Genomic DNA, 57,671 nt, shown 5'->3' with positions numbered 1-57,671 from the left:
TCGTTCTTTGGGAAAAATGGTTCATTGCTCAGCACCCAACCGCCCGAAAATGCAGGGAAGAACCCAAATCGCTTGCTCTCGGGGAAATTCTCGGAACCGTTGTAGCCCATATTAAATTCGGCAAGATAACGCTCCTGATAGTTGTAGGTGACGCGTCCGGCCAGCCCCATAAGGCCTTCCGGTACAGAAAACAACAGTCCGGGATGATAGGTGCGCTGTGCATTGTAGAGAAGAAGTCCTGTCAACGCATGATCGCTGAATTGACGGTCGTAATGCAGGGAGGCCTCCAGGTAAAACTGGCGCCATTTGTAGTTATTCATATTGTCGGTGACAGACTGCGATCCTACCGTACCTCCGATATAGACGATTTCAGCGGGATTGTCCGGTTTGCGCATGGCGGTATAGGTGGGTACCGATCGCCATATTTGTTTTCCTGTTGTATAGGTATCGTAGTAAGATACCGTACCACCGGCCGATAGTCCCGGAGTGATATAATCCATAGTATGTTTCAGTCGGATATCGCTGCTGAGATTGGTGGTCTGGCTTTGCATGATACCCAGGCCGAACAGGCTGGTGACAGGCGAAAAACCCCAACCCCCTTTTCCTTCCAGGGGATTGGTACCGGCACCGATAAAACTGGATACCAGCTTACCATCCACGATACCCGGCCCTGCGAAGGGAGGGCTACCCAATATGGCGACCAGCATGGCCTTATGCCTTGCATATGACCCAACAACATCACCATCTTGCGGATTTCCCATGATCCCTTGCTTGTTGGCAAATTGTCCGGCGATACCAATATTGATCTTTAGGTTATTCACTACGTCAAGATCAAAGTTGGATCGCATGTTCCATCTTCGGAATTCCGAATTGAGGTTGCTGCCACCATAGCCTGAGGGCTTGAAAACACCGTCCTGCGTGAAATAACCTAACGAGGCAAAGTATTTGGATTTTTCACTACCTCCCGTTACATTGAAATTATACTGTTGTTGACTTCCATAATCCCCAAACTGGTCAGCAAAATAATCGTTGTTGGTATAATAAAGCGCCGGACTGTTGAGCAGAGCCTGTCTCTGTTGATCAGTCAGACCACTCATGTTATTTACTTCTTCGGGGGTGTAATCCCTGTTGTTTTGGAACTTCCACAACTCATCATCCGTAAAGAGCAGGCGGTATTGAGCCGGATCCCTGTCGTTCCGGATGGCTTCGTTGCGAAACAGCCCATATTCGTATGAGTCCAGCATCTTGAGCCGGGTTGCCAACGCTGAAATACCCGTGTTGCTCGAAAAGCTGAATTGGGGCTTACCTTCCCTCCCCCGACGCGTGGTCACGATAATGACACCGTTGGCGCCACGCACACCATACACGGCAGTAGCTGAGGCATCCTTGAGTACACTGATGTTGTTGATCTCATGGGCATCCATCGTGTTGAGGATACTAAAATTGCTCTGTACTCCATCAATGACGACTAAAGGCTCCATCCCATCCCAGTTGAGCGTGGCCATACCCCGGATACGTAGTGTAGAAGCATTGTCGCCCGGCTCACCACTCGATTGCATGGCTGTCAATCCGGGTGCCCGGCCGACCAGTGCGTTGCTGATATTGGCAACGGGAGCCTGTACCAGCTCTTTCATGGACACCGTCTCGATAGAGCCCGTTACCGTTTCTTTTTTCTGTGTGCCGTAACCTACCACCACAACTTCGGAAAGCATTATCTGATCTTCTATCAAAATAATGTCTATTATTTTCCCGGGAGTTACCTTTATTTGTTGGGTAACATATCCCAGAAAAGAAATAGTGAGGTTCTCCACGCCTGAGGGAACTGTCAGCCGAAAATTTCCCTGACTATCGGACAGGGTACCGATAGTCGTGTTCTCCGCCATAATAGTGGCTCCAATAACCGGTTCCCCTTGTTCGTCCACAATTCTTCCCTGAACAGTAACGCCTCCATTGGGAATATTCTGGGCATTGAGAAGATCACCGGCAAAAAAAACAGAGAGAAGTATACAAAGAAAATAAGTACCTCTTGTTTTTCGTGTTTTTTGTTCGATTTCTTTTTTCATTTCATTTGTTTGAGTTCTTAAAATTAACAATAGCAGTAAATATGTTGACAAAATTAAGAACCCATCACCCTTTGATACTTATCATATTTTCACATTTTATTATCATATCTTCATTCCGGGGAGAGAATCTCAAAAAGATAGTATGCTCCCGGTAGAATTCAATATCAATAAATATATTAATATAGTTAAAATGAGGTTGTTGTGTAGGTTATAGGTCACACTTAAAGATGCAGCAGAGAGGATTCTTTTAGAAAAGATCGTTAAAACCGGAGTAACGAAACAGAAAGAACAATTGGCCTCAGTATTGATCCCTGTCAAGAATCCGAAGAAACGGACGGCCGAAACACCCAATCTCTATTCCGTTGGTATTGAGTTGATCGGAAGTAATCAGGTATTGCAGGCAATATCCCGTAAATATAGGATTTCGAAAAGTCGAAATAAAAGACGGATCTCTTTTAGTCAACGGAAAAGCCGTAAAGATAAAAGGTGTAAACTGTCATGAGTTCGATCCCTATACCGAAGATATATTACCCGCGAATCGATGATACGGGATATTGTGTTGATGAAACAGCACAACATTAACGCTGTAAGAACCTCCCATTATCCGAATCATCCGGAATTCTACCGGTTGTACGATGAATTCGGTTTTATTTGAAATCGGATATTTTGTAGACCCAAGCGTGTTGTGACGGGTATTCATCAATCGATAAAACCGGTGGGACAATGGTTAATCTGCCATTTTTGAATGATGAATGAATGGCTCTGGAGTATCCCAATAATTCGACTTTTCCTGCCTGCTGTAGCCCGGGAATAACGATATTACCCTGTCGCCATTTTTTGATGATGACATAGAGATTTCCCTCTTTTTGAGTAAAAGCGATATCCGGGTTTTCGGGTTTATGAGTATTTCGCCATGTACGGGAAGAATAAATTGCTTCTCCGTTTATCTTCAGCCATCGGCCTATATCGAGTAGCCGCTCCTGCATCACTACCGGTATCATCCCTGTGGCATCGGGTCCCACGTTTAACAGGAAATTACCACCATTGGAAACCTTGTCTATCAGGATATCGATTAGTTGCTTCGATGTGAGATAATGATCGGATGTCTCAAACCGGTTGTATCCATAGGATGTGCCTATACCCCGACTCTCCTCCCAGGGATGATCCGCCTTGTCCCCAATCCCTTTATCATTGTGTACCAGATCGTATTCGGTGGTGTAATAATCACCATGTTTACTACGGGTTTCCTTGCCCCATCGGTCGTTTACCACCACAAAATTCTTCACCGGCGATTCGTTGTATAGCCATGCCAGGAACTCCTCGCTTTTGAGTGTCTTGCTGTCGTAGTCCCATTCACCATCCGAAAAAATTATCTCAGGCTTATAGCTATTTACCAGTTCCTTCATCTGTGGAATCATATGGGTATCCACCCATTTTTCGATGGAATTCCGTGCGTACAACGGATGTGCCCATTCAAGCAACGAGTAATATAGTCCGAAACGCAATCCCACATCTCGTACAGCATGCGACAGCGTGTCGATAATATCGAGGTGGGGGCCCATCACAACGCTGTTCCATCGTGGCGTATGAGTACTCGGCCAAAGGCAGAACCCGTCGTGGTGCTTCGATGTAAGCACCACGTATCTGGCTCCGGCCTCTTTGAACAGTTCCGCCCATTCCGCCGGATTGAAGTATTCTGCCTTGAACATCGGGGCAAAATCGGCATATTTGAAGTTCTCTCCGTACTGTTTAGTGTGAAAATCGATAAATAACTTATTTCCGGATAATAGCCGGTTGTAGTAGTGTTCGGCATATTTCTCATAAATCCCTTCTACTTCATTCACGGGAGCATATGCAGGTACAGAATATAATCCCCAGTGGATGAAAATTCCGAATTTTGCATCCGTCCACCATGAAGGTATTTCCCGCTTGTCAAGCGACTGCCAGTCGGCTTGAAACTGTGCTTGTGCCGATGAGTACATCAAAATAAGAAGGGCGATAAGATACTTTTTCATCCTGTAATTACATATCGGTGATCAATTGGTATTTGGGAACAAGCGACTTCATGATGATCCATCCAATCAGATAAGCAAAGGCGCATATACAGAAGATAATGAAATAGCCTGCTTCGATACCTTCGAATCCCATGAATTTCATCTGGGTATTAGCGGTATAATCGAACAGCACTCCTGAACTCTTATTGATGATCAACGACCCTATTCCGCCTGCCATCCCACCGATACCGGTGATAGTACCGACAGCATGTTTGGGGAACATATCGCTCACCGTGGTGAAAATATTGGCCGACCATGACTGGTGGGCTGCCGCAGCAATACCGATAATGATTACCGGGATCCAGACCGATATTCCGCCTAACGGTTGTGCCAGCAGGATCAGTACCGGGAAAAAGGCAAAGAGAAGCATTGCTCTCATGCGTCCCTGATAGGGATCCATCTTCTTCCTGTTCATGAAATAGGCAGGAAAATAACCTGCTGCAAAAACGGAGATCATGGAGATGGCATATACCAGAAACACGTGCGGTGCACTTTGTGTGGAATTTAATCCGTAAACCGAACTCAGATAAGCCGGTATCCAGAACAACAGGAACCACCATACCCCGTCGGTCAGGAATTTACCAATGGCAAACGACCAGGTCTGTCTGTGCCGGAAAGCCTGTTTGAAAGAGACTTTCTTTCCCGCATTTTCATCTTTTATCGTCCCTACTGCATCTTTTTCATCATCCTGAGTGATATAGGTCAGCTCTGCAGCATTTACTTTTTTATGCTTTTCAGGTTTGTCATATACAAATACCCAGAATCCCATCCAGATAAATCCGATAGCACCAATCACAATGAAGGCCATCTCCCAGCCCCACGCCCTGGCGATGAAGGGGATGGTCAGCGGTGCCAGCAATGCTCCGATCTGGGCACCCGAGTTAAAAAGACCGGTGGCATATCCTCTGTCTTTTTTGGGGAAATATTCTGCTGTGGCCTTGATGGCGGCAGGAAAGTTACCGGCTTCCCCAATGGCTAAGACCAGACGTGCGAAGATGAAAAGTGTCACACTCACATTTACAATCATTGAGATATCACTAACCGTACCAATGGCTTCACGTGCCCCCAGGAAACTGGATGTCCATACTCCGGCAGTGATACCTGCTGTAAGAAGTCCGCAGAAAGCATGTATCACAGCTCCAAACGACCAGACTCCGATCGCCCAGAGGAATCCCTTTTTGGTGTCCATCCAGTCCACAAACTTTCCTGCGAAGAGCATCGATATGGCATAGAATAGGGAGAACAAACCGGTGATAGTGCCATAATCACTGTTGGTCCAGTGAAACTCGGGCGCAATAAAGTCAGCCCATGTCAGTGATAATACCTGTCGGTCGAGATAATTGACAGTCGTCGCCAGAAACAGCATCAGCACGATTGTCCAGCGGTGATTGGTCATTTTTACATTTCCTTCTTCGTTTAGTCTACTCATGATTTTATAATGATTATTGATGAAATACAGATAAATGTGGGTCGATTGCTCTCAGGATTTTCTGAATTTTATTGTGACAGATAGTATCAAAAAATAAAAATCGATTTATCCTGTGATTTATTTATGATGGATATGTCTCTATGATTGATACCTCTTGATAATGGAGAGGCTCTCCCTGCATAATTCGGTGATCTTATGCCACTCCTCGTTTTCCATAACCTCTTTCGGGAAAAGGTTGGAACCCATCCCTACGCAGGTTACTCCTGCCCGGAACCATGCCGAAAGGCTTTCTTCCGTAGGCTCTACCCCGCCCGTGACCATGATTTGCGACCAGGGCATCGGACCCTTGATATTTTTTACGAACGATGGACCACCTATATTGCCGCCGGGGAATACCTTCACGATCTCCGCACCCAGTTCCTGTGCCAACCCTATCTCCGAAGCTGTGGCACAACCGGCAGAATAGGCTATCATCCGGCGGTTGCACACTTTGAATATCTCCGGATTCAGCAGAGGTCCTACCACGAAGTTGGCTCCTAACTGAATATAGAGTGTGGCAGTAGGGGCATCGACGATGGAGCCGATACCTAATATCATGTCGGGGCAAACTTTGTCTGCCCATTTGATCAGTTCGCCAAACACCTCATGTGCAAAATCACCTCTGTTGGTGAATTCAAACGCCCTGATCCCCCCTTCGTAACAGGCTTTCAGTACTTTTTTTGCCACTTCCGCATCAGCATGGTAGAAAACCGGGACCATCCCCGTTTCTACCATGGTCTGATATACTTGTAGTCTTGTAAATTTTGCCATTCTCTAATTCAATTGATTTTCAGTTGTTATTCAATAACTATTGAATAATGCGCAGCGAACTATCTCACCACTCTTCCCGATCCGTCGCCTTTCATCAGCGTCTCCACTTCGGCTACCGTCACCAGGTTGAAGTCGCCATAGATGGTATGTTTCAGACAGGAGGCGGCTACTGCGAAGTCGAGCGCCTTTTGGTCGTCCCCTGTGTAAGTCAGTAATCCGTAGATCAACCCACCCATAAAAGAGTCGCCGCCACCTACTCTGTCCACGATATGGGTGATGTCATATCTTTTCGATTGGTAGAGCCTGTCGGAATAGAGACATCCGCTCCAGGTATTGTGATTTGCATTGATGGAACCGCGGAGGGTGATAATCACCTTCCTGGCGCGGGGGAACTTATACATCAGTTGTTTGCAGACCGATTCGAATTCAACTGCATCTACTTCACCTCCGGTCTCTTCCACCCGGAATCCTTCCGGCTTGATGCCGAACACCTTCTCAGCATCCTCTTCGTTGCCTAGGATAATGTCGCAACCTTTCACCAGTTCAGGCATAATTTCAGATGCTTTCTTGCCGTATTTCCATAAGTTCTTCCGGAAATTGAGGTCGCATGACACCGTAACTCCCAGTTCGTTAGCGGTATGAATGGCTTCGAGACAAGCATCGGCAGCCCCTTGTGAAAGGGCGGGAGTGATACCCGTCCAGTGGAACCATGAAGCATCCTTGAGTATCTCTTTCCAGTCGAACATTCCCTTATCTGCTTCAGCGATCGAGGAATGCGCCCGATCGTACACCACTTTCGATGGGCGGGCTACGGCGCCGGTCTCCAGAAAATAGATTCCCATACGATCACCACCTTTCACAATGTGTGCTGTACCGACATTCATTTTTCTGAGATCGGCGATGCACCATGAAGCAATATCATTCTCTGGTAGGCGGGTGACAAACTCCACGGGTATGCCGTAGTTTGCCAGCGAAACGGCTACGTTGGCTTCACCTCCGCCAAAGGTAGCGGTAAGATGATCCGATTGTATAAATCTCTTATAATCCGGTGTGGCAAGACGTATCATGATCTCGCCGAAGGTAATCACTTTTCGCATCTTAATGGTAAGATATTTTAAAAAAAAGCCTCTCTGCAGAAAAAAAATGTCGATTCGTTTTGTTTGTCACAGAACCTATTGTAATTTTGTGCAGGTACACAAAAGTAAAACTAATTTCTTTATCGAGAAAAAAAATGCACTTTTTTTCCAAAAAAGCAAGAAAGAGATGTTCAATCGGTCGAAATTAGAACAGATATGGGTGTGTTCGTGAACAGATACATATATAAAGAACGGGAAAATCCAAAAAAGATGTTATATGAAGAATTTTATTCATGAAAATTTTATGCTTCAGACAGAGACGGCGAAGAAACTGTATCATGAACATGCGGAGAAACTTCCGGTAATTGATTATCATTGTCATTTAGATCCCCGGGAAATAGCAGAAGATCGTATGTTCCGGAGTATTACGGAGCTTTGGTTGGGTGGCGACCATTATAAATGGAGGCTGCTTCGTGCCAACGGGGTAGAAGAAAAATATATCACGGGGGATGCTTCCGATTGGGAAAAATTTGAAAAATGGGCAGCGACCATCCCCTATACTATGCGTAACCCGATGTATCATTGGACGCATTTGGAGTTGAAGCGGGTCTTTGATATAGATAAATTACTGAGTCCCGAAACGGCTCGTGAAATATATGAAACGGCCAATAATATGCTCCGGCAGCCTCAGTTTTCAGCGCGGGGGCTGATGCGGCGCTTCCGGGTGGAAGTTGTCTGCACTACCGATGATCCCTGTGATACGCTGGAATATCACCGGCAGATCAAGGAAAGTGGCTTTGAGACAAAGGTGTTGCCGACGTGGCGGCCAGATAAGTCGATGGCAGTCGAAAATGGAGAGAGTTTCAGGGCTTATATCCGTCGCATGGAAGATATGTGCGGTTTCGGGATAGATAGTTTCTCTGATTACCTGAACGCTATCCGGCAGCGGCACGATTACTTTCAGTCCTGTGGATGCAAGCTGGCCGATCATGGGATCGACAATTTCTATGCTGAGCCTTGTACTACCGAGGAGGCGGCGACAATTTTCGGGAAGGTTACCCGCTTGCATGAAGTATTGACACCGGAAGAAGTAGTGAAGTTCAAATCGAAGATGTTGTATGAGAATGCCCTGCTCAATTACGAAAAGGGGTGGGTGCAGCAGTTTCATTACGGTGCGATAAGGAATAATAATTCACGAATGTTTGATAGCATTGGGACGGATTCAGGATACGACTCGATCAACGACCCCACAGGGGTGGCGAAGTTGGCTTCTCTCTTTTTCGACAGCCTCGAGAAAGAGGGTAAGTTGGCGAAATCGATCGTCTATAATCTGAATCCCCGTGACAACTATCTGATTGCAGCGATGATAGCCAATTTTCAGGATGGTTCTTGTCCGGGAAAGATCCAGTTTGGTTCGGGATGGTGGTTCCTTGACCAGAAAGATGGGATGGAAGACCAGATGAATATACTCTCCACCCAGGGGCTACTCAGCCGTTTTGTGGGTATGCTCACCGACTCCCGCAGTTTCGTTTCTTATCCCCGGCACGAGTATTTCCGCAGGATACTCTGCAACCTGATCGGTGATGATGTAGAAAAAGGACTTTTGCCTGGCTCTGAAATGGTATTTCTGGGAAAGATGGTGGAAAATATATCCTATTATAATGCGCTGGGCTACTTTCGTTTTTAATGAAGAGAACTTTACGGGAAATATGGAAGGATAGTAGTCTGGTTTGCCTATTTTTGCCCGGTCATTAAAATCAACAAACTATGTACGAATTATTTGATATTAGAGAAAAAGTGATCGTTATCACAGGTGGAACCGGTGTATTAGGTTCCTCGATGGTAGAGTATTTGGCGGCTCACGGCGCGAGAGTAGCGGTGCTGGCGCGGAATAGTCAAAAAGGTGATGAACTGGTACAAAGAGTAAGAAAGGCCGGTGGCGAGGTAATGTTCCTTCAAACCGATGTGACTGATGATGCGATCCTTAAAAGAAATGCAGATGAGATCGTCACTCAGTATGGCAGTATAGATGTGTTGATCAACGGTGCCGGCGGGAATATGCCGGGAGCAACCATCGGTCCCGATAATACCATCTTTGATCTGAAGGCGGATGATTTCCGGAAAGTTGTCGACCTGAACCTGATGGGGACGGTTATGCCTACACTGGTCTTTGCCGAACAAATGGTAAGGGAAAAGAGAGGGAATATAGTCAATGTCTCCTCTGCATCCGCACTACGCCCCTTGACCCGTGTCGTGGGGTATGGTGCAGCCAAGGCGGCAGTGACCAATTTTACCAAATATATGGCAGGAGAACTGGCCATTAAATTCGGTGAAGATTTCCGTGTCAACGCATTGTGTCCCGGTTTTTTCATCACGGAGCAAAACAGGACACTGCTTACCAATCCCGACGGCTCTTACTCTGCACGGGGAAACTCCATCATAGGGCATACACCCTTCCGCCGCTTCGGTATTCCCGAAGACCTGTTGGGTACGCTTCACTATCTGGTGAGCGATGCCTCGAAATTCGTGACGGGTACGGTGGCAATCGTCGACGGAGGCTTCGACTCGTTTAGTATTTAGATTCAAGACTTTTAGAGCCAAGATTCAAGACTTTTAAAGTCAAGACTGTATTAATTGACAATTGAAAATGGAAAATTGACAATGAATTTGGATGATTCAGTGATTTAATTGGCATATTAACTACACTTCGTTCCGTTGAACGATGTTTGGCACATTAGTAACATTAGCACATTAATAATATGTTTTTATCACTAAGAAAAGAGTATAAATATTCGTTGATAGTTCCCACCAGTATGGGGGTACGCATTACGCCGGTAGATGCACAGCCGGTACAGAGCACCAATATGTTTCGTATGCAGGCGACCAGCGCCGAGACGAACGTGGCAAGCATCTCTTCTTATCTTGGACTTCCGGTGAAAGTGCTCACCACCTTTGTGAAGGATAGTCCCATCGCCGCTTTCATCAAATCTGATCTCCGGGCGAGAAATATGGAATATGAAGGGCCGGAAGTGCCGCAGGGTGATCCCTGGGGATATCGCCATCAGTTCAATATTGCCGATAGTGGTTTCGGACTGCGTGGCCCACGGGTACAAAACGACCGTGCGGGTGAAGTGGGAAAGACGCTGAACGTAAAGGATTTCGATCTGGAACGGATCTTCGGGCAAGAGGGTGTGCAGATCGTTCACCTCTCCGGCCTTATTGCGGCTCTCTCTCCCGATACGAGTAACTTCTGCCTTGAAATTGCCCGTTATGCGAAAAAAAATGGTACGCTTATTTCGTTCGACCTGAATTACCGGGCTTCCTTCTGGAAAGGTAGGGAGGCTACGTTGAAAGAAGCATTCACTGAGATTGCTTCTCTTTCCGATATCCTGATTGGTAATGAGGAAGATTTTCAACTTTGTCTCGGTATCGAGGGTCCGAAAGCAGGCGGTGAAAATATAGGGGGAACACTCGACGCATTCAAAGGGATGATCCTGAATGCGAAGCAAGTTTTTCCTCATGTTTCCGTCTTTGCCAACACCCTTCGTGAGGTGATCAGTGTCAATGAACATCTCTGGGGTGCTATTGTTTATCAAGATGGCAACTGGCACGAAGCGCCGTTGCGCAGAATCAACGTGATGGACCGTATTGGCGGAGGCGATGGTTTCGTGGGTGGATTGTTGTATAGCATCCTGAAGGGGATGGACCCCGGGAAATGGGTGCAGTTCGCCTGGGCAAGCGGTGCCCTTGCGACTACCTTCCTCACGGATTATGCCCAACCGGCTGATGAAGAGATGATTTGGAGTATCTGGAAAGGAAATGCCAGAGTGGTTAGATGATTCGCTCCGCGTAATTCATAGTAATTTGCTTCGCGTAATTCGATAGTTATTCGGCTTCGCCGTTATTCGCTTCGCGTTATTCATGCTTCGCATGGAATGAATACAACCGAACAACAACTGAAAATCAACCGAATAACGTGAACGAAGTGAACGAATAACAACTGAAAATCAATTGAATAACAATAGAAACAATGAATAAAAAAGCAGATATCGGATTGATCGGATTGGCCGTAATGGGTGAAAATCTGGTCCTCAATATGGAAAGTAAGGGCTATACGGTAGCCGTGTTCAACCGTACGGTTGAGAAAGTGGATACGTTCGTCAACGGACGGGGTAAGGGAAAGAATTTTATTGGTGCACACTCCTTGGAAGAGTTGGTCGCTTCTCTCGAGAGGCCTCGTAAGGTGATGATGCTGGTCAAGGCGGGTAAGCCCGTCGATGATTTTATCGATCAGCTTATACCCCTGCTTGAACCGGGTGACATCATTATCGACGGTGGCAACAGTCACTTCCCCGACACCATCCGTAGAACGAAATATGTGGAGAGCAAAGGATTGCTTTATATCGGTACAGGTGTCTCCGGTGGTGAAGAGGGAGCGCTCAAAGGACCTTCGATGATGCCCGGCGGCTCACCCGAAGCGTGGCCTCACGTGAAAGAGATCTTCCAGGCTGTTGCTGCTAAAGTAGAAGGAGGTGCTGCCTGCTGCGACTGGGTAGGCGAGAACGGTGCAGGCCACTTCGTGAAGATGGTGCATAATGGGATTGAATATGGAGATATGCAGATCATCAACGAAGCGTATCATCTGATGAAGGATCTGCTCGGTATGGATGCATTTGCACAACATGAAGTGTTCAAGAAATGGAATAGCGGTGTGCTGGATTCCTATCTTATAGAGATCACCGCCGATATCATGGCATATAAGGATGAGGATGGGAGCCCGTTAGTGGAAAAGATTCTCGATACGGCCGGACAGAAAGGAACCGGTAAGTGGACAGCCGTAGCAGCGCTCGACTTGGGTATTCCGCTCACATTGATCGGAGAATCGGTCTTTTCACGCTGTCTTTCGGCACAAAAAGATTTAAGGGTAAAAGCGTCAGAGGCAATATCGGGTAAGAAATCCGATTTTAAAGGAGATAAACAGCAGTTCGTTGATGATCTGGAAAAGGCGCTTTATGGTGCCAAGATCATCTCTTATGCTCAGGGATACGACCTGATGATGGAGGCTGCCAAAGAGTATGGCTGGAACCTCAATTATGGTGGTATCGCCCTGATGTGGCGCGGTGGTTGCATTATCCGCTCTCGCTTCCTGGGTGATATAAAAAAAGCGTTCGACAATAATCCTTCCCTGGAAAATCTATTGCTCGACTCCTTCTTCAAAGAGGCTGTGTTGTCGGCGGAAGAAAGCTGGCGCAGGGTTTGTGCAACGGCATTACAGAATGGTATTCCCGTACCGGCGCTTACATCTGCATTGTGTTACTTCGATGGCTTCCGGAGCAACCGTCTCCCGGCCAACCTGCTACAGGCTCAACGTGATTACTTCGGCGCTCATCAGTACGAGCGGATAGATAAACCACGTGGTGAGTTCTTCCATACCGACTGGACAGGACGTGGTGGTAATACCGCTTCGACGACGTATGATGTGTAGTCAATGTGCCAATGAGGCTAATGTGCTAATGAGGCAAACAACGTTCAACGGAGTGAAACGTAGTTAAATGTGCCAATTTGTTGAACTGTTGAATTGATCATTTTAACGATTTAACAATTCAACGATTCAACATCACTTGACCACCTAGGCACTCAGGCACTTTTTCACCTCTTTAATTGGCATATTAATCAATTAGCACATTAAAATTATGATTTATTACGAAACCGGTTCTCCCGAGACTGCTCTTTCACAGGACGACTTACGGAGAGGATTATATGAAGCGTTGGATAAATTGGGTGAACGGCGGAAAGTGCTCGCCGTTCCTCCCGATTATACCCGCTTGCCCAGCCGTTCCGGGGAACTGACCGAAATAGCGTGGGAATACTACGGTAACAGGCTCACCGATATCCTTCCCGCTCTGGGGACACATACCCCAATGACCCGGGTACAGATCGGCCATATGTTCGGGAAGACTCCTGAGTCGCTTTTCCGCGATCACGACTGGCGGAACGATGTCATCACTTTGGGGGAGGTGCCGGCAGATTATATAGGTGAAATTTCTGAAGGAAAAGTCGATTTCTCCTGGCCCGCACAAGTGAATAAACTGTTGGTAGACGGCGGTTTCGACCTTATCCTCTCCATCGGGCAGGTGGTACCCCACGAAGTGGTGGGGATGGCCAATTACAACAAGAATATCCTTGTCGGTACCGGTGGAAGCGAAGGGATCAACAAGAGTCATTATATAGGTGCCGTCTATGGTATGGAGCGGATGATGGGGAAAGCCGATACACCTGTAAGACGTGTTTTTAATTATGCTACTGAGCACTTTTTAAAGGGGTTGCCCATTGTTTACGTTCTTACAGTGGTCGGGGTAAACTCAGAAGGAGTACAGCAGACTTACGGCCTTTTTGTGGGAGACGGTCCGGAGGTATTCGATCATGCAGCGCAACTCTCGTTGCAGGTCAACTTTGTGATGGTTGAAAAACCATTGAAGAAGGTGATTGTTTGGCTCGATCCTACCGAATTTAAAAGTACCTGGTTGGGGAATAAGTCGATTTACCGCACCCGCATGGCGATTGCCGACGGAGGTGAACTGATCGTTCTGGCTCCGGCATTGAAAGAGTTTGGGGAAGACAAAACTATCGATCGTTTGATCCGGAAATATGGTTATTTCGGTACCGATCACACCTTGAAAGAGGTATCCCGGAATCAGGAACTCAAGGATAACCTGAGTGCGGCGGCACATCTTATCCACGGATCGTCCGAAGGGAGATTTCTGGTCACCTACTGTCCCGGCAAAGAGGTCTGGAACCTTACCCGGGAAGAGATCGAAAGCGTGGGATTCCGTTGGGGTGATATCGAGGAAACCATGCGGAAGTACGATCCTTCACTATTGAAAGAGGGATTTAATATGCTCCCCGACGGAGAGGAAATTTATTATATTTCGAGTCCCGCCCTTGGTTTATGGGCCCATAAAGACCGGTTTGTTTAATCCCCGGCATAGATTTAATCAATAAGGAGAAAATAATCATATATGTGATTTTCAATTAATTTAAACTCCGTAATATATATAGCATGACAACAAGAAGAGAATTTATCAGAAACACAGCCCTAGCTTCCGCAGGGCTGGCCATGGGCGGTATATCGACTAAAATGAATGCCGCGAGCTACAGCAGGGTTGTAGGCGCCAACCAGAAGGTGAACCTGGCCCATATCGGCATCGGAAACCGTGGATGGGAGATCATCAACGATTTCGACAAGACGGGATTGGCTAACGTGGTTGCCCTCTGCGATGTCGACCTGGGGGCAGAGCACACGAAAAAAGCGCTTGAGAAGTTCCCGAATGCGAAGCGTTTCAAGGATTTCAGGGAAATGTTCGATAAGATGGGCAATGAGATCGAGGCAGTAGCGATCGCTACTCCCGACTTTGCCCACTTCCCGGCGGTGATGATGTCGATGGCCTACGGTAAACACGTGTTTGTGGAAAAACCGCTGACCCGTACTTTCCATGAATCGGAATTGCTGCTCAAGGCAGTGAAGAAATACCCCAATATAGTTACTCAAATGGGTAATCAGGGGCACTCCGAAGCCAACTATTTCCAGTTCAAAGCATGGAAAGAAGCTGGTATTATCAAAGATGTGACGGCCGTTACTGCACACATGAACAATCCTCGGCGCTGGCATGGCTGGGATCCCAATATCAAGAAATTCCCCGCAGCCGAACCTATCCCTGCGACATTAGACTGGGATGTATGGACGATGGCACAGCGTTATCATGAATACAACAAGGATTTCCATTACGGACAGTGGCGCTGCTGGTATGATTTCGGTATGGGAGCCTTGGGCGACTGGGGCGCGCATATTCTCGACACGGTGCATGAATTCCTCGACCTGGGCCTGCCGGAAGAGATTACACCATTGAAATTGAAGGATCATAACGATTACTTCTTCCCGATGTCGAGTACCATCGAGTTCAAATTTCCGAAACGGGGAAAAATGCCACCGGTAGTCATTACCTGGTACGACGGCGTAGATAATATCCCATCCGTACCTGAAGGCTACGGTGTGTCGGAACTTGATCCCAATATCCCTTCCGTAGGTGGTGGAAAGATACAACCGGCCAAGTTGAATCCCGGCAAAGAGATCTACAGCAAAGATCTGATCTTTAAGGGTGGATCACACGGCAGTACGCTGAGCATCATTCCCCAAGAGAAGGCGAAGGAGATGGAGAAGAAACTTCCGGAAGTACCAAAGAGTCCTTCCGACCATTATGCTAACTTTCTGTTGGCTTGTCAGGGTAAAGAGAAAACCCGTTCTCCGTTTGAGATATCTGCACCATTGAGCCAGGTATTCTGCCTCGGTGTTGCTGCGCAAAAACTGAACCGTAAGATCGTCTTCAACCGTGCAACCAAACGGGTTACCAACGATGCTTTTGCCGATGCTTACCTCACGGGAGAACCACCGCGTAAGGGATGGGAGGATTTTTATAAAATATAATATGCCAATAAATCAATGTGCCAATATGCCAATTAATACGCCAAAAAATATTGGCACATTGGCATATTAGTCACATTAACTCATTAAATAAACAGCAATGATCAAGAAAACAATCATAACAGTAATAGCTGTGCTTGTAGCCGTCTCGGCATGGGCACAGGAACCGAAGTGGGAGAATCTGTTCAACGGACGCAATCTGAAAGGATGGGAAAAGTTGAATGGTACCGCCGAATATAAGGTGCAGGACAACAATATCATCGGCATTTCGAAGATGAATACTCCCAATACTTTCCTTGCGACTAAAAAGATGTACGACAACTTTATCCTGGAATTTGAATTCAAAGTTGACGACGGGTTGAACTCTGGTGTACAGTTCCGCAGTAACAGCCTGAAGAATTATATGGATGGCCGCGTTCATGGCTATCAGTTCGAGATAGATCCTTCTGCCAGAGGATGGACGGGAGGTGTCTACGATGAGGCACGCCGGGGATGGCTTTATCCGATGGACTATAACCCCGGGGGGCAGTCGGCATTCAAGAACGGCGAATGGAACAAAGCCCGTATCGAGGCGATCGGTAGTTCCATCCGCACATGGGTGAACGGTATCCTCTGCTCCGACCTGCTGGATAATACCACGTTGTCGGGTTTCATCGCACTGCAGGTACATGGTATCGGTAATAATACCGGATTAGAAGGCAAGACTGTTGCCTGGCGCAATATCAGAATAGTTACACAGGATGTGGAACGGTTTAAAACCCCGGAGAGTAATACAGTGAAACAGATCAATTCAATTGCCAATACCATCTCTGAACGCGAGGCCGCCGAAGGTTGGAAACTCTTATGGGATGGAAAGACCACCGAAGGGTGGCGTGGTGCCAAGATGGATCATTTCCCCGAAAAAGGATGGTCCATCGATAACGGTGTGCTGAGAGTGCATAAAAGTGATGGGGGTGAGTCCACCAATGGTGGTGATATCGTTACTACCCGCCCCTATAAGAATTTTATGCTGAAAGTTGATTTCAAGATCACCGAGGGAGCCAACAGCGGTGTCAAATATTTCGTGGATACCAATCTGAATAAAGGGCAAGGATCGGCTATCGGTTGTGAATTCCAGATTCTGGACGACAATAAGCATCCTGATGCGAAATTGGGTGTCGCGGGCAATCGTACGTTGGGTTCTCTCTACGACCTGATTCCAGCCCCTCAGAATAAACCTTTCCGTAGTGGATTCTTCAATACCGCTATGGTAGTTGTGAAGGGAAACCATGTGGAACATTGGTTGAACGGTGTGAAGATCATCGAATATGAGCGCAATAACCAGATGTGGCAAGCGCTGGTAAACTACAGCAAATACAAGGACTGGCCTAATTTCGGCAATGCAGAAGAGGGATTACTCCTTCTTCAGGATCATGGCGATGAGGTATGGTTCCAGAATATCAAGATCAAGATACTTGATTAACTAAGTGCCATTTGGCACGAGAAGGAGAGCCAATTCCCTGTTACCGGGAATTGGCTCTCCTTTTTTATAACCCGAAAAATTGGGCCTTTTATCTTAAAATCGGACAACTTTGACTGCAAGACCAAACATTTATAGTAGACATTTGTTTAGATTCAAAATGATTTATAAAAGGTTAGAGGTGAAAAAAGTATGGAAAAATTCCCCATTCCCGGCAAGTTACTTTTCTATTTTATCACACTGAACTTTTCTTTGTAAGATATTGTAAACACGGTTTTTTTCACTTCTGTAAAAAAGGAACTATGCCTGGCGCAGAATTGAAAATCGAAAAACGAAGGTGGCTCAGAACTGACAGTATGATTGAAGGGGCTGCCTTGATGTAGAAACAGTATCTCAATAATGGTCCGAAATAATAGATAAAATGTGTAATTTTAATTGCTCGAGCGAATATTCCAGGTGTGAGAACTATCAGGTGGGAAACATAAGTATGTTTTCTCAACGCCGGCTAAGGTTCAAGGAAAAATATGAACTGTATGCACCGGATCATTACTCTTTTATTTTTATGTTGAAAGGCAGTTTACGCCTCAAAGGAGAGGGAATCGATGCGATTGCCGAGGAGAATAATATCTATTCACTTGGTTATGACCTTACAATGACGTTACAGTCCCTTTCCGAGTCTTTTTTTCTGATACTTACCTTTGACGATCCCAATGTTTTATGCAATAAGATGGAAGTATCGAATCTGGAGCAGTATCTGTGCGAAAATCTCCCCGATGTACAATCGTTACCGATGAGTGAGCCGATCCGCCTTCTGGTGGAGTCTGTTTTATTTTACCTCGATCATAAGATGCAATGCCACCATTTGCATGGATTAAAGTTGGGAGAGTGGTTTTTCCTGATGCAGCGCTTTTATACTAAAAAACAGAATGCTAATTTCTTTTATTCGTTGATACGCGAAAACGATTCATTTGAGTTGATGGTCAGGGAAAAAGCCCGGAAAGTTACCACGGTCAATGAATTGGCTGATGTCTGTTATATGTCTCCCAAAACACTTACCCGAAAATTTAAGAAAGTATTCAATACAACACCTAAACAATGGCTGCTACAGCAGAAAAAAACACAGGTGATGACCGAATTTCTGCTTACTCAGAATAAGAAAGAATTACCTGAAAAATTGGGATTTTCCTCCTATTCTCATTTGAACTACTATTGTATCAGGCAGTTTGGTAAAAGTCTTAAAGAGCTGTGAATTTCCGGATAAAAAAGAATCTATTTAGAAGAAATGTCCTTTTTTTGCATTAAAATGTCCTTAAATTGTTTGTTATTCCTTATAAACCACTCTAATTTTGTACCCGTCAATAAAACATTTTTTTAGAAAGTTTGTCAATAACATCCTTCTCTGTTAGAAGGAGAGAAAAATTAATCACAGCGAAGTTTCCATCATTGAAGAGAAAAAAATAATCACAGCAAAAAAAATCTCTACGTTGGAATCATCTTAAATAGAGGGATTTGTGTCCTCTAAACCTATTTGTATTTTTTATTTTACTTAATTTTAGTCAAAATCAATTTTTTATGAAAAAGAGTCATTTTAAAATGTTATTCAGCTTCGTCTTCATGGCGTTGGTCATGCTGAGCTGCGAGAACAATTTGGAGATGGTACTCCCGCAAGGCCCCAAGGGTGATAAGGGAGATAAAGGCGATCCTGGAAAATCAGCTTTCGAATTGTGGTTAGAACACTACGGAAAAGATTCCAATACCTCTATTGAGGAATTTTTTAACTCGTTGAAAGGTGAAAACGGAAAAGACGGTGCTGTACCTATCATTGGTGAAAACGGCAACTGGATAATAGATGGAATAGATACTGGTATTCCAGCCAGGGGAAAAGATGGAAAAGATGGTGTTACTCCCGAGATTGGCGACAACGGTAACTGGTTTATTGGTGGCGTTGACACCGGAATACCGGCCAGAGGAAAAGATGGTTTCACTCCGGTTATTGGAGAAAATGGTAACTGGTGGATCGATGGTCAGGATACCGGTAAACCTTCGGTGGTTATCCCTGAAATCGGAAGCAATGGTAATTGGTTCATCGGTGGCGTTGATACGGGAAAACCTTCAAGAGGCAATGATGGTGCAAACGGAGTGAACGGCAAATCAGCCTACGAATTGTGGAAAGAAGCTGTGGATGCGGGTGAAATGACCAATAAAGATGGTTCGGAATATACCGGAGGCAATACCTGGGAAGAGTTCCTGAGATGGTTGCAGGGCGGAGATGTATCGGTATTGTATCAGTATTGGAAAACCCTCCCGGGTAATAGCAATAAAACCATTCAACAATTTATCGAAGAGTTGTTCTCCTGCCATTGCGATGGGATCACCGTAAGTGTGATTGCCCTCAACGAATGTGTGGAACTGAACGCCGATGGAACAGTGAAAGGTACTCATAGCGCAGAGCTCAGAGTAGGTGGCGAAGGAGGAACCCAGGTGAATGTAACCGGTAATGGAATAAATCTGAATGGTATTGTTTCTGACAACTTCACTCCCGTTATATTTAATATTCCTCGTGGAAATACAAGCATCCAACTGGTTATTGCATGTACGAAAAGCGGTAATACGGTAAATAAAGAAGCGGTTATTCCCGCGTTGAATTATGTGAGACTGAGTGCTACACCCACTGTAGTACCTGTACCGGGACAGCAGCAGGATGTGGTGACTGTCCAGTTCGTGACTGCTCCGGTAGAGATGTCGGTTGACGGTACGGTGGTTTACGCTTCAGGTGCAGTCGTTGCAGGTTCCGGTTGGGCTGTATCCAATGAGGGAAGGACATTCATCAGGACTTATAACAGAATGTCAACCGAACAGAAACCGACTGTCAGGGCAACAGGTGCTAATAGTGCATGCAGTACGATAGAAGAAGCGTTTACTATTGGGCAATTGGCTCCGGTTCAATTAGGACCATTAGCACTTACCACTATCAATGAATGTAATCTTCAGCTTTCGGTAACCGGAACACCAGGTATGACCGTTACGGCGATGGACGCTAACAATCACGCAGTCTCTGTTGTATTACCGGAAACTTCCGCGGGCAATTATTCCACAGGTATAGTACCAAGGTTGTACCAGGCTTACACGATCCTTGTACGGGCTGAGTTGACCGGATATGGGACTGTGGAAGAAACGATTGTTGTGGATGGACCCAATTTGGCGTCTGAACTGCTGCGTGTCGACCCGATATCGGGAGTAGTAGAAAACACCAGTATTTCGCAGGTACAGAGGAAATTGACAAATCTTTCCAGTGGTCCAATCCAGTATAACATTTCAAGAGGAGGTAATGTCGGGGCAAATCGTCACCCACTGTCTCCCGCATTCCCTCTGACCGGAACAATTGCAGCAGGCAGCTCTGTGGATCTGAGTTTCTACAGGGACTATACGTCCGATTTTTCTTCGGGAGAATATGAAGTTACAATCACGGTTCAAAACCAATGTGGATTACAGAGGAATTATACGCTCACGATTGCCAACCAGCAGAATTACCGCCATGCCTTTACAATGCCTGCGGGATGGGGTGATGGCAGCGGTGATCCGAATGAGATGATAACGTTTGAAGTATCTGTTTTTGATGGTATCCCGGGTAGTTATGTAGAGTTCCAATTGTTTAACGGATTAGCATATGGGGGCGTTTCACGCGAACAATTGGATGCAAGCGGGAACCTCACTTGGAATGTCACGATGACCAGGGCTCAGATACAGGCGGCACTCAATAACCAGAAAGGTTACTTCTATTTCTACTCTAATTCGGGATATACTGAGAAGTATTCTATAGGTTCGGAAAAAGAAGAGGTTACATTCGCATTTGACTAATCACTTCATACGATTATTTTATTTCGGTGTATGGAACTCGCGATAATCATCATCTTGGATATAATGATGTCCATGCTCGTTTCATAACTTCTTAGTTCAAATCTCAAATTATATCAATATGAATAAAAATAGTTTATTATATATTCTTCTTGGTGGTTTTATGCTCCTGTCTGTACCTTCGGGTGCACAGGAGACGCCAGGGGAAGTGGTTACGGAAAGTAGGGGGAAGCGTGCCTGGGAAATTGGTGTGGGTGCCTCTGTCTTTCAGTTTAGCCGTGTGGATTTCACCAAGTTTCAGAAAGGGAGCGATAATTATCAGCTTGGGTTACAACTCCGCCACAGTGTAATCGGGCCTAATCTCTATATCGCACGTGAACTGAATCCTTATTTTTATCTCGACCTGCAGGGAACAGTCGGTTTTACCGAACAGTTTATCGATGGGGCGGATAAGCTGAGAACACTCTATATGGTGGGACCGGGTCTGCAATGGCGTCTGGGTGAGTATTTCGACTCCAAGTATATCGACCCCTTCTTCCGTATAGGAGTAAGTTACATGAAAAAGAATTTCGATATGAAGTATCAGGGTGTGAATGGTGATGTAACTGAAGAGATGTCGTGGGTACTCGAAAATCTTTATAACAAGGATGGAGTGGATCGGAATGAGATGATCCCTGTCTCTTTGGGTTTAGGGATGAATACCTGGCTGAACGACCATTTCGGGATCGGACTGCAGGGCGACTATTTGCTGATGCCCTATAAGGATGTGGCCAATTCACTCCAGGGAACCGTGAGGTTGATCTGGCGCATGGGTGGCAAGTCGAAGAAGAGAATAGCTCCTGTCCAGTATATAGAAGTAGAGAAGATCGTACAGGGTCCGAAGGAAGTTGTAGAAAAGATCGTAGAGGTACCGGTTTCCGAACCGGCTTCTGTGGAGATCTGCGAACTATTCAACAATGTCTACTTCGAATTCGACAAGTCTGACATCCGTCCGGAAAGCGAAGAAGTACTCGACAAGATTGCTGACATCATGAAAGCCAATTCCGATCAGAAGTACCTGATCACCGGTTATACCGATGCACGCGGTAGCGCTGAGTACAACATCGGATTGTCGGGACGACGTGCCGCCGCTGTAGTAGAAGCATTGCAAAAACGTGGTGTAAACGGTGATATCATCAAATCGCGCGGTGTGGGTAAGAAAATTTCTTACGCTCCTGTTGGAGAATCACATATCGTACGTGAAGGTGACCGTAAGGTGACGGTAGAAATCATTACCAATATGGATTACTGGAACTTCATGCCGAAACGCGATTATTAATCGTTAAACAGCATAGTTAAATGAGGTGAGGTGCCCCGTCATGGGGCACCTTTTTTATGAGAATGTTTTGAAATAGCTGTAGAGATCTGTGTCACTCGGGATATCCAGTTTTTTTCTTAACCGGCTCTTACTGGTCTGCACCGATCGATGAGTGATGAACATGTATTCTGCGATCTCCTTTGATGGGAAATGAAGAAATATCATGGCGCTTAGCCGTAATTCGGTATTTGTCAGGTTGGGATGTTGTTGGAGGAGGCTACGGCTGAATTCGGGATACACCTCCCTGAACCGGGGCAAAAACGACGACTCGTTTTTCCTGGCCAGTTCTATCACCTCTTCAAAAGCATCGTTCAGTTTTAACTTCAGTTCCGAAACTTCAGACTCTTTCTTTTTCCTTCTTATGATCGACTGGTAGACGATGACGATAGATACAGATAAGACGATAGTGAAAAGAATGGCTACCAGTGAGATGGTCCTTCTCAATTTCGCTTTAGAGAGCTTTTGCTCTTCCCTGAGGAGCATTGCGAAAGCTTCTTCCGCGGCTGCGTTTCTCGCTTTTCCCAATTCATTGGATATTTGTAGTTCTTTTTCATGGTATTGTCTTGCAGAATCTTCTTCTTCCCTTTCGGCGTAGATTTCCGATATTCTTTTGTAAAAACCGGGTAATTCGTTTTTTATATTGGTTGTTTTTAAGTTCTCCAGCCCATTCCGGTAGAGAATCATTGCCGAATCGTTATTCCCCCTTTTTCGTTGCAGGTCTCCCCAGCGTTGATAAAGCCACGAAGAGTAGTGATAATCATATTGACGGATAAGAGAATCAGCTTTCTCAAAGTACAATGCCGCTGTATTATATTGTTGTTTTCCGGTATAATATTCACCAAAGTGAGAATAGAGGTTGATCTTGTTTCTAAAAATACTCTTTTCCTCCGCACCGGTCAGCAATTTTTCATTTCTTTTCATCCAGTAAAACGATGAATCGGGCATCTGTTTAATTATGTCATAAGCTATGCCTAAGTTTTCATAAGCCAGGCTGGTATGACGGTCTCTCTCCTTTTTATCCTTAATCCTGATAGCATATTCATGGGCTTTTTGAAGTTCGTGGAACGAGGCTTTATTCAAATTAAGCATATAATACACCTGTCCCTTTATCCTGCTTATCTCCGACTGCATCACGGCATTATCCCTGCTGTATCGTTCCTGTTCGGAAAGCGACAGGTATTCTATTGATCTTTGATAATCACCCAGATAACTCAATACCTGCCCGATATAAAAGCAAGACATCGCTTTCCCTTTGGAGTAACCTATATTCCGGCTCAACGACAGTGCTTCAGTAGCCAATTCGAGTGCTCTGACGGGATTTACATTTGAGATCTCCGCAGATACGCGTGCCAGTAAACTGTCGGTCGTTTCCGTACCGCCTTGCAGGATAGGCCGAGCCTTTAAATCGATGGCAAGGAGAAGGAGACAACAAAAGAAAAGGAAATGTTTCATACACGATAGGTGCTTAGTTATGATAGAATTGTCTGTTTATGCCCGTCTAACCCTGGAACAGGCTGTTCATAACACCTGTTTTCGCAAAAATAGTACTAATGTATGTTATTACAAAATTTTTATTTAGCGGGATTCAAATGGTTTCAGTACAATATTTACCAAAAGAGGACAATCTGAGACTGGAAGAAGTGATGTTATATACCTGTTGATCGTCTGTCAACCCGATAAAAGAGGTACTCCAAAATCGAAAATGAATAAATTTATATTCTGTATATAAAAAACGGACAAAAAATATCATATTATGATATTCAGGCTTTTAACTGTTAAGGTTACTAATTGATAATATATGTTGTATCTATGTTGTATCTATATTTGGACTTTTTTTATCAATAAAATGAACATTTTTATAAAATTTGAGTTTATATTGCTCGAATAAGCGATTAGCTAATTTTAGGAAAGGCAGGAGGTGCCTCCAAAATTTTCTTATTAATTACTTTTTATGAAACGTTGATTCTCTATTCAAATAGGCGCTATCAGGGAGTGTATAAAAAGATGTGGAAAAAATCCACGTTTATTATTTTCGGTTACTCTGTTAAAAAATCAGTTGTAGTTTTGTAAATGTTTTTGAATGGGGTGGGATTCCATAATTAATTGGATACGATAATCCTTAGGTTGCTTATTTGGTAATTTTTAGAAATCAGGAGTGTAGAGATTCTTCAGGGTAAGGTTGATATAGTTTGAATAGGATAAAATTTTGAGTGGGATAAAATAATAATGTCCTTTTTAGAAATAAAAATGACTTTTTATTGAAAATATTATAGATAGCATTACAATTATTATAATAATTATATTATGTATAAGATTAATCACAAGTTTTTTGTGGTCATTTTAGCATTAACGGCTTCCTTATCTGGAGTTTTTGCGCAGAAAGTGGCTATCAAGAACAATCTTCTTTATGATGCGACTGCCACGCCCAACCTTGCGTTGGAGTTGGCGATGAGTCGAAAAACTACACTGGAACTGGGTGCAGGACTCAACTGGTTTACTTTTTCCGACAATAAAAAGTTCAAACACTGGCTGGTGCAACCCGAGTTGCGCTGGTGGACCTGCGACGTGTTCAACGGCCACTTCTTCGGCCTGCATGCCCATGGGGCACAGTTCAACGTGGGCGGATGGGATATTCCGGCGGGACGCCTCGACGCCTTCAAGGATAACCGCTACCAGGGATACCTCTATGGGGGTGGCCTCAGCTATGGTTATCAATGGCTGCTAACCCCGCGCTGGAACCTGGAGGCCAGCATCGGAGCCGGCTATGCACGTATTCACTACGAGAAGTACCCCTGCACCGGGTGTGGCACCAAGATCGACGAAGGGAAGCATAATTACTGGGGTGTGACCAAGGCGGCGGTATCACTAATTTACATTATCAAATAAGAAAGCAGAAATGAAGACAAAGAATATCATATATCTTATCATTGCATTCTTCACGGTTATTCCGGGGACATGGGCCCAGGATGCACGCCTGTCGGACATCAGGATTGAGAATCTGTCGACGGTAAAACAGCATGACCGGCTCTCCGTTTCGTTCGATATTTCGCTCGATGCATTGCAGGTGCAGAACAATAATATGCTGCTGCTGACTCCTGTGCTGAAATCCAACGCTAACAATCTCGACAATGTAGCGCTTGAGCCCGTGGTAGTGGCCGGTAAGAAGCGTAACAAGGCACTTGTCCGCAAGCAGGTACTGGGAGAAAAACTTCCTTTTTCGGGTGAACCGGTAGCATGGGTAGTGCGCCGGAACAATACCTCGCAGTCGGTACATTATACCATGACTGTGCCCTTGCGGGGGTGGATGCAGGATGCATCGCTTTCGCTGGTACACGAGGTATCGGGCTGTGCCGATTGCATGAGCCTCGAAGGGGAGCAGCAGCTCGTCGATAATATTCTTCCGGCCCCTTATCAGCCAGTGTATAAGTTGACTTATGTGATGCCGGAAGCGGAGGTGAAAACAAGGAGCGACCGCCATACCGCCACCTTCAACTTTGTGGTGAACCGTTGGGAACTCCGTCGCGATTTCAGGGACAACGCTTCCAAGTTGAGCGAGGTGGACAGGATCGTGAGCGATATCCGTAACAACCCCGATTTCCAGATCACCGAGTTTGCCATCGACGGTTATGCCTCGCCGGAGTCAAGTGTACCGCACAACAAAATGCTGGCTGAAAACCGTGCCAACGCGTTTGCCAATTACCTGGTATCGAGATTCGGTATCGACCGCAACCGTTTCAGCGTGACGGGACATGGCGAAGACTGGGAGGGACTGCGTAAAGCAGTGGCAGCTTCCAATATAGCCGACAGGCAGGTAGTACTCGATATCATTGACAATGTATCGAATCCTGATGCCCGCGATACCGAACTGATGAAACTTTCGAGCGGTACAACTTACCGTACGCTGCTCAACGACTACTATCCGCCGTTGCGCCGTACCGAATATGTGGTGGCCTACACCGTGCGTGGTTTCAACGTGGAGGAAGCGAAGGAGATCATCAAGAGTGACCCGAGGCTGTTGAGCCTGAACGAGATGTACCTTGTGGCACAGACCTACCCGGCCGGCAGCAGGGAGTTCAAGGAGGTGTTCGACGTGGCCACGCGGCTCTATCCCGACAGCGACATCGCCATCCTCAACTCCGCTTCGGCAGACATCGAGAGCGGCAGTATGAACGCTGCCATCGAGCGGATGCTGAAGATAGCCGACAACCCGAAGGTATGGAACAATCTGGGTGTGGCGTATGCCCGCAAAGGTGATTTTAACAAGGCAAAAGAATATTTTACCAGGGCGGCAGCACAAGGTGATAATGACGCCCGAGCCAATCTGGAAGAGTTACACAAAGCAATTGAAAAATAGTAAAAGAGAGACAATAAATTAAACAAACAATTATTATTCATTTTTAATTTTCAGCACATGAAAAAATTAAGCAAGTTATTATTAATGGCTGTTGTAGCCCTCGGAGTGGGGTTTACAGCATGTAACAACGATGACATCGACGGGCCGCAGGATGGTCAGAAGGGTAACACTCACGTGAGTGTGACCTTGAAGTTGTCGTCGAACGCCCTGAGATCGGCTGGTCCCGGTCAGCCAGACGAGTATAATCCGGTTGGAACCTGGGCTGGGAAAGATAAATTCGATAAAATCAGAATTTATCTGGTAGATGGTTCGTCAGTCTCTTCATCAGAATTTATAGTGGGGACAGATTATACTGTAGTAGATGGTTCAAATAATCCAACTGATCCAACTTACAAACAGAAATACTTGAAACCGGAAGCTTCTGCCGCAATGAAAACTACAGCCGGCCAGAAAACCGTATATGTAGTGGTGAACGAGACTCCCGCAGTGAGAAACTGGTTGAACAAAACGCCTGTGCATGAGTTTGAGCAAGCATATAAGAATATCGCACTTGTGCTCGAAAATTCTGGACCAAGTCTATCAGTTTCTACTTCTGCATCAAAGCTTGCTACAATTAATACAGTTGATGAGTCAATCGTAATGACCACTATTGATCCCCAACCTTTAAATGTATTGGCTAACGTTTCAGCAACTGAGACTATTGATGAATCAGTGAAGAAAAACAGAGCATCTGTTATTGTAGAAAGGGCTGTAGCTCGCGTGATGGTAACCATCAAAGATATGCCTGTAGGAGGATATAAAATTCCGGATCCTAATGCACCGGCAGCATCAGACTTAGGTACTATTTCTGACATTACATGGGTAGTGGCACAAGGTGAAAATTCCTTGTTCGTACAACGCAATAAAAACAATCCATGGGAGTGGGCTACACCAAGCTGGGATTTCAAACCAAGTAAAACTGAATTCTACGCTCAGGGAACAGATGGATCAATAGCAGGTAATCAAAAATACGACTACTCAGGCTTGTTCGAAAATCCTTCTAATCATTTTGGAGGAACCACAGTACCCACTTACACGGATTATGCAACAAATAAGCTTGATGATCCTATTGAGCTTGAAACAAGATGGTTAGACGGTAAATTCATATTGCCGACCACCCACACTTATGAAACTGCTCCTGCAGCTTCTAGCGGAGCAGCTTATACCGGTGGATATGTAAAAGGTAATACTGCTTATGTCCTTATCAGGGCTAAATTTACACCTGAAGATGCTGCTTTTGCCGATACTGACCCTAAACCTGCGGACGGAACATTCTACGTGGGAAAAGATGGTAAGTTTTATACTTCAACGGCCAATGCCATGGCTGCCGGTAATACTGAAGTAGCCAAGTATCCAGAAGGTAAAATCTTATATTATGCATGGTTGAACCCCGACCAGGTTCCTAACTGGTACAACTCACCGGTATTGAGAAATAACATTTACCATATCCATATCACCGGTTTCAAAAACCTGGGAACCAACTGGAATCCCCTTTATCCCGAAGATCCTGATGATCCGACGTATGATCCGACTAATCCGAACAATCCCGATCCACGGCCAGTGCCGGAAGATCCAGGCGTAACAGAACCTGAAAACCCGATTGATCCGGAAGAACCGTTGACAACTTCAGAAACCTGGATGAGTGTGGATGTAACTGTATTGCCCTGGAAGGTCCATTCTTACGAAGTGCCATTAGGAATTTAATAAGACAGTTATAACGATAAAACGTTAGCATAAACAATCAAGATGCCCGGGGGAGGAGACTTTCAGGAGACTCCTCTTCCTCCGGGTTCTTTTAAAACAACAACCAAACATTTTTCCGGCTGATACTATTTGTATCCATGCTGAACCGGGAGAAAATAAGTAAACAAATAAATTGAAATAACTTTCAAAACGCAACGAATGATGAATTTACGAAACAAGATATTGATAACGCTGTTCGCGTTGGGAACAATTTTCTGGGGTTGCGACTCTCTGATTTATGATGATTTAGCCGATTGTCCCCAAGGTGTATATGTGAAATTTTACTCAATGACACCTTGTGAGTCAGATTCAACGTTCATCGGGAGCGTTGCTTCGCTTACCCTGTTTGCGTTTGACGAAAACGATAAATTAGTTACTTCGGTAACAAAAGAAAACGTCACGCTGAGCCGCGATTATGAGGTGTTGATGCCCGTATCCGACGGGAACTACTCCTTCGTGGCATGGACGGGTATCGACGGTAACTTTACCAAAGGCACCTTCACCGACGGCACAACCACCAAAAAGGACTTGATGCTCACCCTAAAGTCTGCTTCGGGCGTGGCAGCCAACCTGGAGGGTACGAATGTATGGCAGGGTGAAAGCCCCGTGGTATTCCTTCCCGATCCGGCAGAGTATGCCAGCTTCTACGCGTATACCGCTGTAAGGTTGCGTGAGGTGACCAACCGGGTGGAGCTGATCGTGGAGTTCGACAAGGCAACGATGAAGGATTACGATATGGACGAGTTGAATGTGGAAGTTTCCTCGGGTAACGGTAAGATGCGGATCGACGGTACCATGCCGCTCAAGCAGGATGTGCTGGTGTATCCCTCTGCCGCACCGATCTTTAACGACAACGTGGCCACCTGGCACTACAACCTGCTCGATCTGACGACAGGATACGACAATAAGTTACATATCTATTATACAGGGAACGAAGCGGAAGGAGAAACTGTTTTTAACGGTGACCTGATTGCCATGATCCTGCTGGCAGCTCAGAATGGACAAGCAAATCTCGACTGCGATAATGATTTTACTGTCAAGGTAGTAATTAAAGATTATTGCGTAGAGTGCTGGACACATTTCAGCTGTTCCATTTATGTGAATGACTGGTTAGTGCACAGCTACAGTACTCAACTGGGTTTTTAGTCCCGGTTCTTTAAAAGAACAGCTTAGACTATGATGAAGTTACAAAGAATATATTTACTGCTTGTCGTGTTAATCCTCGCTTTCACGGGGTGTGACAAGCTTATCTACGACCAGTACGATCAACCGGAAGATGGAGGCGATGTTGAATCCAAAGTGTACCTTTCGGTGAATATTCGGTCGGCACAACCCAATAGCGGGTTACGATCCATCAACTACGATGCGCTGAATGAGGATCGTGTACGCGACCTCGCCATGGTTATCTTCAAAAGTGGTGCTGCTCCTACAGGAGGTGAGATGGTTGGTGTGTACACCACCAGTAGCTTAGGCAGTAGCGATGTGGCTACGCGTGCCATTACCGCCGAAATAAAACCGGATAAGTATGACTTCTACTTTGTGGCTAATATGGGTCTGACGGAAGCCTGGATTAACGCTAATATTGCCAATAGAGCCGCGATGGATATCTATCTGGCGGATGCTGCACGTAGCATGAGCCTGAATCCGGCATTATATGAGGGAGCTTCAAGCTCACTGGCTTTCCCGATGGCCCGGATATATATGAATCAGGAGATTACATCGGGTGGGACCATGTATCAACCCAAGCCGTTTAAACCAAAACAATACCTGAGTGAAGAGTACCAGGTAAGAGTAAATGAAACAGAGGGTGGCGGGGAAATAAAGGATTACGTGGAGCTTATCCGTGTGGTGGCCAAACTGGAAGTCATCATCGAATCTGCTTCCGCTCTAAACGTGAGTCAGGTCTATTTCCGCAATGCCAACGGGCATTTCCGCCTGGTTGAGTTTGACGCACCTGCAACCGTATACTTCAATGAAAAAGGATCCAATACCCCGTTGAGGGATATCAGTCCCTCCACTGCCCCCAAGACATCCTATATATATTATATGCCCGAAACTTTTCTTCCGTCTACATCCACATTATTGTGGAACGACAATGTTTTGGCTGAAAATAAACCGATCAACTATTTTACAGTTGTGACGAACACTTTGCAGCAATATGATGTCCCTATCATCTCGAATCTGGCTACAATCACCTATACCGAAAGTTATTTGTCCAAGGCTAAAGGGACATTTGGCGGGTTTACGCCCAATTACAATATATACCGCAACCGTCGCTACGAATACAAGCTCCGGATTATAGACCAGGACATCGAGATAGACTACAAGGTGGTAGAGTGGAACAAGGTGGAAACACAACTCTATATGGGCTATGGCTACAATGTGGAGATAGACGAAGCCGGAAAGGTGACCATCACCAATACGGTGCAGGCATGTGCCCCCAACAAGGTAGTGCTCAGGGCTGTGAACGGTGCCCATTTTGGAACCCCTTCAGAAACCGTCAAGAGCTTTGGTTATGATACAGACCCAGGACACACCGGTGGAGATATGGCAGCAGGATACTCCGCGGCTATGGGAACCCTCACGCTCCCTACCTCCATGGTGTCGGATGCTGAATATCTGGAAGTATATTACATCACTTATGTTGAAAGCGCTCCCGGAGTGCCCGACGCTGCCAAGAGCAACAAAGTGCACACTTTTAAGAAACCCTAACCCTGATAAGTTAGCTATATAATGAAAAAGATAGGACTCATAACATTGTTTGCCGGCTTGCTGTTCGCCGCCTGTTCTTCGGACGACGAGACCAACAACTTGCCGACGACCAACGAAACGATAACGATATCATACTCCGTACCCAGATTCGGCGTGGAAGCGACCACCGGCATGCGTGCCGGAACCGATCCCGGCTCTTCTGCCGAGCAAAGGGTGGAGAGGCTCGCCCTGTTCCTCTACACCATAGACGGCAATGCAGTGGATCCGGATCCGAAAATATATGTGATCTCAGGCGCTACTTTCACCGGAGGTACATGGGACAAGACCGACGCAACCGGGAACGAGGGAACCATCAAGCTGTCCCTGAAGCAGGGACAGGCCGGGCAGCGTTATGTCTATTTAGTAGCCAACTATCCGTCAACAATGGACTTATCTGCAGCTACGTATAAGAATCCGAATAATTTGAGAATTGCCCAGCTGGGTGCCGATACTAATCCGTGGTCCACCATTGGCACGCCCGTAGAGGGTCGTACGAAGGCGCCGCTACTGATGACAGGCAAGACGGCGGGAGCACATAACTTCGTGAGCCAACCTCATTTGCAGACCGTATCACTGATACGTGCCGTAGCCAAGGTGCAGCTCAACATCAAGTTGTCCCAGGGCTATCAGGATGCCTTGACCAAGGGCGGCAATACGCAGTACAAATACCGCTACGTTGGCTTTGACAGGCAAACCTGGTTTTGGAAACCCGATCCGAAAACAACAGATGCAACAACTTCCGCATGGACAGGATGGAGCAATGAGCTGAATACGACTGTCCCTACGCCGGACACAGGCGCAGGCTACAAGACAGCGAGCGGAAAAGTGACCGAACTAAGCCTCACCACCTACCTCAATGAGCGTGACGACCTCGGTGCCAAGATCGAAATCGAGCTCCCCACCGTGCCCATCGGCCCTCTGCCTCCGCCCGAATTCGGCCCCGAACTCTATACCCTGCCGTTGCCCGGCAAAATCGAGCGCAACACATGGTATTCTTATGACGTAACCATCTGACAAAAGAACGAGATATGAAATATAAACACCTATACATCGCATTTGTGGCATTGGCTGTTGCCTTCACGGGCTGTCAGAAGGACCTGCTCGACGAAGGTTACGAGAACGGTACTCCCGCCGCCGATGCCAATGTCGTCGTCACCCTGGCAACCGCCCGCACTGACGGTAAACTGTCGCTGGCGGTAGATGCCGGTAGCGCCCACCGTCCGGGAGTATGGATAGACCTCAACGGGGACGGCCTGCGTGCCACTGATGCTTCCGAAGATATTACCGCGTTCGATACATACATCGAATACCTTCTGCCCGAAGGTACGAAGACAGTGGACATCTACGGCGCCATCACCTACCTCGGTGCTGCCGAAAACCAATTGACCGGGCTTGATGTATCGGGCAACACGCACCTCACCACGCTGAATGTCCCGCTCAACGAGTTGCGCGCCATCGACTTGGGCCGCAACACCCTGCTGGAACGTCTCGACCTCTCCGGCAACCGCCTTACCGCACTCAACGTGTCGGCCAACAAGGCGCTGCTCTCCCTGTGGGTCTTCAATAACGAACTCAAATCGCTCGACCTGTCGGCCAATACCTCCCTCGCATTCCTCGATTGCTCGGGTAATGGCCTCACTCACCTCGACGTGACCCGCAATACCGGCCTGGTGCGCCTGTTGTGCCACAACAACGCCCTTACCTCGCTCGACATCTCCCGGAACGGGCTGCTGAACCGCCTCTGGCTCTTCGGCAACCAGCTTGCCGAGAAGGAGACAGAAAGCCTGATCGCCGCGCTTGCCAATGCCACCCGGGGCGACCTCTGGATTACCGACAAACCGTTAACTCCGGCAATGGCTACCGCAGCCGGCGCAAAAGGATGGGTAGCACAGTAGAAGAAACAAGAATAGAAAAATATAGCAATCATGAATATATCCCATAGCCGTTTATTCGGAATAGTGATAGCAGTGATAGGTCTTATAGCGAGTGTACAGGTGTATGCGGACGGGTCGAGAGAACTATACGATGGAGTATCGGGAAACCGTGCGTTCCTGAGAGTCCATACAGAGTCTACTGCAAACTGGCCCTTTCCCAACAGGGGGAACCACTATGTATATGCCAAAAGAGGCGAAACCATTACCCTGGCATCGAGCGCAGTAATATCAACAAATAAAAGAATTCATCTCTATGACCCGGATGGGATTGAAATAACCTCATTCTTAGAAGGTTCGGGGACAAACGGAATAATTTCTAATCGTACGGAAGAAACCGGAGGTCCTCGTGCCAAAGGCGCAGCGTCGGGTGGTGGATATATTCCTTTCTATTATTCAGTAAATGCAACCACCGGTAAAGAGGGTATTTACAGGGTGGAATTTGAGTCTACAGGAACCGGTAGTACCGCACCCGATATCGGTGCTACCGCAAATTGGACACAACCTGCTTCCAGTGCCCTGATCGCTGCCTGGGATATATCTATACATAATACAGCATCCGGCGCATTTATAAAGGGACGTGTATATGTCAATGAGTTGACAATGAGTATAGTCAGTAACTCCTCAACTTCTAAGGGCTTTTATACAAAGATATATGTCTTGACAAAGGACGGATATATCTATCGTGTCAGCAACAATGGAAGTAATGGTATATACTTCACTTTCTTTGTGAACAACAATGGTTTTTTTAAACCGGGAGAGAAGGTACCCGGCTATGAGAGCTTGACAACTTCCACATACGCCAATATTAAGGACCGTGTACATAATCCCAACTATGCCGATATAGTAAATGATAACGAGGCACAAATCACTCATAAGTTATTCTACACGCTGCCCGACCAGACCATGCCCGCAAGTGCGTCTATTGCCACAACGACTAATGCCAACGGAACGGCTGGAACGTATAATACAAGTGCAACATGGCAATCAGGGCAAACTACTTGGCTACAAAACATTCCCAAAACGCCGAAAGTTGAGTCAGGCTCAATAAGCCTCGTAGGCGCTGATGGAGTTGTAGGACAGATCAGTAACAAGGGAGGAAAGATCAAGTTTAGGGGTGATGCAAACGGTACTTATAGAATTCTCATAAGTAGTACTCAAACCAAAGGTGATCCCTTATGGTTCGAGCCCCGTATATTGACCGGACCCGCCAATAGTGGCTGGAATGAAATACCCTGGGACGGGAGAGCTGGAAAAGAAGACGAACCTATTGTCCCCGACAAGTTGCTTCCCCCCGGTCTTGTCCCGGTAAAAGTGGAAGTAGTGCTGCAAGGGGCAGAAGTGCATTTCCCATTCTTCGATATGGAATACAATTCACGAGGAATCATCATTGAATTGTTGGATGAAACAAAGCTTCATCTGGATCCCGTCCCGGCGAGAGGCGCTAATGCTGATTTGATTTATTGGAATGACACAAAAATTACTACCGCTAACGGCACTAACTCAAAAAACGAGAGTCATTTATACGGCAAGACAGGTGTCCATAGTAATGCCGGTACTCCACCGGGTGCACACAAATGGGTAGATAATTTTGGAGATAACAGGTCTATCGACACATGGACATTTATTGAAGGAGAGAAAGATGAGGTAACAACCCAAGCTTCTGTAAAAACAGCCGACCTGAGAATAAGATCGCTTGCAAAAAACCGGAGCATTGTCCGCAAGGGCGATGAGGTTGAATTTACCGTAGAAGTACAGAACGGATTTGATGGCCCAGGGTATTATAACTCTCCCGTGGAAAGTGCGCTCTTTACCTTCACCTTACCCGGTGGTTTCACCCATAAGGCAGTGACCCTTGTAGGCATTCAGGAAGGTTCAGCACCCCCACTCGGCACAGGAATCACGGCAAGTGCGGAGGTTGTACCGATTAGTTTTAATACTACCACCAACAGGTATGAGTCCAGACTGACGTTCCTCAACCAGGCCATATTTACCTACAAGTTCACTGCCACCGTTACCGCCACCTCAACGAAATGGAATGCAGATGATATGAAGGCTATAGCCACCATTTTGCGTCCGAATGACGTGACCGACCCGGATGCCACTAATAAGAGTGACCCCCTAAACCCATTGGCTGACGAATCGACCTATACCCCGTGGCCGGACATGACCAATTGGCCCAATGTGAATGATAAACACATAAAGCCTTTTGATGCGCATTACGAATGCATGTTTCGGGACGAGACGCTGATGGATGAGTTGAAAGCCGGCTTGTACACCTATCTGGATAAAACGCAACCTTGCAACAACATCGCAACAACTTCACTTACGCCGGTATATAACTTCTGGCACGGGACGGAAAGTTCCGTATGGACGGATACAAGAAACTGGACGGACCAGATTGTGCCGGAAGTGGGAGAAGACATCGAATTTGCCACAGCCGCAAACAATGGCACAAGTAGCGAGCCGGGACGCGGAACAGGCTCTCAACAGGGAGCAGCCGTACGTGACCTGCACTTGGACGGTGCAGACCAGAAGTACCCTGCCGATACAGATTATAGCGGAGGGCGCATTATCGGCGACTTGATTAATAAGTCCGCGATGAACCTGGTAGTGACCAAAGGCAACCAGCTGCGCATAGACGGCAAGGTACACGACGGCAATACCGGCATACTCGTGGTAGAGGCCGACGGAAATAATGCAGTAGCCAACGGTACGCTGCTCTTTAAAAACCCGGGCATCAACACAGACACGCAGGCAAAAGTGCAGTTCTACAACCATGCCTATGATTGCGCCACTTGCGGATACTATCGCCGTTCATGGCAGTACTTCGGCATCCCGGTGACCACAATTGCCAATCCATTCCCCACTACTTCTGCACTGGGTACCATCACCGTGCGTCAATGGCTGGAGACGAAGGACGGCGATAAATGGGAATCCAATGTGTCCACCGTATACGCCCTGAAACCATTCAAGGGCTACGAGATGACAAGTGCCCGTACCACTCCCACCACCGATGTGCACGAACTGTCGGGCAAGCTCAACCTGGTAAATATGGACGAAACGATGAGCTATACGACCACCGTCAACTATACCGGCGTCAACCTGATAGGGAACTCATATACGGCAGCCATACCTATCAGCGAACTGCAACTGGGTAATGGTACCGCTGCGCAGATGGAACAAACGGTTTATCTCTTCAATACAGGTACCCGCGACCAGTGGAAGAAACTCAACGGTGACAAGCACAACGAAGAGGGCCTTGCCGCAGGACAATACCTTGCCGTACCGAAAGGTCTGGCAGGAACCACTCCCGCAGGCTCTTCGACGGCACTGCCCGCCATCATCCCATCTACCCACGCCTTCATGGTACTGGCAAAGACCACCGGTGTACAGGTGAAAATGGAATATAATAAACTGACTAAGAATGCATTGGTGAACGGTATCGCCACTCGCTCGGCATCCACCGCCCCGGCTACCCAGTTGCCTTCATTGGTGATGGATGTTATCGGTGAAACGTCTGTTGACCGCCTCTGGATATTCAATAAGCAGGGAGCCACGCATGGTTTCGACGACGGTTGGGACGGCCGCAAGATGCCGGAAGAAGGCATTACCCAACTCTACGTGGCCGCCACCGACAACAGCCAGCTGCAAGTAGCTACCGTGCCGAATATGGATAGGGTAGCAGTAGGCTTCGTACCTAATATCGATGGTAAATACACGCTGGAGTTTGCCTTGAACGACCTGCTGTTGCGCGACGAGGTCTACCTGAACGACGCTGTAACTGGTACCCGGTTACGCATCACCAACGGCAGCACCTATACGTTTAACGCGAAAAAAGGCGACAACCCGAACCGTTTTAGCTTCTCCTACAAGTCCGTGGGTGGTGTGTTCTCCGCCGACGAGTTGCTGATTGATGTACTACTCACCGATGAGGGCGTACTGAAAGTGACCAACCGTAGTAATAAGCCCTGCACCGTCTTCATATCCGATGAGGCAGGTAACTTGATGCAGCGTAACGAAGCTCCCGCCGGTGGCGAGATAGCTGTGGAGGGGCTTGCTAAAGGCACGTACATAGTGCGCTTGCAGAACGCGGTGGTGAACGATGTGCGAAAAATAACCAAATAGGTGGACAAGTATTAAGTGATTAGGTGGTTAGGAAGACAAACAGCTCCCTACACCGATAAGATAAAAAGTTACGGAACCCGGTATATTTCACGATATACCGGGTTCCGTGTTTTATTGTCTCACATTGGGGGTGAAATAGAAATTCAATCCTTCATAACTTCCTCGTTTGGCGATATTTTACTCTCGGAGTTGGAGCACTTTTACTCTGGAAAATGGCTTATGGGTCATCGAATAAATGTCTCCTCCTAAAATCCATAGTACCAGTGAACCAGTTTCGCTGTTTAATTTGTCTTTTTCTTCCACGGTAATTCTCCCTGGATGAGCATTAGATAATATATTCCTTTATTACAAAAAATATCGTTACGAATAATAATAATAATATTGTAATGATGCCATGATTACAAACCAATTCGGAAATTCTTCCGCACCGTCGCCGAGGAGAAAGGATGGGAGGTGAAGTGATATGGCAACTTAGAAACTATGTGTCATTGATGGGAAGAGAATTTACACGAATTCTTTTTTCAGCGCTTCCACCCATCTTGCCAGGCGCTCTTCGGTCATGTCGTACTCGTTGTCCTCATCAATGGGAAGTCCTATCCACAAGCCGTCGATAACGGCGGTAGACTCGTCGTAGGTGTACCCCTCATCCGGAACACGGCCTACAATTTCTGCTTTATCGGATATTTCATCATAGACCACTTTCATCGATTCTGCAAAGCTGGTCGAATAAGAGGCGCTGTCGCCCAGGGCGAAGATCGCAACCTTCTTCCCGGTGAAATCTAATCCGGCAAAAGAGGGTAGAAATCCCTCCCAATCGTCCTGTAGATCGCCTATGCCCGTAGTGGATGTGCCTACCACGAAATAAGGATAATCTTTTATTTCATCGAGAGTGACATACTCCACGTTATATAAGTCGGCATTTCCGTCGAACAGATCCTGCACCTGCTTTGCCACAGATTCCGCGTTTCCGCCCGATGAGCCGTAAAGAATGGCTATTTTATTCATAGTTGTGTGATGACTTTTTTAATTTATAGATTAACAACTTATAAGGGAAATTGTTTGTCGGTGTGAGATGCAAAAATTTTCTCATGCCTGTTTCTTTTGCAGATAACCGGAAAAATGCTATTTTTGCAGTTCCATCCGGCGCGGTAGTTCAATGGATAGAATAGAAGTTTCCTAAACTTTAGATTCGGGTTCGATTCCCGGCCGTGCTACTCAACAGGAAAAGTGATTGATCGGATCGCTTTTCCTGTTTTTAATTCGCAATAATCTTTCAATCCCTCAAATGGTTTACCAGCAACTCAAGACTTTTGAGCCGCTGAGTATGATTGGCCGTTATGATCTGAAACATGATTTCTTCGGCACCGTATGCCTGCCTGATCAGTTTTATCTCCCGTGCCACTGTTTCGGTTTTACCGATGAGATACCTTGGTGGATGGAGGGGGTTGTTTAATCGTTCCATCAGGATTGAACTGCCCAATTTTTCAAGCGCTTCTTCTTCCGGGATATATGTTCCGGTGATTATTCCCGACTGCATCTGTTTGAACATATATTGCATGGGAGCAGAGAATTGCAGGGCCAATTCGTCCGTGTCGTGCACATATACACTCAACGAGAGGGTCAGCTTGGGCCTTTTGTGTGCATAGGGCTTTTCGGAGGGCTGGAAGGTGCGGGTGTATGTAGAGATGATAGGATACGTGCCGCTGGTATTGATGAATGAGGCAAAGACATACGCCAATCCTAACTCTGCCGCGGCTTCCGCACTGAAACTGCTTGATCCCAACAGGTACACATTGGGCAAGCCGCCATCGTTATAGGATCTTACCTTCCCTTTTAATGGATGATTTTCGGTGAAGTCGTCGGTAAGCCATGCCAGAAGCTCTACAAGCTGCTCTCTTGAATCGTCGAATCTCTGGTAAGAGGAGCGATTACGCTGCAAGGCTACATCAGTGTATCTTCCGGTGGTTGCCCTGCCGATACCCAAATCAATCCTGCCCGGATAGAGTTCACACAACGTTCCAAACAGTTCGGCAACTTTAAAAGGACTGTAGTGATTCAGTAAAACGGCACCTGAACCTACATTGATCCGTTGGGTGTTTTCGGCTACCGCGGCGATCAGTACTTCAGGGCTTCGGCCGGCGGCATTGGCCAGGTTGTGATGCTCGGCAAGCCATATACGCTGAAAACCTAAATCTTCAACCAGCCTCGCAGTTTCAATGGTATTTTTCAGGGCTTGCCTTCTGTCACCCCCATAGGGTGTTATGGATATGTCTACGAGTGATAGATTCATACTGCTTTTTACTGATAGAACATAGTTATCGCCCTGATTGTTTAGATGTAAAGGGATATATCCCGCTTACATAACGATAGATTGGTTGATTGAATACAAAAAAAAGAACCGTATGAATAATAAGAAAGAATTGCCGGAAGGGGAGGTAAACATTTTGCTGGAGACTTTGAGGAACCGTTTCGAAAAGAATATGAATCGGCATAAAGGAATCGATTGGAGCAAGGTCCGGAGACGGCTGGAGGTGTCTCCCGAAAAACTATGGTCGCTCAACCAAATGGAAGAGACCGAAGGGGAACCCGATGTGATTGGCTATGACGCGCAGACGGATAAGTATCTCTTTTGTGACTGTGCCGCGGAAAGTCCGAAGGGACGCAGAAGCGTTTGTTATGATCCCGAAGCGTTGGCCTCGAGGAAGGAACATAAGCCCCGCCATAGCGCCGTGGGGATGGCACAGGAGATGGGTGTATCGCTGTTGACCGAGGAGCAGTACCATGCCCTCCAGCAGTTGGGGGAGTTCGATATCAAGACTTCGAGTTGGATCGTGGCGCCCCCTGATGTACGGAAGCTGGGTGGTGGGTTGTTCGGCGACAAACGCTACGGACGAGTGTTCATCTATCATAACGGTGTTGAATCTTATTATGCGGCAAGAGGTTTTCGTGTTATTTTAGAAGTGTAATGTGAAAAAAGATTATCTTTGCTTTTTTATTATCAAATTTAAATAGCACATAATCATGAGGTATAACAATCTTTTTATCTTGCTGGCTGTTTTGTCTGCCGCTCTTTTGGCTTCCTGCACCACGAAAAAAACATCCGAAGCAGAATGGGTACAACTTTTTAACGGTATAGACCTGACAGGGTGGACACCTAAAATTACCGGCTATGATGCGGGTGATAATTATGGAAATACGTTCCGTGTAGAGGATGGCATGATCAAGGTACGTTACGACGGTGGATATGAATCCTTCGATGACCGTTTCGGACACCTTTTCTACAAGGATCAGTTCTCGCATTACAAGCTTCGAGTGGAGTACCGTATTGTGGGCGAGCAGTGCCCCGGTGCACCCGGTTGGGCATATAAGAATAGCGGCATCATGGTACATGGCCAGACGCCCGAATCGATGGAGAAAGGCCAGGATTTTCCCACTTCCATTGAAGTGCAGTTGCTCGGCAGTGATTCGACCGTACAACGTACCAATATGAATGTCTGTACTCCCGGAACCAATATCGTGATGGATGGCAAACTGGTACTGGATCATTGTATCAACTCCTCTACCGGTTATTTTTACGGTGAAGATTGGTATACCGCGGAAGTGGAAGTGAGGGGTAACGAGGTGATCCGACATATCATTAACGGTGATACTGTCTTACAATATTCACAACCGCAACTGGACGAAAGGGATGGTACATATGCCAAACTGATTGGCCTGAACGGTGGAGATAAGATGCTAAGTAAAGGTACGATCTCTCTTCAGAGCGAAGGGCATCCAATTGATTTCAGGAAAGTGGAGATCATGGTGCTGGAGAAGTAAAACTTGCCGCCGGGTACGCCCGATGGTGCTGGCAGAGAACGATTAGACACAAACCGAAAAAAAATAAAAACCCGCTTCACATCTGCGAAGCGGGTTTTTTATGGATGATACTTAACGTTTTCGTTAAGCAGGTCTTAACCTGTTAGTCTAATTGCGGTCCTGAGGGGATCAATGCAATAGCTGCATCGTTGTCGCAATATTGCTTGAAGTTTTCAATATACATACCGGCCAGTTTCTTGGCTTTAGCTTCCCATTCGCTCTTGTCGGCATAAGTGTTACGCGGATCGAGAATGTCGGAAACACCTTCCAGTTGAGCGGGAGCCGTCAGGTTCATGATAGGTACATGGATCTTTTCAGCCTTTTCGATAGAACCGTCAATGATAGCATCGATGATAGCACGTGTATCTTTCAGAGAGATACGTTTGCCGGTTCCGTTCCAACCGGTATTTACCAGGTATGCTTTGGCGTTATGTTGATTCATCTTTTCAACCAGACGTTGTGCGTACATAGTGGGGTGCAGCGTGAGGAACGCTTCTCCGAATGCGGGTGAGAATGAAGGCTGTGGTTCGGTGATACCACGCTCTGTACCTGCCAGCTTGGAAGTAAATCCGCAGAGGAAGTGATACTGTGCCTGATTGTCATCGAGGATAGATACCGGAGGCAATACGCCGAATGCGTCAGCCGACAGGTAGATGATCTTGTTGGCGTGGCCTGCACGTGAGGGAAGAACGATCTTGCTGATGTGGTAGATAGGATAGGATACGCGGGTGTTCTCGGTAGTAGAACCGTCGGCGTAGTCAATATTACCTTCATCGTCCACAGTTACGTTTTCCAGCAATGCATCGCGACGGATAGCACGCCAGATGTCCGGCTCGTTCTTTTCACTCAGGTTGATCACCTTTGCATAGCAACCACCTTCGTAGTTGAATACGCCGTGCTCATCCCATCCGTGTTCGTCGTCACCGATCAGGAAACGTTTCGGGTCGGCAGAAAGAGTAGTTTTTCCTGTACCGGAGAGACCGAAGAAGATAGCTACATCACCCTCTTCTCCTACGTTGGCAGAGCAGTGCATCGAAGCAACGCCTCTCAACGGCAGGTAGTAATTCATCAGGGCGAAGATACCTTTTTTCATTTCGCCACCATACCAGGTACCACCGATCACCTGCATTCTCTGGGTAAGATCGAACAGGGTGAAGTTTTCTGAGTTCAGGCCTTGTTCTTTCCATTTGTCGTTGGTTATTTTGGAACCGTTGAGACATACGAAATCGGGTTCTCCATAGTTGGCCAGTTCATAGTGTGACGGACGGATGAACATGTTGGTCACGAAGTGAGCCTGCCATGCTACTTCCATCACGAAACGTACTTTCATACGAGTGTCGGCATTGGTGCCGCAGAAAGTATCAACCACGTACAATTTAGTTGCTTTGGAAAGATGGTTGGCTACCAATCCCTTGCAATAGTCAAACGCTTCGCGGGTACAGGGACGATTGATAGTACCATCCCACCACAGCGTGTCTCTGGTGATGTCATCTTCAACGATGAATTTATCTTTGGGAGAACGGCCGGTAAACTTGCCGGTGTAAACGGCTGTTGCACCGCTCTTTGTTAATTTAGCTCTTTCGAAACCTTCGTTGGCAGGATTCATTTCATCCTGGTAAAGCGTCTCGTAGGAAGGATTATGAACGATCTCGAAATCGCCCGTAATGCCATACTTGCTTAAATCTAAATTTGCCATCTTGATAAAATTTGGGTTTATTATTATGATTTTTATAACACTTGCATGTGGCTCAACCTAAAACAGGCATACAAAAGTAGACAAATTCTTTCAAACAGTAAAATAATTAAAGAAATTTTTCTTTAATAGTCTGTTTTTTTCCGCACATCCTTATTTGAACAAAAAAATCATGGCAAAAGTTTAGCTAAGTGCAGAAAATCATTACCTTTGTTTTCCGGAAATAATTACTTCGTTCAGCCAGTTGAAAGTGATATTTGTTTCACTTCATGTTCAACTGAAGACGATAAAACTGATTTACAAAAATGGAAGTAAATAACTTTTCGGACAATAATTCCCTGCTTAACTCTTTTATCCGTGAAATAAGGGATATCACCATTCAAAACGACCGGCTCCGGTTTCGTAGAAATATAGAACGTATCGGTGAAATCATGGCTTATGAGATTAGCAAAGGCTTCCGTTATAAGACAATTGAAGTGGATACGCCACTCGACAAGGTTAAAGTGAATATTCCGGATGAGGATGTGGTGATTGCCACCATTCTCAGGGCAGGCCTCCCGTTCCATCACGGTATCCTCAACTATTTTGACGGGGCGGAAAATGCTTTCGTTTCGGCATACAGGAAATACAAAGAAACCGGCCATCAATCCTTCGACATCCATATCGAATATATCGCGTCACCCTCTATAGAAGGAAAGACGTTGATCCTCTCCGATCCGATGTTGGCTACAGGAAGCAGCATGGATTTGACTTACAGGGCACTACTCACCAGAGGTGCTCCGGCGCATATCCACATCGTCACGATTATTGCCAGTCGGCAGGCGATCGATTACTGTAAAGTTAATTTCCCCGAAGAGAAGACGACGATCTGGGCTGCCGCCATCGATCCCGATTTGAACGAATCGTCCTATATTGTACCGGGTATCGGTGATGCCGGCGATCTCGCTTACGGGCAGAAGATCTAATCGTAGAATTTTTTTTCGAACGCCTTGAATTCTTCTTTCCTTAGTATCAGCCGTTTCCAGACCGCTGAAAGGAATCCTGTTCCATAGCCCGTCAGTTGTATCCATGCCGCGGCAACGCTGTAAAATGCCACTTTTGCCGACCTATTTTTTGACAGTGAATCGATAAAGACCAATAGCGAATATAGCAGAGGGATAAGCAGGAATATAGGATTCAGAAGAGAAAGAACGAGAACGATTATCATCCCTACAACAAAGGAGGCGGGTAACAAATGTACTATTTTTAATGATCCGGGATGAGCAAGGTGAAGATTGATGCGCGCGATCCCCGAATTGTAGACCTGCTTGAAGAATTGGGTAAAGGTGCTCCTCCGTTTATGATAGACATATGCCTTAGGGATAAGTGCCGTCCGGAAGCCGTTTGCCTGCAGCCTCAGACTGAGATCGATATCCTCTCCGAATCGCATGGTTCCATACCCTCCAATCGCCTCAAATGCTTTCTTCGATACACCCAGGTTGAAACTCCGCGGATTGAATTTCTCCATCGATCTTTTACCGCCGCGGATACCACCCGTGGTGAAGAAAGAGGTCATCGAATAGTTGATCGCTTTCTGTATCGTGGTAAAAGTTGGTAGCGCCGCGTCCGGCCCTCCATAGGCATCCGCATAACACCCTTCAAGCGACAGTGAGACAGTCTTTATATAATCCGGTGGGATGATACAGTCGGAATCGAAGAATATAAGGTAGTCATATTTAGCGTGGGCAACGCCGGCATTCCTGGTGAGGCCGGGACCGGAATTGGGCTTCTCAAAGTAGGTGAGGTCGAGCCTGTCGCGATATTTTTCCACCACGACGTCGCTTTTCCGGGAGGATCCATCCTCAGCAATCACTACTTCAAACCGTTTGTCTGTCTGCTCGCAGAGGCTCGCCAGAAGTTCGTCCACCTCATCGGGGCGGTTATAGAGCGGGATTACAATTGAGAAAAACATTCCGTAAAAAATAAACTATTAAGCACCTGTCCACTAGTCCACCAATCCACACCTGTCCACCTATCCACTGTCCACCCTGCAAAGCTAACTATTTTTTTTCATTTCTGATAGTAAGAAACCGTAAGAAGAGGGCCAACTCCAGAGGAGTACTTCCTTTGTTGAAAAAGAAATATAGTTAAATAGATGTGAAAATCATTGAATAATTAAAAAAATAGAATATCTTTGCCCTTCCGAGGAAATTATGATTATTTATTAGGTAATAAACGAAAGCGCGAAATAATCGGAAAAAGGATGCTGGAAAAGAGGTTTGTATATGGTAAGGTTCTGTAAGATAGTTGTTTGTTTGATTCTTTTGTGTTCCGTCATATCATGTAAGGATAAAGAAGGAGTCATAATCAGGGGAGAGATTTCGAATTTGAAGAATCCTTCAATCCTGGTTACCTGGATTTCTGCAGATACGCTTGCCATTGATACGGTAGATGTGGATATAAAAGGGAAATTCAATTACAGAAATCGTATCGATACACTCACTACTTTTACACTCTATCTGAATAATTACGAGAGCGCTGCGGTGGTCTTCGCCGATAAGGGTCAGATTCTGAAAGTGAAGGGGGATGCGTTGTTACCCGACCTTATTGAAGTGCATGGAAACGAGATCAACAACGATCTGACCTTGTTCAAGCAGGAGAACCGCGAACTGCTGACACAACGGGGACAGCTGTTGTTTAACCTGAGCATGGAAAGCCAGTCTGATACGGCCAACAATAAGTCGATGACCCGGCATGATGAGATTGCCAAGTTACAACTGCTCGATCATGAGTTGATATTGCAAGCGGAAGAATTCATAAAGAAGAATCCGGGCCAATTCTCCAGTCTGGTCATGATCAACAATTTCTTTATGAACAGTGATAATCCCCAGGCATTGGAACGGGTGTTGGATTATATGGATGAGGATGTAACTAATACCCGGTTTGCATCCCGTTTGAAATCATACTCCGAAAAAATCAAACGGTCGGCAGAAGGTGAACAGATTCCCTATTTCATGCTTAAGGATAAGGATGAAAAAGACATTTATTCACATAATTTTAATGGAAAATATCTGGTGCTCTCTTTCGTTTCTACAGCCGGGATCGAGTCCCGCGAGACAATCGATCTGCTAAAAGAAGCTTACCAGAAAGTTGATAAGGATAGTGTAGAGTTCCTTACTGTCTATATCGATTCCGATATTTACCCGGTGGAATATATGGAGAATGATTCTATTCCCTGGAAGGTGGTTCCTGAAAAGAGAGGATGGGGATCGGACATCGTTGACTCGTATAATGTGCAATATGTTCCTTTTAATATTCTGATTGATCCTGCCGGACATATCAAAGTACGCAATATTCCTGCGCAGGGAGTGGTGAAAGCGATCGGAAATTCTACCGAAGATTAAGTGTAAGACAAATACTTGGTATCATGCTGGTCAAATTATTTGGAGCGGCTGTGCAAGGTATCGATGCAACGCTCATTACCATTGAAGTTAACTGTTCGAGAGGGATCCGGTTTATGCTGGTAGGCCTGCCCGATACCTCGGTCAAGGAAAGCCATGAACGTATTGTCTCGGCCATTGAAGTGAACGGGCTGAAATTTCCACGCCAACAAATTGTCATCAATATGTCTCCTGCCGATATCCGGAAGGAGGGTTCTGCTTATGACCTGCCGCTTGCAGTGGGTATCCTCGCTGCATCCGGTGCCGTCTCTTCCTCCGTGTTGGGCGACTTCCTGATGATGGGTGAGTTGTCGCTCGACGGTACAATCCTGCCGTTAAAGGGGGCGCTTCCCATCGCCTTAATGGCAAAGAAAAATGGATTCAAGGGTTTTATCCTGCCCATCGCGAATGCCCGGGAAGCTGCTGTGGTAGATGGTTTGGAAGTCTATGGAGTGAACAATATCAGTGAGGTAGTTGCTTTCTTTAACGGCAAGCAAAAACTGCAGCCTACAAAAGTAGATCTTCAACGGGAATTCCGGGAGGGACGCGCCGCCTTCGAATTCGATTTCTCAGAGGTGAAGGGACAGGAAAATGTGAAACGTGCTCTGGAGGTGGCTGCTGCCGGAGGGCATAATGTTATTATGATAGGTCCTCCCGGCTCAGGTAAGTCGATGATGGCCAAAAGGATGCCTTCCATTCTGCCCCCTTTCTCTTTGGAGGAGGCGCTAGAAACGACCAAGATACACAGTGTGGCGGGAAAGACTGACTTGTGCCGGTCTATCATGACCAGCCGCCCATTCCGGTCGCCACACCATACCATCAGCGATGTGGCGATGGTAGGAGGTGGTTCTTATCCCCAGCCGGGAGAGATAAGCTTGGCACATAACGGAGTGTTGTTCCTCGATGAACTTCCCGAATTTAGCAGGAATGTGCTCGAAGTGATGCGCCAGCCGCTGGAAGATCGCAGGATCACTATCTCCCGTGCAAAATTTTCGGTGGATTATCCGGCAGGATTTATGATGGTCGCGGCGATGAATCCTTGCCCCTGTGGATACCATAACCATCCCACTAAAGAGTGCGTATGTCCACCCGGAGCGGTGCAAAAATACCTTAACAGGATCTCCGGACCTCTCCTCGACCGTATCGATATACAGATAGAGATTGTGCCGGTCCCATTCGAAAAGATCTCCGACGTCAAGTCAGCAGAACAGAGCGCCGACATCTGTAAAAGAGTGGTGAAAGCGCGGGAGAGACAGTTGCACCGCTTCAGAGGCAGGGAGGGTATCTTCTGTAACGCGCAGATGAGTGGCAGGATGCTACACGAATATGCCTCCCCCGATCCAACCGGATTGAATTTGCTGAGAGCAGCCATGGAAAGACTTAACCTCTCCGCCCGCGCCTACGACCGCATACTCAAAGTATCCCGTACCATTGCCGATCTCGATGGGAGCGATCAGGTGAAGCCGCTCCACCTTGCCGAGGCGATTAATTACCGCAATCTGGACCGGGAGAATTGGGCGCTGTGAGTGGATGTGTGGGAAGGTGGGAGAGTGGGAAGGTGGGAGAGTGGGAAGGTGGATTGGGAAGTGCTAATATTTAAATGGATACATTATGGCTTTGAAAAGTTTTAAAGAGTTAATTGTTTGGCAGAAATCTATGGATTTGTGTGAAGAAATATATAGACTTGCACACTCTTTCCCTGCATCTGAAATTTACGGATTGAGTGCTCAACTTAAACGTGCAGTTATCTCTATACCATCTAATATTGCAGAAGGTTTTTCAAGGAACTCTACCAAAGAATTTATCCAGTTTCTTTACATCGCAAACGGTTCTTTATCAGAAGTAGAAACCCAATTGGATTTAGCAGCAAGATTAAATTTTATCGAGGAAGAAAGAATACCTATTGAAGAGATAAAACATATAAGAGCAATGTTGACGGGCCTCATCAAATCACTGAAAAATAAATAAATACGCATCAACCTTCCCACCATCCCACTATCCCACCTTTCCACTTTTTTCAAAATGATGATCATCGTAAAACTTCGTGAAGGAGTGGCCCCAGCGGAAACCGAGTCGTCGGAATTCTTCCACTACCGGGTGGCCGGGATAAAGGGTGCCGTTGATGGTGGGGTCGAGTACTGCTCCCTCGGGTTTATTGGGCCGGTTCCCCGTTTTCCAGCGTAGTGGGTTGAAACGGGGGTTGATATCGATAGCCATGCCGGTCGCATGTTTGGAGTAGGTGATGTCGCGGTAGCAGAAGCTGTAACTGTTGTTATCGTCCATCGAGAGGCTGTCGCTCCAGTTGTACTTCACAATGGGGATTGCCTTTTCAATCACGAATTCCTTTTCGAGCATAAACCGGAAAATTGTCCTGATATCCTCTGCTATTGTTTTGTTGGAAAGGATCTGACCGCGATGTATCTTCTGGTCGGTGGAGAGATAAACCACATCGAAAAGCTCTAACTGATCGATGATACTTTGGGGTGCTTTGGTGCCGGCAATAGCCTCTTCAAAACTATAGTCGGCATCGGTAATGGTATCGTTGTGTTGATGCGGTAGTTCCGGCATCTGGGGTGTGCCGGACAGCAGTATCGTGTCTATAGTGCCTGTTAAGGGTTGTTTGTCCTTTTGGTACTGCGTGCAGGAACAAAAAAAGCAAAGGATCGAAAAAAGGGAGAGAATAATTTTCATCGTAAGATATCTTTTAGATCTCTTCGGTTTGGGCTTGTCGGGAGTTGGACTTACAGAGAGGAAAAGCGGAGGGATGATAATACTGCTGTTAACTCAATTCCAGTCCGAACTCATCAGAGAGTTTTTGAAGCGAAGGATTCTGTTGTACCATCTCGTCGAATATCTCACGGGAAGTCAGTGGTTTCCTGATGGCATTCACCTCCGCGATCCTGATGGTCATAGTGATGTCGCCGTTCCCTAGTTTCTCCCTCAGGAAAGGGAGGAGGGTGGTGCTATGGTCGGTGAGATATTGTTTGTTGAGTTCCGTGTTTACTTCCACTTCGAACAGGGTGTTGCTCAACATCCTGGGCCGATAGAGCGTCATCGTGTTCTTGAGAAGTTTCTCTTCATCGAGGTTGTTGGCAAATTCCTTCCAGGCTTGTATCAGCTCCTCCTCCGAGAAGTGGTTATTCCCGTTGTGTTGCTGCGTGTCGGATCCGGTGGCAGAGGTATCTTCCTCTTTCTTATTTGTGAGGGAAGAGAGTGATACGCCCATCCCCGAGAGGGATACTGTTTTCTTTTTCAGTGATGCAGCAGTTTCAGGCGACTTACGAATGTTGTTCGACACCGGTTCCTGCAGGTTGTTTTCTGCCGGTGCTGGTATATCACTTGTCGTCGGTTTTTGCTGGTTGCTTACGGAAGGATCGGTTCTGTTTTCTTTTTGATAACCGGCTTCACTTTCTCCTACCAGATTTTCGGTTTGGTTTGGTAGAGGAATGGCTTTTTGTAAAGATTGTTGTATTCCCTGTTGTACCGGTTGTTGAGAAGGCTGTTGCCGTCCTTGTTGAGGAGACTCTCTCACCGGTTGCTGCGCCGGTTTCTCACCCGTTACTATAGGCTCAATAGTTCTTTTTTTTCCCGTTTTCGGAGTCGAGGTGCCATCCTGGCCTGACAGTTGGCACAGCCGTATCAGCATCAGCTCAATCAGAAGTCGTTTGTTCTTACTAAGCCGATAATTGAGATCGCATTCATTTGAGATCTCGATGGCCTGATAGAGGAATTGGTTACTGCACTTTTGGGCCATCGTGATATACCGTTCACGGATGGATGCTCCTACCTGGAAAAGCTGTGCGGTTGCAGCATCCTTACACACCAACAGGTCGCGGAAATGGTTGGAGATACCACTGATGATGTATTGACCTTCAAATCCCCTGTTGAGAATGTCGTTCAATATCAGCAGGCATTCCACCACGTTGCCGTCGAGTATGGCATCAGACAGCCTGAAATAATATTCATAATCGAGTACATTCAGGTTTTCAATGACGGCCTGGTAGGTGATATTTCCTCCGGTGTAACTTACTGTCTGGTCGAAGATGGAGAGGGCGTCACGCATCCCTCCGTCCGCTTTTTGCGCAATGATGTTCAATGCTTCGGGCTCCGTCTTCACCCCCTCTTTGTCGGCTACATATTGCAGGTGTGCAACTGTATCGGTGATGGTGATACGGTTGAAATCATATACCTGGCAACGCGACAGGATCGTAGGGATGATCTTCTGTTTCTCGGTGGTAGCGAGGATAAAGATAGCGTGTGCCGGAGGCTCTTCCAGCGTTTTCAGGAAAGAGTTGAAAGCTGCCTGGGAGAGCATGTGTACCTCGTCGATGATATAGACCTTATATCTTCCTATCTGTGGTGGTACACGCACCTGGTCGATCAGATTGCGGATATCGTCCACACCGTTATTGGAAGCAGCATCTAACTCGTGGATATTATAGGAGCGCTGTTCGTTGAACGCCACACACGACTCGCATCGGTTGCACGCCTCATGGTCGCCGGCAGGGTTGAGGCAATTGATTGTCTTGGCGAAAATGCGGGCACAGGTAGTCTTTCCTACTCCCCTTGGACCGCTGAAAAGGTAGGCGTGTGCCAGCTTATTACCGGCAATCGCATTCTTCAGCGTGGTGGTAAGGGCTTCTTGTCCCACCACCGACTTGAAGGTAGAAGGCCTGTATTTTCGCGCGGAAACAACAAATGTGTCCATAACAATATCAACCAATTTGAATGCAAATATAAGGAAAGCCGGGGGAAAAACCAAGCTTGCCTGGATGTTTTCGATAAGCGAGCACAGAGCCAAAACTTGTTTTGGTTCTGTTGAGCGTAGAAAACAACCAAGTTCACTTGAACTTTTCCGGGACCCATCTTCCACCAGCCAGTTATTTTTGTCTGTTTATGCAGTTTTAAGAAGAAAATCATGTAATTTTGAGGTGATAATTGAGGATATAGAAATGAAACATATTTTTTCAATCATTTTTTTGAGTGGGTTGTTGTTGACGGTCAATTTTTCCTGTCTTTCGAGTAAAAAAACTCAAACAGACCTACCTGTAGAAGATACAGTTACGGAGCAGGGTATTGTGACTGATACCTTTGTATTGCCTCACATACCTGAGATGATGGAAGACCCCGATGAGAGAGCTAAATACCTGGTGATGCACTACTGGGACAGGTTCGATTTCACGAACCGGAGTCTGATCCAGCGACCCGAAGTAACTGAGCAGGCTTTTGTGGATTATATCAATATTCTCAGTTATGTGCCGGGAGAAAATGCCGGTGCCTCTCTTGCATATACGTTAGAGAAGGCGGGTAATGACACAGTCATGTATGCCCATTTTATTGAGTTGTTTGAAAAATATCTGTATGAACCCAATTCTCCTTTTCGGAACGATGACTATTACCTGTCGGTATTGAACGAGGTGGTACGTTCATCTCTATTGACCGAAGAGGGTCGGACGCGTTACCGTTTTCAACTGGAAATGGCCAGGTTGAACCGTCCCGGACAAAAAGCGAATGATTTCACTTATACTGTCTCTTCAGGGCAATCATCCCGGATGTATGATCTGAAGAGCGAATTCACGCTGTTGATGTTTATCAATCCCGGTTGTCTTACCTGTGCCGAGACAATGAATTATCTCAAGGGATCGAAAGCCTTGAATGAAGCCTTGTCATTGAACAGCCCCACACGCGCCATGCTGACTGTCCTCGCCGTTTCCCCCGATAATGATCTGGAAGAGTGGAAAGCAGATCGCCCCTCAATACCCGCACAATGGGTGTATGGATATGATAAGAACCGGGAGATTACCACGAAAAAATTGTATGATATCAAAGCGTTTCCCACCCTTTATCTGCTGGATAAGGATAAGAAAGTAATTCTGAAAGATACCTCCATAGAGGCAATCGAGTCATTCTTCTCGATTCATTAGTCGGTTCCGATTCGTTGATACTCTTTACACAAGGCGTACCTGTTATGGCCTGTCTGTGGATATATACCCCAGGATTTGATCGTATATAACAATCTTAAATACAATATTTTATATCTATAGGAATTTTAAAATTAACATTCGATAATAAATTTTTTGGCGAAATAGTTTCCCGATAAAAAAATGTGTCGTACTTTTGTCACCTTATAAATGAGACTTTTAGCGAAAAGTCTGTATAGTTAATGGATTTAGTCTGCTGCGTGAAGCAATAGCTATATCTGAGTACTAACCAAACTAAATTTTTATGAAGTACTTGAGCTTTTGCCTTGTATGGGTGATGGCATTCGTGCTATCATCAGGTTCGGTAAAAACATCATTGCCTTCCAAAGGTTACTATCCCGGAGAGATGATTCCCGATATTGTCTTAACCGATTCGGAAGGTAATTATCATAACCTGTACGATTACAAAGGCAAAAAAGTAGTGGTCAATTTTTGGGCCACTTACCATGCCCAATCCAGAGCGAACAATGTTCAACTCTACAATTATCTGCAAAGTAATAATAGTGATGTTGAATTTATTTCAGTTGCTTTCGATGAAAACAGAAATGTAGTGGAGAGAACGCTGACGTTGGATAGGCTGGAGAGTATATCTCAATTCTATGAGATGAGCGGAACCGGTTCAGAGATCTATAAGGATTTTAAATTGAATGAAAAGTTCCGTAATTACTTAATAGATGAGAACGGAGTAATCATCGCGATGAATATCACTCCCGAAGATTTGAAAACAATACTTTAAGTTTTGATAGTGAAATTAAAACGGGCACCGAATTATAGTTCGACACCCGTTTTTTTCATTTTCTGCCGGTGATAATTTTCATTTGCAACCTTTCCTGCGGTTCAGTTTATTGCGAAAGCAACCGTGTGCGGCGTGCTGATTCCGTTTGCTTACTTGGCTTTTCCCTGGTTTGCTACGGCATCCATCAATTTCTTGATCTCTTCCGGGTCACCCAGGAAATAATCCTTTTGCAGATTCATATCATCGTCGAATTCGAAGACATAAGGAACGGCTGTCGGCAGGTTCAGGCTGACGATATTTTCGTCGGAGATATTCTTCAAGTGCTTGATAATACCGCGCAGGCTGTTCCCGTGTGCTGCAACGATCACCTGATTGAGTTCTTTCATTGCCGGTACGATGGTGTTATTCCAGTAAGGAAGGATCCGTTCTACAGTATCTTTCAACGCTTCAGTCAGCGGAAGATCCTTTTCGTCTACTCCTTTGTAACGAGGATCCTGGAACGGTGAACGTTCGTCTTCCTTTTCAAGCGGAGTAGGAGGCACATCATAACTACGGCGCCAGATAAGCACTTGATCATCACCATATTTTTCTGCTGTTTCCGCCTTGTTGAGGCCCTGCAGCATACCATAATGCTTTTCGTTCAACCGCCAGGTTTTTTCTACCGGGATCCAGTCCAGATCCATTTCGTCGAGCACTACATTTAATGTTTTTACCGCTCTTTTCAGATAAGAAGTATAGGCCTTTTCGAATTGGAAGCCTTCTTCCTTTAGCAGCTTACCTGCCTTATGTGCTTCGGCTATCCCCTTTTCGGAGAGGTCTACGTCAGTCCATCCTGTAAACCGGTTCTCTTTATTCCATACACTTTCGCCATGGCGAATCAAAACTACTTTTTTCATACTGTTTATATTAAATTACTAATTACGAGTTACTAATTATGAATCACCAATTTTCAATTATTCAGCGTATAATGGATCTAATAATTCAATTGGCACATTAATAAATTGGCACATTAGCTTAATCCTGGTTCTTGAATTCTGGCTCTTTTCTGCAAAACTACATAAAATTGGCCTAATTGCAAAAGTCTTCCTTCTGCATTTTATTCAGCAGTCGGAGTTGTATGACCAATAGATAAATCGACAGGATGGCTGAGAGCGTATCGGATACCGGCATAGCGATCCAGATGCCGTCTAATTGCCATAGACGGGGAAAGATGATGATGAAGGGAACCAGAAAGATCAACTGCCGGCTCAGGCTCTGGATGATCGATTTGGCGGCATAACCCAGACTCTGGAAGAAGCTGGAAGCCACTATCTGTATTCCCACCAGCGGGAAAGCGGCGACAGTGATCCGGAGTCCTCTCTCTGTGATCGAAAGCAGTTCCGGGTCGGAGGTGAAGGCTGAAGCGAAGAGACGCGGGAAGAACTGACTGACAATAAATGTGAAGGTGGTGATTACCGTAGCTACTTTCATTGAATAAAAGAGGGTCTCCTTTACCCTGGCAAAATCGCGTGCCCCATAATTGTAGCCGATAATGGGCTGAGTCCCCTGGTTGAGTCCCATAATGATCATCATGAATATCATGATAACGGTGTTGATAATACCATAAGCGCCGATGGCCATATCTCCCCCGTAACGCAAGAGGGAGGTGTTCAACAGCACAGCCACCCCTGAGGCTGCTACCTGCATGCTGAACGGTGAAACCCCTATGGAGAGGATGGAACCAACGATCTTCCTGTCCAGGCGTAAGTTCTTCCACCTGAGCCGAATCAGACTGGCTCCCCTGGTAAAGTGATCCATGACGAACAACATGCCGATAAACATGGAGATCACCGTAGCCCAGGCTACCCCTTTGATACCGAGGTTGAATCCATAGAGGAAGATGGGCGTCAGGATGATATTCAGTATGGCGCCGATCAACATGGTGATCATTGCTTTTTTAGGATAACCGGAAGAACGCATCATCGCATTGAAGTTATAACAAAGGCTGACGAACAGATTTCCCAACAGGACAATCTGCAGATAATCGCGTGCATAGGGGATAGTGAGGTCACTGGCGCCGAATGCTCTCAATATAGGATCAAGATAGATCAGGAAAAGGGTGATAAAGATGACATTGAGTATGACCGTGATCGATAGGGAGTTGCCGAGTATTTTCTCTGCGGTCAGCTTGTCCTGTCTTCCCAGACTGATGGAAATGCGGGCTGCTCCTCCTGCTCCTACCAACATCCCGAGCGAGGCGGTAAGATTCATCACAGGAAATGTGATGGCTAAGCCGGAAATGGCCAACGCGCCCACTCCCTGCCCGATAAAGATACGCCCTATCACGTTGTACATGGCTGTGACCATTGTCCCTATAATACCGGGGAGGGCATAATCCCATACTAATTTACTGATTTTCTTAGTCTGAAAATCCTGTTCTCTTTTTGATTGCAATTTTTTCTTTCGATCTAATAACCTTGCAGATCTGTTGACCTGTCTTACTTCTTTGTCATAATATCCAGCACCAACTGATCAGTTTCTTGCATGCCGCTGTTGCCGATGCGTGCCAGATTTTCTATAGTACGGTCGATATCTTCATCGACGATTCCTTCCTGGGAGGTGACCACCTCATTCTCCATCGCCATCACTGCCGACAAGGCGGCGGTTGATACCCCGCTGGCGATTTTCAGTGCACATCCTGGCTTGGCGCCGTCGCAGATCATACCTGTGATATTTGCGATCATATTTTTTGCCGCATACACGATCTGTTCATAACTGCCACCCATCAGGTAAGTAATACCGCAGCTTGAACCGGTGGAGGCTACCACACACCCGCAAAGGGCGGAAAGCCGTCCTAATTGTTGCTTGATGTAGATGATCAGCAGACTGCTAAGCGTCAATGCACGGATCAACTGCTCATCACTGCATGATTCGTTTTCGGCATAGGTGAGCACGGGCATAGTGGCGGCTATTCCCTGATTGCCGCTGCCGGAGTTGCTCATCACCGGTATCAATCCTCCGTCCATCCTCATGTCACAAGCGCCGGCCGTGGAGATTATCATGCGGGTATGCAAATTGTCCCCAAAGATATGAAGTCCTTTACTGTTCTTCAGGCTGCCAGCTACGTTGTGCCCATAACTGTGGAGCATTGCTTCACTGGAAGCTCTCCTGTTCATGCGTGCAGCTTCCAGTATGAAGGAGAGTTCTTCCAGAGGCGATTCTACAGCATATTCGTAAACAGTACGGAAGTTGAGTTGTACGGTGCTTCCCGCATTATCCTCTTTATTTTCTTCAATCGGATCATCAAGCAATACCTCCCCATTTTTCTCTATGTAAGAGAAATGGTTATGATTGCCGGCAATCACGGCAACGGCCGATTCCCCACCTCCACTGCAACAGATCCTGATATAAAGCTTCTCGGTAATGTCAACCTGTTGGCGAATTTCTATTCTTCCTTCCTCGATAAAACGCTTCCCTTGCCCCACTTGTTCGTGTGTTACATCTTTTAGTAACTCAAGCCCTTCTTCCGGATTGCCCGTTAGGGCTCCCAATGCGATGGCAATGGGGAGGCCGGTCATACCCGTACCGGGAATTCCTACACCCAACGCGTTCTTCAACACGTTGGCGCTCAGAAAAACTTCAATTTTCTCGACCTTTTTTCCGAGGGTACTGCTCGCTTTGGCAGTGCAAAGCGCTACAGCAACCGGCTCGGTGCAGCCGATCGATGGAATGATTTCCCGCTGCATAAGTAATTGTATTTGAGCCCTTTTGTAGGTTGATAACATAGAGAAACAGGAGGAATGAGTAATGAGATGGCAAAATTAGTCAAAATTCCGCATTTTTTGAGGGGAAAAGAGATTTAAGTGTGGATAGGTGGGAAGGAGGGAAAGTGGGAAGGAGGGAAAGTGTTTTTTATTGCAAAAAAAGTTTGGATATTTAGATAATAGGTTGTAACTTTAGGCTTTAAACCTGATTGCTATGCCCTATAAAGAAGAACTGTTGCATTATATATGGAAGTTCAGGCTTTATCCCCACGATTCACTCGTGACGACGGATGGAGAGGGGATAGAGGTGATTGATCCGGGAATGCATAACCTCCATGCCGGCCCCGATTTCTTTAATGCCAAAATTAGAATCGGTGATAAGATGTGGGCCGGGGATGTGGAGATTCACCGCTCTTCGGATGAATGGGAACGGCATGGCCATCATACCGATAAAGCATACAACTCAGTAATCCTCCACCTCTCGGAGAATGTGAACAGAATGATAATAAACCAGAGAGGACAACAGATACCTCAGTCCACGCTGGCAGTTCCCGCCAGGATACGAAAAAATGCCGATTACCTGATCTACAGCAACAGTTCCCTTCCCTGCCGCGACTATCTTCCTTCTCTCCCTGAAGTGGTGGTACGCTCTTTTCTCAACACATTAGCCATTGAACGGTTGGAGAGGAAAACGAATGATATTTATACTCATC

The 57,671-nt window shown here is 46.3% G+C and carries 44 protein-coding genes, 1 tRNA gene and 1 pseudogene (2 of these 46 running past the window's edge); 31 read left to right on the top strand and 15 right to left on the bottom strand.

What is annotated here, in order from left to right; genetic code table 11:
- On the bottom strand, positions 1-2,063 hold the 5' portion of the coding sequence (locus VB073_RS04760) for a TonB-dependent receptor (protein ID WP_323402997.1). It extends 1,234 nt beyond the left edge of the window; 2,063 of the gene's 3,297 nt are visible here — the first part of the coding sequence; its start codon is at positions 2,061-2,063; its stop codon lies off the left edge, out of view.
- A 241-nt stretch (positions 2,064-2,304) separates the two neighbouring features.
- On the opposite strand from VB073_RS04760, the pseudogene VB073_RS17420 reads away from it, so the two are divergent.
- From VB073_RS17420 to VB073_RS04750, 3 genes and pseudogenes are all read left to right on the top strand, one after another.
- Positions 2,305-2,466: pseudogene (locus VB073_RS17420) on the top strand (hypothetical protein); the annotation flags it as partial.
- Positions 2,450-2,608 carry a glycoside hydrolase family 2 TIM barrel-domain containing protein gene (locus VB073_RS17415; protein WP_416349503.1) on the top strand — a complete coding sequence of 53 codons (159 nt, stop codon included), beginning with the start codon at positions 2,450-2,452 and terminating at the stop codon, positions 2,606-2,608. The pseudogene VB073_RS17420 and the gene VB073_RS17415, both read left to right, overlap by 17 nt.
- Complete coding sequence (locus VB073_RS04750; RefSeq protein ID WP_323403188.1) at positions 2,590-2,718, top strand: glycoside hydrolase family 2 TIM barrel-domain containing protein; 129 nt, start codon at positions 2,590-2,592, stop codon at positions 2,716-2,718. Before VB073_RS17415 ends, VB073_RS04750 begins: the two co-directional genes overlap by 19 nt.
- On the opposite strand, the gene VB073_RS04745 is transcribed toward VB073_RS04750, so the two are convergent.
- From VB073_RS04745 to VB073_RS04730, 4 genes are all read right to left on the bottom strand, one after another.
- On the bottom strand, positions 2,711-4,078 hold the full coding sequence (locus VB073_RS04745; protein ID WP_323402996.1) for an alpha-L-fucosidase: 1,368 nt from the start codon (positions 4,076-4,078) through the stop codon (positions 2,711-2,713). The genes VB073_RS04750 and VB073_RS04745 overlap by 8 nt on opposite strands.
- 7 nt (positions 4,079-4,085) lie before the next feature.
- Positions 4,086-5,513: an MFS transporter gene (locus VB073_RS04740; protein WP_323403187.1), complete on the bottom strand. Its 1,428-nt coding sequence runs from the start codon at positions 5,511-5,513 to the stop codon at positions 4,086-4,088.
- A 171-nt stretch (positions 5,514-5,684) separates the two neighbouring features.
- Positions 5,685-6,356 (bottom strand): bifunctional 4-hydroxy-2-oxoglutarate aldolase/2-dehydro-3-deoxy-phosphogluconate aldolase, encoded by a 672-nt coding sequence (locus VB073_RS04735; RefSeq protein ID WP_323402995.1) that lies wholly within the window; start codon positions 6,354-6,356, stop codon positions 5,685-5,687.
- Positions 6,357-6,415: 59 nt separating this feature from the next.
- A complete protein-coding gene (locus VB073_RS04730; RefSeq protein ID WP_323402994.1) occupies positions 6,416-7,453 on the bottom strand; it encodes a sugar kinase in 1,038 nt (345 codons plus the stop codon).
- Between the two features lie 256 nt (positions 7,454-7,709).
- On the opposite strand from VB073_RS04730, the gene uxaC reads away from it, so the two are divergent.
- From uxaC to VB073_RS04680, 10 genes are all read left to right on the top strand, one after another.
- Positions 7,710-9,119, top strand: coding sequence for a glucuronate isomerase (gene uxaC, locus VB073_RS04725; RefSeq protein WP_323402993.1), 1,410 nt, complete (start codon positions 7,710-7,712; stop codon positions 9,117-9,119).
- 80 nt (positions 9,120-9,199) lie between these two features.
- A complete protein-coding gene (locus tag VB073_RS04720) occupies positions 9,200-10,012 on the top strand; it encodes an SDR family oxidoreductase (RefSeq protein WP_323402992.1) in 813 nt (270 codons plus the stop codon).
- A gap of 179 nt (positions 10,013-10,191) precedes the next feature.
- Positions 10,192-11,271, top strand: coding sequence for a sugar kinase (locus VB073_RS04715; RefSeq protein WP_323402991.1), 1,080 nt, complete (start codon positions 10,192-10,194; stop codon positions 11,269-11,271).
- Positions 11,272-11,462: 191 nt separating this feature from the next.
- Positions 11,463-12,917: a decarboxylating NADP(+)-dependent phosphogluconate dehydrogenase gene (gene gnd, locus VB073_RS04710; protein ID WP_323402990.1), complete on the top strand. Its 1,455-nt coding sequence runs from the start codon at positions 11,463-11,465 to the stop codon at positions 12,915-12,917.
- Positions 12,918-13,125: 208 nt separating this feature from the next.
- On the top strand, positions 13,126-14,409 hold the full coding sequence (locus VB073_RS04705; protein WP_323402989.1) for a lactate racemase domain-containing protein: 1,284 nt from the start codon (positions 13,126-13,128) through the stop codon (positions 14,407-14,409).
- Between the two features lie 83 nt (positions 14,410-14,492).
- Positions 14,493-15,914: a Gfo/Idh/MocA family oxidoreductase gene (locus tag VB073_RS04700; protein WP_323402988.1), complete on the top strand. Its 1,422-nt coding sequence runs from the start codon at positions 14,493-14,495 to the stop codon at positions 15,912-15,914.
- Between the two features lie 100 nt (positions 15,915-16,014).
- Positions 16,015-17,373, top strand: coding sequence for a 3-keto-disaccharide hydrolase (locus tag VB073_RS04695; RefSeq protein ID WP_416349502.1), 1,359 nt, complete (start codon positions 16,015-16,017; stop codon positions 17,371-17,373).
- Positions 17,374-17,791: 418 nt separating this feature from the next.
- Entirely contained in the window at positions 17,792-18,619 is an 828-nt protein-coding gene (locus tag VB073_RS04690; protein ID WP_323402986.1) for a helix-turn-helix transcriptional regulator, read from the top strand.
- A 323-nt stretch (positions 18,620-18,942) separates the two neighbouring features.
- Positions 18,943-21,228, top strand: a complete 2,286-nt coding sequence (locus VB073_RS04685; protein ID WP_323402985.1) for a hypothetical protein — start codon at positions 18,943-18,945, stop codon at positions 21,226-21,228.
- Positions 21,229-21,346: 118 nt separating this feature from the next.
- A complete protein-coding gene (locus tag VB073_RS04680) occupies positions 21,347-22,543 on the top strand; it encodes an OmpA family protein (protein ID WP_323402984.1) in 1,197 nt (398 codons plus the stop codon).
- 54 nt (positions 22,544-22,597) lie between these two features.
- Here the strand turns inward: VB073_RS04680 and VB073_RS04675 are convergent, their stop codons facing one another.
- Positions 22,598-24,034, bottom strand: a complete 1,437-nt coding sequence (locus tag VB073_RS04675; protein ID WP_323402983.1) for a helix-turn-helix transcriptional regulator — start codon at positions 24,032-24,034, stop codon at positions 22,598-22,600.
- 852 nt (positions 24,035-24,886) lie between these two features.
- On the opposite strand from VB073_RS04675, the gene VB073_RS04670 reads away from it, so the two are divergent.
- The 8 genes from VB073_RS04670 to VB073_RS04635 all read left to right on the top strand — a co-directional run bounded on the left by VB073_RS04670 (position 24,887) and on the right by VB073_RS04635 (position 37,528).
- On the top strand, positions 24,887-25,468 hold the full coding sequence (locus tag VB073_RS04670) for a DUF3575 domain-containing protein (protein ID WP_323402982.1): 582 nt from the start codon (positions 24,887-24,889) through the stop codon (positions 25,466-25,468).
- A 10-nt stretch (positions 25,469-25,478) separates the two neighbouring features.
- Complete coding sequence (locus VB073_RS04665; RefSeq protein WP_323402981.1) at positions 25,479-26,936, top strand: DUF3868 domain-containing protein; 1,458 nt, start codon at positions 25,479-25,481, stop codon at positions 26,934-26,936.
- 57 nt (positions 26,937-26,993) lie between these two features.
- A complete protein-coding gene (locus VB073_RS04660) occupies positions 26,994-28,679 on the top strand; it encodes an Mfa1 family fimbria major subunit (protein WP_323402980.1) in 1,686 nt (561 codons plus the stop codon).
- A gap of 198 nt (positions 28,680-28,877) precedes the next feature.
- Positions 28,878-29,864 carry a FimB/Mfa2 family fimbrial subunit gene (locus VB073_RS04655; protein ID WP_323402979.1) on the top strand — a complete coding sequence of 329 codons (987 nt, stop codon included), beginning with the start codon at positions 28,878-28,880 and terminating at the stop codon, positions 29,862-29,864.
- Positions 29,865-29,894: 30 nt separating this feature from the next.
- Positions 29,895-31,430 (top strand): hypothetical protein, encoded by a 1,536-nt coding sequence (locus tag VB073_RS04650; protein WP_323402978.1) that lies wholly within the window; start codon positions 29,895-29,897, stop codon positions 31,428-31,430.
- 21 nt (positions 31,431-31,451) lie between these two features.
- On the top strand, positions 31,452-32,483 hold the full coding sequence (locus VB073_RS04645) for a fimbrial protein (RefSeq protein WP_323402977.1): 1,032 nt from the start codon (positions 31,452-31,454) through the stop codon (positions 32,481-32,483).
- A gap of 14 nt (positions 32,484-32,497) precedes the next feature.
- Complete coding sequence (locus tag VB073_RS04640) at positions 32,498-33,364, top strand: hypothetical protein (protein WP_323402976.1); 867 nt, start codon at positions 32,498-32,500, stop codon at positions 33,362-33,364.
- Positions 33,365-33,394: 30 nt separating this feature from the next.
- The gene (locus VB073_RS04635) at positions 33,395-37,528 is read left to right on the top strand and encodes a T9SS type A sorting domain-containing protein (protein WP_323402975.1); all 4,134 of its coding nucleotides are present in this window, start codon (positions 33,395-33,397) and stop codon (positions 37,526-37,528) included.
- 504 nt (positions 37,529-38,032) lie between these two features.
- Here the strand turns inward: VB073_RS04635 and VB073_RS04630 are convergent.
- Positions 38,033-38,533 (bottom strand): flavodoxin, encoded by a 501-nt coding sequence (locus tag VB073_RS04630; RefSeq protein ID WP_323402974.1) that lies wholly within the window; start codon positions 38,531-38,533, stop codon positions 38,033-38,035.
- 137 nt (positions 38,534-38,670) lie between these two features.
- Here VB073_RS04630 and VB073_RS04625 point away from each other — a divergent pair.
- Positions 38,671-38,742, top strand: a tRNA-Arg gene (locus VB073_RS04625).
- 59 nt (positions 38,743-38,801) lie between these two features.
- Here the strand turns inward: VB073_RS04625 and VB073_RS04620 are convergent.
- Positions 38,802-39,818 (bottom strand): MsnO8 family LLM class oxidoreductase, encoded by a 1,017-nt coding sequence (locus tag VB073_RS04620; RefSeq protein WP_323402973.1) that lies wholly within the window; start codon positions 39,816-39,818, stop codon positions 38,802-38,804.
- Between the two features lie 112 nt (positions 39,819-39,930).
- On the opposite strand from VB073_RS04620, the gene VB073_RS04615 reads away from it, so the two are divergent.
- Positions 39,931-40,494, top strand: coding sequence for a DUF4256 domain-containing protein (locus VB073_RS04615; protein WP_323402972.1), 564 nt, complete (start codon positions 39,931-39,933; stop codon positions 40,492-40,494).
- A 55-nt stretch (positions 40,495-40,549) separates the two neighbouring features.
- Positions 40,550-41,347, top strand: coding sequence for a DUF1080 domain-containing protein (locus VB073_RS04610; protein ID WP_323402971.1), 798 nt, complete (start codon positions 40,550-40,552; stop codon positions 41,345-41,347).
- 142 nt (positions 41,348-41,489) lie between these two features.
- Here VB073_RS04610 and pckA read toward each other — a convergent pair whose 3' ends face one another.
- Complete coding sequence (pckA, locus tag VB073_RS04605; RefSeq protein ID WP_323402970.1) at positions 41,490-43,082, bottom strand: phosphoenolpyruvate carboxykinase (ATP); 1,593 nt, start codon at positions 43,080-43,082, stop codon at positions 41,490-41,492.
- Positions 43,083-43,384: 302 nt separating this feature from the next.
- On the opposite strand from pckA, the gene upp reads away from it, so the two are divergent.
- Positions 43,385-44,044: a uracil phosphoribosyltransferase gene (gene upp / locus VB073_RS04600; protein ID WP_323402969.1), complete on the top strand. Its 660-nt coding sequence runs from the start codon at positions 43,385-43,387 to the stop codon at positions 44,042-44,044.
- On the opposite strand, the gene VB073_RS04595 is transcribed toward upp, so the two are convergent.
- On the bottom strand, positions 44,041-45,030 hold the full coding sequence (locus VB073_RS04595) for a glycosyltransferase (protein ID WP_323402968.1): 990 nt from the start codon (positions 45,028-45,030) through the stop codon (positions 44,041-44,043). The genes upp and VB073_RS04595 overlap by 4 nt on opposite strands.
- Positions 45,031-45,343: 313 nt before the next feature.
- Between VB073_RS04595 and VB073_RS04590 the strand changes: the two genes are divergently transcribed.
- The 3 genes from VB073_RS04590 to VB073_RS04580 all read left to right on the top strand — a co-directional run bounded on the left by VB073_RS04590 (position 45,344) and on the right by VB073_RS04580 (position 48,466).
- Positions 45,344-46,462, top strand: coding sequence for a thioredoxin-like domain-containing protein (locus tag VB073_RS04590; RefSeq protein ID WP_323402967.1), 1,119 nt, complete (start codon positions 45,344-45,346; stop codon positions 46,460-46,462).
- Positions 46,463-46,485: 23 nt separating this feature from the next.
- Positions 46,486-48,024: a YifB family Mg chelatase-like AAA ATPase gene (locus tag VB073_RS04585; protein WP_323402966.1), complete on the top strand. Its 1,539-nt coding sequence runs from the start codon at positions 46,486-46,488 to the stop codon at positions 48,022-48,024.
- An 85-nt stretch (positions 48,025-48,109) separates the two neighbouring features.
- Positions 48,110-48,466, top strand: a complete 357-nt coding sequence (locus tag VB073_RS04580; protein ID WP_323402965.1) for a four helix bundle protein — start codon at positions 48,110-48,112, stop codon at positions 48,464-48,466.
- A gap of 27 nt (positions 48,467-48,493) precedes the next feature.
- Here the strand turns inward: VB073_RS04580 and VB073_RS04575 are convergent, their stop codons facing one another.
- Together VB073_RS04575 and VB073_RS04570 are read right to left on the bottom strand one after the other, a co-directional pair.
- Positions 48,494-49,189, bottom strand: a complete 696-nt coding sequence (locus VB073_RS04575; protein WP_323402964.1) for a M15 family metallopeptidase — start codon at positions 49,187-49,189, stop codon at positions 48,494-48,496.
- Between the two features lie 88 nt (positions 49,190-49,277).
- Entirely contained in the window at positions 49,278-51,206 is a 1,929-nt protein-coding gene (locus VB073_RS04570; protein WP_323402963.1) for a DNA polymerase III subunit gamma/tau, read from the bottom strand.
- A gap of 244 nt (positions 51,207-51,450) precedes the next feature.
- On the opposite strand from VB073_RS04570, the gene VB073_RS04565 reads away from it, so the two are divergent.
- Together VB073_RS04565 and VB073_RS04560 are read left to right on the top strand one after the other, a co-directional pair.
- On the top strand, positions 51,451-52,422 hold the full coding sequence (locus VB073_RS04565) for a DUF5106 domain-containing protein (protein WP_323402962.1): 972 nt from the start codon (positions 51,451-51,453) through the stop codon (positions 52,420-52,422).
- 301 nt (positions 52,423-52,723) lie between these two features.
- Positions 52,724-53,215, top strand: a complete 492-nt coding sequence (locus VB073_RS04560) for a TlpA disulfide reductase family protein (RefSeq protein ID WP_323402961.1) — start codon at positions 52,724-52,726, stop codon at positions 53,213-53,215.
- Positions 53,216-53,364: 149 nt separating this feature from the next.
- On the opposite strand, the gene gpmA is transcribed toward VB073_RS04560, so the two are convergent.
- The 3 genes from gpmA to VB073_RS04545 form a co-directional block, all read right to left on the bottom strand.
- Entirely contained in the window at positions 53,365-54,111 is a 747-nt protein-coding gene (gene gpmA, locus VB073_RS04555; protein ID WP_323402960.1) for a 2,3-diphosphoglycerate-dependent phosphoglycerate mutase, read from the bottom strand.
- A 172-nt stretch (positions 54,112-54,283) separates the two neighbouring features.
- Positions 54,284-55,648: an MATE family efflux transporter gene (locus tag VB073_RS04550; RefSeq protein ID WP_323402959.1), complete on the bottom strand. Its 1,365-nt coding sequence runs from the start codon at positions 55,646-55,648 to the stop codon at positions 54,284-54,286.
- 44 nt (positions 55,649-55,692) lie between these two features.
- Entirely contained in the window at positions 55,693-56,979 is a 1,287-nt protein-coding gene (locus tag VB073_RS04545) for a serine dehydratase subunit alpha family protein (protein ID WP_323402958.1), read from the bottom strand.
- A 193-nt stretch (positions 56,980-57,172) separates the two neighbouring features.
- On the opposite strand from VB073_RS04545, the gene VB073_RS04540 reads away from it, so the two are divergent.
- A protein-coding gene (locus tag VB073_RS04540) for a DUF2851 family protein (protein WP_323402957.1) crosses the window boundary here: on the top strand, positions 57,173-57,671 show its start. The gene runs 866 nt beyond the window's last position; 499 of the gene's 1,365 nt are visible here — the first part of the coding sequence; the start codon lies at positions 57,173-57,175; its stop codon lies off the right edge, out of view.

Source organism: Proteiniphilum sp., from assembly GCF_034927365.1.
Taxonomy (GTDB): domain Bacteria; phylum Bacteroidota; class Bacteroidia; order Bacteroidales; family Dysgonomonadaceae; genus Proteiniphilum.
The sequence above is the reverse complement of the archived record's forward strand: the minus strand, read 5'-3'. Positions and strand labels throughout refer to the sequence as shown.

Excerpts from the sequence above, each read along its gene's own strand:
- VB073_RS04595 (WP_323402968.1), bottom strand. The coding sequence starts at position 45,030 with ATGTTTTTCTCAATTGTAATCCCGCTCTATAACCGCCCCGATGAGGTG.
- VB073_RS04665 (WP_323402981.1), top strand. The coding sequence starts at position 25,479 with ATGAAGACAAAGAATATCATATATCTTATCATTGCATTCTTCACGGTT.
- uxaC (WP_323402993.1), top strand. The coding sequence starts at position 7,710 with ATGAAGAATTTTATTCATGAAAATTTTATGCTTCAGACAGAGACGGCG.
- VB073_RS04670 (WP_323402982.1), top strand. The coding sequence starts at position 24,887 with ATGTATAAGATTAATCACAAGTTTTTTGTGGTCATTTTAGCATTAACG.
- VB073_RS04545 (WP_323402958.1), bottom strand. The coding sequence starts at position 56,979 with ATGTTATCAACCTACAAAAGGGCTCAAATACAATTACTTATGCAGCGG.
- gpmA (WP_323402960.1), bottom strand. The coding sequence starts at position 54,111 with ATGAAAAAAGTAGTTTTGATTCGCCATGGCGAAAGTGTATGGAATAAA.
- VB073_RS04680 (WP_323402984.1), top strand. The coding sequence starts at position 21,347 with ATGAATAAAAATAGTTTATTATATATTCTTCTTGGTGGTTTTATGCTC.
- VB073_RS04720 (WP_323402992.1), top strand. The coding sequence starts at position 9,200 with ATGTACGAATTATTTGATATTAGAGAAAAAGTGATCGTTATCACAGGT.
- pckA (WP_323402970.1), bottom strand. The coding sequence starts at position 43,082 with ATGGCAAATTTAGATTTAAGCAAGTATGGCATTACGGGCGATTTCGAG.
- VB073_RS04730 (WP_323402994.1), bottom strand. The coding sequence starts at position 7,453 with ATGCGAAAAGTGATTACCTTCGGCGAGATCATGATACGTCTTGCCACA.
- VB073_RS04575 (WP_323402964.1), bottom strand. The coding sequence starts at position 49,189 with ATGAAAATTATTCTCTCCCTTTTTTCGATCCTTTGCTTTTTTTGTTCC.
- VB073_RS04620 (WP_323402973.1), bottom strand. The coding sequence starts at position 39,818 with ATGAATCTATCACTCGTAGACATATCCATAACACCCTATGGGGGTGAC.
- VB073_RS04615 (WP_323402972.1), top strand. The coding sequence starts at position 39,931 with ATGAATAATAAGAAAGAATTGCCGGAAGGGGAGGTAAACATTTTGCTG.
- VB073_RS04655 (WP_323402979.1), top strand. The coding sequence starts at position 28,878 with ATGATGAATTTACGAAACAAGATATTGATAACGCTGTTCGCGTTGGGA.
- VB073_RS04640 (WP_323402976.1), top strand. The coding sequence starts at position 32,498 with ATGAAATATAAACACCTATACATCGCATTTGTGGCATTGGCTGTTGCC.
- VB073_RS04660 (WP_323402980.1), top strand. The coding sequence starts at position 26,994 with ATGAAAAAATTAAGCAAGTTATTATTAATGGCTGTTGTAGCCCTCGGA.
- VB073_RS04650 (WP_323402978.1), top strand. The coding sequence starts at position 29,895 with ATGATGAAGTTACAAAGAATATATTTACTGCTTGTCGTGTTAATCCTC.
- VB073_RS04700 (WP_323402988.1), top strand. The coding sequence starts at position 14,493 with ATGACAACAAGAAGAGAATTTATCAGAAACACAGCCCTAGCTTCCGCA.
- VB073_RS04565 (WP_323402962.1), top strand. The coding sequence starts at position 51,451 with ATGAAACATATTTTTTCAATCATTTTTTTGAGTGGGTTGTTGTTGACG.
- VB073_RS04635 (WP_323402975.1), top strand. The coding sequence starts at position 33,395 with ATGAATATATCCCATAGCCGTTTATTCGGAATAGTGATAGCAGTGATA.
- VB073_RS04715 (WP_323402991.1), top strand. The coding sequence starts at position 10,192 with ATGTTTTTATCACTAAGAAAAGAGTATAAATATTCGTTGATAGTTCCC.
- VB073_RS04570 (WP_323402963.1), bottom strand. The coding sequence starts at position 51,206 with ATGGACACATTTGTTGTTTCCGCGCGAAAATACAGGCCTTCTACCTTC.
- VB073_RS04610 (WP_323402971.1), top strand. The coding sequence starts at position 40,550 with ATGAGGTATAACAATCTTTTTATCTTGCTGGCTGTTTTGTCTGCCGCT.
- VB073_RS04735 (WP_323402995.1), bottom strand. The coding sequence starts at position 6,356 with ATGGCAAAATTTACAAGACTACAAGTATATCAGACCATGGTAGAAACG.
- upp (WP_323402969.1), top strand. The coding sequence starts at position 43,385 with ATGGAAGTAAATAACTTTTCGGACAATAATTCCCTGCTTAACTCTTTT.
- VB073_RS04630 (WP_323402974.1), bottom strand. The coding sequence starts at position 38,533 with ATGAATAAAATAGCCATTCTTTACGGCTCATCGGGCGGAAACGCGGAA.
- VB073_RS04645 (WP_323402977.1), top strand. The coding sequence starts at position 31,452 with ATGAAAAAGATAGGACTCATAACATTGTTTGCCGGCTTGCTGTTCGCC.
- VB073_RS04705 (WP_323402989.1), top strand. The coding sequence starts at position 13,126 with ATGATTTATTACGAAACCGGTTCTCCCGAGACTGCTCTTTCACAGGAC.
- VB073_RS04585 (WP_323402966.1), top strand. The coding sequence starts at position 46,486 with ATGCTGGTCAAATTATTTGGAGCGGCTGTGCAAGGTATCGATGCAACG.
- VB073_RS04690 (WP_323402986.1), top strand. The coding sequence starts at position 17,792 with ATGTGTAATTTTAATTGCTCGAGCGAATATTCCAGGTGTGAGAACTAT.
- VB073_RS04685 (WP_323402985.1), top strand. The coding sequence starts at position 18,943 with ATGAAAAAGAGTCATTTTAAAATGTTATTCAGCTTCGTCTTCATGGCG.
- gnd (WP_323402990.1), top strand. The coding sequence starts at position 11,463 with ATGAATAAAAAAGCAGATATCGGATTGATCGGATTGGCCGTAATGGGT.
- VB073_RS04740 (WP_323403187.1), bottom strand. The coding sequence starts at position 5,513 with ATGACCAATCACCGCTGGACAATCGTGCTGATGCTGTTTCTGGCGACG.
- VB073_RS04560 (WP_323402961.1), top strand. The coding sequence starts at position 52,724 with ATGAAGTACTTGAGCTTTTGCCTTGTATGGGTGATGGCATTCGTGCTA.
- VB073_RS04590 (WP_323402967.1), top strand. The coding sequence starts at position 45,344 with ATGGTAAGGTTCTGTAAGATAGTTGTTTGTTTGATTCTTTTGTGTTCC.
- VB073_RS04745 (WP_323402996.1), bottom strand. The coding sequence starts at position 4,078 with ATGAAAAAGTATCTTATCGCCCTTCTTATTTTGATGTACTCATCGGCA.
- VB073_RS04580 (WP_323402965.1), top strand. The coding sequence starts at position 48,110 with ATGGCTTTGAAAAGTTTTAAAGAGTTAATTGTTTGGCAGAAATCTATG.
- VB073_RS04675 (WP_323402983.1), bottom strand. The coding sequence starts at position 24,034 with ATGAAACATTTCCTTTTCTTTTGTTGTCTCCTTCTCCTTGCCATCGAT.